Here is a 55,258-nt window from a genome sequence, read left to right as displayed (position 1 = left end):
TGAGCGCCATCGATTTCACCATGGAGGTCGACAAAATCGAAGACCCCAAAGGCGACCGGGTACTATTAACTTTGAATGGTAAGTTTTTGCCCTATAAATCTTGGTAAAACCTAAATCCTGGTAACACATAGGTCCTGGTAAGTCAGGCGAAGGACTCAAGCCTCGCCACGCAGCGTTCAACCGCAGAACGATAGCCGGCACCGAACAGCACCAGATGATTCAACAGTGGGTAAAGCTGAAACAGAGCTTCACGCCTCGGCCAACTGGTCGGGGCGTCGCCGTTCCAGTAGGCGTCAAAAAATGCCTCTCCCGGCGAGCCAAATAGCGTCAGCATCGCCACGTCCACTTCCGGGTAGTGGCGATACACTGCCGGATCGATGATCGCCGGCCCTTTTGTAGTGAAGAGTACATTCCCTGACCACAAATCACCGTGCAGCAAGCTGGGCGGTGCACCGGGCAGCCAGCGCTCCAAATCGTGGGCCAAGCGTTCGATACGGCCACGCAGCTCGCTGTCCAATAGCCCACGCTGGTGGCACGCCTCACACAGAGGGAGCAAGCGGCGCTCGCGCTGGAAAGCTCGACCATCGCTGAGCGGGGCATTCGGCTGGGGTGTGCGCCCACAAGCGTTATCCTGATGCCAGCCGTGGACATCGCCAATCACGCTGTGCAAACCGCGCAGCCCTTCACCAAGCGCTGCTTCGCTCTTCTGCCCAGCGGGCACGGTGTCCAATGACTCAATGATCAGCCAGCCTTCTGCCAAACCTAACACCTCTGGCACTACCAGCGATGAACAGGCGCCACGCAACGCACGCAGCCCTTCGGCTTCGCCACGCAGCCGCGCCGTATCGTCGTGTTTAATCACCACCTGCCCCTGACGGGTCTCCAGGCGGTATACAGCAGCAATGTCACCCCCACTGAGCGACTGCAAATCGCCAGCGGGGGTTAATTCGATAGATTCCAACAGTTGGCTCAGGGTGGCATCCATAAGGCTTTCTCCCTGTACCCGAATGTATAACGGCGTCGGGGTTAGGGGCCCTTAACCCCGACGCGCTTAAGCTATGGGCTAGCTTATATTTCAGCCTAACCGCTTATCGATCAGGCTCTCTAACTCAAGCTGGTCGTCGTGGAAGCGGCGGATGCCATCGGCCAGCTTGTCGTTGGCCATGGCATCTTGATTGTGGCCCCAGCGGAAAGCGGCTTCGTTCAATGGCTCGGTAGGTTTGCCACTGCCCTCACTCGCTTGGATTTGCGCAGCAACGCTGCCTTCGGTGGCATCCAGCTCTTCCAGTAATGCAGGCGAAATGGTCAGCCGTGGGCAGCCTGCCAATGCAAGTACCTGCCCGGTATTACGGAAGCTTGCGCCCATTACCACGGTGTCGTAGCCGCCCTGGTTGGCACGCTGGCAAACGCCTTGAACAAACTTAACGCCCGGGTCGTTTTCCGGCGTGTAGTCGTTGCCGGTCTCTTTTTTGTACCAATCGGTCACGCGGCCTACGAAGGGTGAAATCAGAAACACCCCGGCATCGAAACAGGCCTGGGCCTGGGCATCGCTGAACAGCAGCGTCAGGTTGCACTGAATACCTTCGCGTTCGAGCACCTCGGCGGCGCGAATGCCTTCCCAGGTAGACGCCAGCTTGATCAGCACGCGGTCACGTGACACGCCACGGGCATCGTACAGCTCGATTAACTCGTGGGCCTTGGCAATGCTGGCCTGGGTATCAAACGACAAACGGGCCGCCACTTCGGTGGAAACACGCCCCGGTACAACGGCGGAAATTTCACTGCCCATGGCCACCGCCAAGCGGTCAACGGCATGCTTGACCTGCTCTTCACGGCTGCCAACCGAGGCTTTTACATTGCTCAGCTCTTCGTCGATCAGCGCTTGATAACCGGACAGACTAAACGCCTTGAGCAGCAGTGACGGGTTAGTGGTGGCATCCTGCGGCTGATAGCGGCGAATAGCCTCAAGATCACCGGTGTCGGCGACGACAAGCGAATGTTGCTTTAACTGTTGCAGCTGGCTGGTCATAAAATCTCCTTGGTATGCGTTTAAGCGCCGCCATGGCGTTGTTCAAGTGCTGCGCAGTAGCGCATATAAATCGGTTGGTACGCGGCCACTCGCTCAGGATGGGGGTCAGCAAGTGACTGCGCATCCAAGTGGACTAATCTTTCACACAACGTTTCCAGGGTTACGCCCTCTGAACGCTGGTCGCACCAGGCCGCCTGTATTGCGGCGCCAAGCGCGGCCGCATCGGTAATCTCAGGACAAATCACCTGGGTACCGGTAATGTCCGCAACCATCTGGCGCCAAACGGGGCTGTTAGCGCCGCCACCGATCAAACGAATCTGGCTGGCGCCGGCGGTTAAATCACCCAACAATTCCAGCCCATAGCGTAGCCCGAAAGTGGCCCCCTCCACCACGGCCCGACACAAATTAGCCTGGGTGGTATTCAGACTGGTCAGGCCAAGAAAGTCCGCGGAGGCGTCGGGCAGCATCGGCACTCGCTCACCGTTGAAAAACGGCAATACGGTAACGCCCTCGGCGCCTATCGGCGCGCTGGCTACTTTTTCGCCAAAGGCTGCCAGATCCAAGCCAAACAGTTCGCGCACCCGCGTGGTGGCCGAAGTAACATTCATCGTGCAGATCAGCGGCAGCCAGCCACCGGTGCTGGAACAGAAGTTGGCGACCATGGCGTTATCGCATTCAACAGGGTTAGCCGAGTAAGCGCAAACGGTGCCGGAGGTGCCCAAACTCAGCGTGATCAGCCCTGGAGTAATATTGCCGGTGCCAATGGCGCCCAACATATTGTCACCGCCGCCGGAGGAGACGACAACCTGGTCGCCAAGCCCAAGCTCGCGGGCCACGGCCGGGCGTACAAAGCCTACCGGTTCATGGGCTTCCAGCACCCGGGGCAATACCCGCGCCGGGTCTAATTCTGGGGCCATCTCGGCAAAAACATCCAGCTGCCAGCAACGCTTAAGGGTATCGAAGTAGCCAGTACCGGAGGCGTCGCCCGCCTCAGTGACCCGTTCGCCGGTGAGCCAGAAATTAAGGTAGTCGTGGGGCAGCAGCAGGCTCTCGATGCGCCGATACGCATCTGGATGATGCTCGCGCAGCCAAACGATTTTAGACGCGGTATAGCCGGTTTGTAGTACCAGCCCCAGCTTCTCCAAACAGCCCGGCTCGCCGCCCAGGCGGGTAACTAAATCGGCATTCTGGGCGCTGGTCTCAGTATCGCACCACAGCTTGGCGGGATAGACCGGCACGCCTTCGCCATTGAGCGCGACCATGCCGTGCTGTTGGCCTGAGACACCAATGCCGCGCACTTGGCTAGCCGATACAGCGGCTTTATCCAACGCGGCCAAAAACGCCGCTTTCAAGGCAGCTAACCACTCCGCAGGCGCCTGCTCCCGGCGGCCATTTTCGCCCTCTTCCAAGCGGTGAGGACGGCTTGCTTCAGCGAGAATCTTGCCTCGCTCAACGTCTACCACCACTACTTTGGTACTTTGGGTACCGCAATCTACCCCGATATACATCACACTGTTCCTTTGGACGACGCCAGACCCTCTAGCGTAGCGCGTGCGCCACGTTCGTGCAGCGAACTAAGGGCCGCTAAATAGGCTTCAACAAAGCGAGTGCTGTCGATTAGGTCACCAAACAGCTCGCGGTTTTCGATAAAGGCCGTTGGCCGTTGGCGGTTCTCGGCAGCAATCGCCATTAACGGCGCTTTCAAGCGATCGACGATCTCAATGGACTGGCCCTGCTCGTCGACCCCTTCAGCGTAGCGCGCCCAGCTGGCCACCACGGCGGCGCTGCGCTCTATTTCACCACCCTGGGCCAACTGTTGGCGAATCACCGGCACTAACCATTTAGGAATGCGGTCAGAGCTCTCGGCGCAAAGCCGTGCCAGGGTATCTTTGATTTGCGGGTTGGCGAAGCGCTCAATCAGCGTTAATCGGTAGGTTTCCAAATCAACCCCCGGTACCGGCGCCAAGGTCGGCGTGCCCTCTTCACGCATATAGCCCAGTAAAAAATCAACGAATAGCGTATCTTGGCACACCTCATGGGCGTAGCGGTATCCGGCTAAATAGCCAAAGTAGGTCAATGCCTGGTGACTGGCGTTGAGCAGGCGCAGTTTCATCAGTTCGTAGGGTTCGACATCTTCCACGACTTGGACACCCACTTTATCAAACGCCGGACGCCCAAGGGGGAAGTGATCTTCCAACACCCACTGGGTGAAGGGTTCGCAGACCACCGGCCAGGCGTCCTCTACCCCAAAGCGCTGACTCAGTTCATCAATATCCGTGGGCGACGTCACCGGGGTAATACGATCCACCATGGCGTTGGGGAACGCCACTTCGCTTGCAACCCAGGCGCCTAGCTCGGCGTCCCGCGCCTGGGCATAGGCGCCAAACATACGCTTGGCTACATCGCCATTACCTTGAATATTATCGCAGGACATCACGGTGAACGGCGCAATGCCCCGCGTACGGCGGCGGGCGAGCGCTTCCACCACCAGCCCAAAGCTGGTGGTGGGCTGGGTGGGGTTAGCAAGATCGGCGCGTACCTGGGGGTTATCGAGGTCGAATTCGCCGCTCACCGGGTGAAAATTGTAACCGCCTTCGGTCACCGTCAATGACACAATGCGAATCGCCGGATCAGCCATCTGCTCGATAACTGTCTCAGTGCCTTCCGGTGCAAACAGGTAATTCACCATACTACCAATGACCCGTGGCTCATACTGGCCATCGGGGTGTTTGACCACCAGGGTATAGAGATAGTCCTGCGCTGCCAGTGCCTGCTGCATGCGTTTGTCGCCGGGCATCACGCCCACACCAACAATGCCCCAATCCAGCGCTTCGCCCTGGTTCATCAATGCATCCAGATACATCGCTTGGTGGGCGCGGTGAAAGCCGCCTACCCCAATATGTACGATGCCGGGGGTGAGCGTCTTGCGGTCATATTGAGGTTTGGCAACGTAATTAGATTTGGCAACATCGTCAGTTAGCTTGCCCAGGTTGTGATTGTTAAGTCGGGTCATGGGACTCTCCAGCCAAGGCCTTCTTGGCGCGATGGGGTGAATAAAGGCAGGTAACAAGTGACGCTATCAATGGGCTAACAAAATGGTCTAACACCAAGGGGCTAACACAAAGTATTAGCGCCAGCGCTGGTCAGGCGGCAAACAGCAACTCTTCACTAATTGAGCGTTAAGCATGTCTTTGTGGTGGGTGCGCTCCAGCGCACCGGTGCGATCCTGGCCCATCTCAAGCCAGCGATTGATCAGTCGATCAATCAGCAGGACATCATCGACGTCTAAAAATAGCGTCCAATCGAACAGCGGTCGCAGTTCGCGCCAGGGGGAGCGGTCAAGCAGCAGGTAGTTGCCCTCGACAATGACGATGCGCTGCTCAAGGGTGATTAGTCGTCCACCGGCACGGGCTAGATCCAATGGGCGGTCAAAAACCGGTACCGCTACCGGATGACCCCCTTGGCGGATGCGTTCGAGGTCACAGCGCAGCCCCTCTACATCGAAGGTATGGGGCGCGCCTTTTACCGGCACCTGCTGCTCACCCAGCACAGCGTTATCGAAGTGGTAGCCATCCATGGGCACCAGCCCGGCCTGGCCCGGCAAGCGCTGATTAATGGCATCGCAGAGCTGGACGCTGCGATAGGATTTCCCCGCCCCCGGCGGCCCTGCCAGCGCGACCAGATAGCGTGAGGCGCCTTCGGCGGCGCGAATAATCTGATGGGCTAAAGTATCAAGATCAGGGGTCATGGCCACCTCAGCTCATCCAGTTGCCGCCATCGACATTGAGTGTCTGGGCAACAACGTAATCACTGTCTTGGCTAGCCAAAAACAGCGCCGCACCGGTGTGGTCTTCGGGAAGCCCCATACGCCCAAACGGCACCGCCTCGCCCACCAAGCGCTTCTTCTCACCGAGCGGGCGGTTTTCAAAACGGGCAAACAGCGCGTCGACCTCTTCCCACATTGGCGTATCCACCACGCCGGGGGCGATGCCGTTAACGTTGATGCGGTGTTTGATGAGATCCAAACCACTGGATTGGGTAAGGCTGATGACAGCCGCTTTGCTGGCGCAGTAAACGCTTACCAGGGCTTCACCGCGGCGACCTGCCTGGGAGGCCATATTGATAATTTTGCCCCCCTGACCACGGGCCACCATCGAACGGGCAACCGCCTGCAGGGTAAAAAACATGCCTTTGGTATTGACCGCAAACTGCTTATCGAAGCTCTCCTCGGTCACCTCAAGCACCGGCGCCATATCAAAGATGGCAGCGTTATTGACCAAAATATCGATGCCGCCAAAACGCTCTATTACCGCTTTAACCATGGCATCAATCGAGGCCTGATCGCAGACATTCAGCTCGACCCCCATCACTTTTTCGGCAGGCGCCTGCTGCTGCAGCGTCGCTAAAGCATCATCAATAGCGGCCCGATCAATATCGGCCACTACTACGCTGGCGCCTTCACTTAAATAACGCTGAGCAATAGCCAAGCCGATACCCCGCGCGCCGCCGGTAATCACCGCGATTTTGTTGTTTAGTTTCATCGTCATGCTCTCGTTAAGGCGAAAAGCTGGAAGCCTTGGCTTGCCACTCGTTCACCAGGGCTTCCAGGCCGTGCATATGCTCTAAAATACGCCAGGCGCCGACTTGAGTAAGGCGCGCCGCTTGATCAACATCCACATGACTGGCGCCGACAAACCCAATCACGCACATTCCCGCGGCACGGGCGGCCGTCACCCCGGCCACGCTATCTTCTACCACTAGACAGTCCCGCGGCATTTGGCCTAAGTGAGAGGCCGCCAATCGGTAGAGTGCGGGGTCGGGCTTGGGGTGTGCTACCTGATCAGCGGTAAAAATGGGCACCTCGCCAAACGCATCGGCCAACCCTGTGCTTGCCAGTGATGCCAATACGCGACTGCGTCGACTGTTGGAAACCACCGCCTTTTCCAAGGTAATGCCACGAACCGCCTTGTCGGCGCCGTCTATAGCTTTAAGCTCCTGCGCCAAACGGGCCTCGATAGCAGTATCCACCTGCTCGGTGGCATCAGACGGCAGCGTGTGGGCGCTTAACGCTTCAAGATGAGCAAGAATAGCCGCCGTGGTCATCCCCAGCGCTTGGCCTAGTTCCTGGTCGATATTCAGATCGGGCAGCCAGCGGGAGAGGTACTCCACCAGCGTACCTTCAGCCAGCGCCTCGCTGTCGACCAGCACGCCATCACAGTCAAAGATGAGTGTCCTCATGCAGGCTCCTCAGAAGGCGAACCGGGCGCGCGGTTATCGTGTCGGGTTAGCCCTGCCAAGGGATGCTGTTGCAAGCTGGGTAAGGCCAGGCCGCCAGCGTCAAACAGGTGGGCGCGCTCGGGGGCAAAGCCGAAATGCACCGTATCGTTAACCCGATAGGCCACGTCGCCATCGGCCATAATCGTGATCAGTTCGTCGTCCATCTGGACATAGAGCGAGGTTTGACCACCTAGCCGCTCCAGTACTTTGATCTCGCCGCTCAGGGGCCCCTGATCTTCGAGCACTAAGTGTTCCGGGCGAACACCCAGCTCAAGAGGGGCGTTGGCCTCCAGGTGCTGACCGTCCACCGGCACGCTGCGTTCACCGCCGCCGGGCATACGAATCCCCACGCCTTCAGGCGAAACGCTGGTCAGCGTTACCGACAGAAAGTTCATTTTCGGCGAGCCGATAAAACCCGCTACAAAGCGATTGCGCGGATGATGGTAGAGCGCCATGGGCGAGCCCACCTGCTCGACCACGCCGTCGTGGAGCACAACGATTTTATCCGCCATGGTCATCGCTTCGATCTGGTCGTGGGTGACGTAGATCATGGTGGCGTCCAGCTCATCGTGCAGACGCGCCAGCTCGATACGCATCTGCACCCGCAGCGCGGCATCCAGGTTGGAGAGCGGCTCGTCGAACAGAAAGATGCTGGGGTTACGCACAATCGCCCGACCAATCGCCACCCGCTGGCGCTGACCGCCGGAGAGCGCTTTGGGCTTGCGGTCTAACAGCGGCTCCAGCTGCAAAATCTTGGCCGCCTCCAGCACCTTGGCGCGTCGCTCCTCCTTGGGCACCCCGGCCAGGCGCATGCTGAAGCCCATGTTGCCCTCGACCGTCATATGCGGGTAAAGCGCGTAGCTCTGAAACACCATGGCGAGGCCACGGTCTGCAGGGCCAACGTCATTGATACGCTGACCGTCGATCAAGATATCGCCATCCGTCGCGCTTTCAAGCCCGGCGATCATGCGCATCAGGGTCGATTTACCGCAGCCGGAGGGGCCAACGAAGACCACAAATTCTCGGTCATTAACCTCAAGGTCGATACCCTTGATGACCTCGGTGTCGCCGAAACGCTTGGTAATATTGTGTAGTTGTAGTGTTGCCATGAGGAAGATCCTTTACTTGACGGCACCAAAGGTCAGGCCACGCACCATCTGTTTTTGTGTCATCCAACCGAGTATCAAAATCGGCGCAATGGCCATGGTGGAAGCGGCAGACAGCTTGGCCCAGAACAGCCCCTCAGGGCTTGAGAATGAGGCGATATAGGCGGTTAACGGCGCAGCACTTGAGGTCGTTAGGTTGAGACTCCAGAACGCTTCGTTCCAACTCAAAATGACCGATAGCAGGCCCGTTGAGGCGATACCCGGCAGCGTGAGTGGCAGCAGCAGAAAGAACACTTCCTGGAGGGTGGAGGCGCCGTCCATACGCCCTGCTTCAAGAATGTCTTTGGGCATATCCTTGAAGAAGGTGTAGAGCATCCACACCACAATCGGCAGGTTCATCAGGGTATAGATGATGATTAGCCCGGTGCGGGTGTCGAGCAGACCAACGTCGCGGAAAATGAGATAAATCGGCACCAGCACGCCCACTGAGGGCAGCATTTTGGTGGAGAGCATCCACAGCAGCGTGCCTTTGGTGCGTTTAGTGGGCAAAAAGGCCATGGCGTAGGCTGAAGGAATCGCAATCAGCAGCGCGAAGAACGTTGAGCCAAATGCCACCGCAACGCTGTTGAGCGCAAAGCGTGCATAGCCAGAACGCGCGTGCACATCCTGGTAGCTCTCTAAGGTGGGCGAAAAAATCAGCGAGGGGTCGGCAATCGCCGCTGTTTCTGTTTTAAAGCCGGTCAGGATCATCCAGAAAATCGGAAAGAAGATCACCAGCGCCACCGACCACCCCAAAAGTGTCAGCAAGATGCGCTTGCTTTGCGCCGACCGCCACCCTGACACCGAGCGTGGCGCTGCGGTTTTGGAACTTAATGTTGTCATCGAAGTACTCCCAAGACACAAGTGCCGGTCTAATCTTCCAGATTCTTGGCTACCATACGAACCAGGAAGATCGCCACGATATTGGCGAGAATGATCGCAATCACCCCACCGGCGGAGGCAGTGCCTACGTCAAAATCCAGCAACGCACGAATGTAAATCAGGTAAGCCAGATTGGTCGTCGCCAAGCCAGGCCCACCGGAGGTGGTGACGAAAATTTCGGCAAAGATGGTCAGCAGGAAGATCATCTCAATCATGATCACCACGCTGATGGCACGCTTTAGATGCGGCAGAGTGATAAAGAAGAAAATCGCCACCGGCCCTGCGCCGTCCATCCGCGCCGCTTCCACCTGATCCTCATCCAGCGACTGCATAGCAGTGAGCAGAATCAGCAGTGCAAACGGCAGCCACTGCCATGCAACGATGATCACAATCGACGTCAACGGCAGCGAGGAGAACCAATCGACAGCGGGCAGGCCAATGGACTCAGACAGCCACGCCAGCACCCCGTTAGAGGGATGCATCATCATGTTTTTCCACACCAGGGCACTCACGGTGGGCATTACAAAAAAAGGTGAGATCGCCAGCACACGAGCGATCCCGCGCCCCGCAAACTCCTGCTGAAACAGCACCGCCAGCAGGGTACCGCCCACCACGGTAATCGCCAGTACCCATCCCACCAGCAACAGCGTGTTGCCCATAGCGGCCCATAGGGCAGGGTCGGTGAGAAGGTATTCATAGTTTTCCAACCCGGCAAAGCCAGTCATACCGGGCATTAGCAGGTTATAACGCTGGAAGGAGAACCATAGCGTCATACCCAGTGGCACAATCATCCAAAGCAATAGCAACGTTACAGCAGGCGCTTGAAGCGAAAGCGTCCGTAGCCCGCCGACCGTCCGGCCAGAAGCACGTGTTTTATTCATGGAAATACCTGCAGAAACAGTGTGGGGGCAATGCCTGCCGGGTTAGCCAAGGCAGGCACTGCGGGTCACATCAGTCTAGATAACCGGCACGCTGCATGGTGCGTTCGGTGGCACGCTGAGCACTGTCTAGCGCCTGCTCCACCGTGGTGTCACCGGTCAACGCCGCGGCAATGGTTTGGCCTACCTGAGTGCCGATCGACTGGAACTCTGGAATGCCCACAAACTGCACGCCCACATAGGGATTGGGTTCCAGGGTGGAGTCGGTAGGATCGGCGTCTTGAATAGCCTTCAGCACAAAGTCTGCAAAGGGGGCTGCTTCAGTGTACTGCTCATTGGCGTAGGTCGACTCACGGGTGCCTGGGGGCACGCTGGTCCAGCCTTCGGTTTCCCCGACCAGCTCAATGTACTCTTGTGAAGTCGCCCAGGTAATAAACTCAAGCGCCGCTTCCTGATTCTCTGAAGAGGCTGGGATAGCTAGCGCCCAGGACCACAACCAGTGTGAGCCTTTGGGTGTTTCTGCCACGGGTGCTGGGGCAAAGCCTAAGCTGTCCGCCACATCGGACTCATTGCCGTCATACAGCTTGCCCGCTGCCGAGGTGGCATCTACCCACATCGCGCAATTACCGCGGGAGAACAGCGCCAGGTTTTCGTTAAAGCCGTTGGAACTAGCGCCTGGCGGGCCGTAGTCGTTGAGCAGATCGACATAGAACTGGATAGCGTTGACCCAGGCTTCAGAGTTGAGTTCAGGGTTCCACTCTTCGTCAAACCAGCGACCGCCGTAGGTATTCACCAGTGTGGAAACAAAGGCCATGTTTTCGCCCCAACCTGGTTTACCACGCAGGCAGATCCCTGCTACCCCCTCTTCACTGCCGTGCAGCTCGCCCGCCCACTCACGCACCTCTTCCCAGGTGGGCTGATCGCTCATTTCAATACCCGCTTTCTCAAACAGATCCTGACGGTAGTACATCATTGAGCTTTCGGCGTAGAAAGGCAGCGCATGCAACGTGCCATCCAAGCTCAAACCATCGCGCACTGAGGTCAGTAGATCGTCTTCGTTATAGTCGTCGGGCAGGTTATCCAGGGGGGACAACCAACCACGCTCTGCCCAGATAGGCACTTCGTAAGTGCCGATGGTCATCACGTCGAACTGGCCGCCATCGGTGGCAATATCGGTGGTCATCCGCTGACGCAGCACGTTCTCCTCGAGCACCACCCAGTCCAGGGTGATATCGGGGTGAGCTTCTTCGAAAGCCTCGGTGAGGCTCTGCATGATCACCATATCGTTATTATTGACCGTAGCCACGGTAATTTCGGTTTGCGCCTGGGCATGGCCCGATATGGCAATGGCGGCCGCTAGCGTGGTAACGGGCAAGTGACGTGCGAGTCGCATAAAGCACTCCTATGGGCTGGTATTGGCATTGTTGTCGCCTTGATCTTATTGATCATCTATCGAACAAATGATCGTACGTAAGCCCAAAAAAAGCAAAGCCGATTAGCTTAGACTTTACGCTAATTCATTACCCCTAACGCATGTTGCAGTGCACCCACTTAGGTTTTAAAGACCTAGAGCGGTTTGAAAGCCCTAGAGTGCTTCAACGATCTGCCGAGCAGCCACTTCGTCAGTCACCAAGCCCTTCAGCCAGCCGCCGCGCAACGCGGCGTGAATCGCCGGGGCTTTTTCGCGGCCACCGGCAATCGCCACCATATGATGCTTACCAAAACGTTCCAGGGGAAGGCTGGTAACTCGCCGCGTAATCGAACAGTCGATCACCTCGCCGTCACGGTTCAGCGGCCAGCCTAGCAACTCCCCTACCGCTTTCAGTCCCAGCAGTTCATCCAGCTCGCTTTCGCTAATAAAATGGTCTTGAAACAGCGTGGCCTGGCGGTCGATGCGCCCAACGCCGATAAAGGCAGCTTCTGACTGCCGCGCCACATCGGCAATCGCCGTAAAGAGACGCTGGGCCAGCATTGCCTCTTTTTCAGCCAGCGACTCTGCCACCACCGGCGCGGGCAGTAAAAAGCGCTCACCACCGGTTTTATCCGCCATCACCATTACTGCATCGTAGCGGTTGGCCGAACCATCTCGGGCGACATTACCCACCAGCGACACAAAGCGATGCTGGGGCCGCTCAACACGACTAAGTGCTTCCACCGCTGCCCGCACCGAACGCCCGGTGCCTAGCGACAGAGTCAACGGTTCGCTGCGTTCAACCAGCTGCGCAATGCGCTCGGCAGCGGCGACTGCCAGGTAGGAGGCGGCGCCGTCGGCTGCGTGGCTATCGGCAGGTACCACTTCACAGAAGGTCAAGCCAAAGTGATCACGCAGCGTGCTGCCCAGCGCCATACAGTTAGAGATAGGATGATCAATATGTACTTTGACTAACCCCTCCTGGCGAGCCAACGCCAATAAACGCTGCACACCGGGTCTTGAGACGCCCAGTTGGCTGGCGATCTCATCCTGAGTCATTCCACCTACATAGGACATCCACGCGGCTCTGGCCGCCTGATCCAGCTTTACCTCAAATTTATCCATAGGATGGCTCATCTAACAGTCGTGGGTAAACGTCATAAAAGCATCATCATACAAAGCCAAGCCCGCGACCAGTAGTCGCCTATCCGCTAACATAGCCAGAGTTCAACGTTTCACACTGGATTGATCGTTTGGAGGTACAGTATGTATAAGCTCGCATTTTTTGTCCCCGTAGAAGATGCCGAAAGCGTTAAGCAGGCGGTATTCGAAGCCGGAGCCGGGCGTATAGGAGCGTACGAACACGCCTGTTTTCAAACCCGAGGCACGGGGCAGTTTCGCCCAACGGAAGGCGCCCACCCGCACATCGGCTCGGTGGGCAGCTTGGAAAAGGTCGAAGAGTTCAAAGTCGAACTGCTCTGCGATGAAGCGCACATTCACGGCGCCATCGCGGCCTTGAAGCTTGCCCACCCCTACGAAGAAGTCGCTTATGATGTGTGGCAACTCGCCGACCTATAACCAGACTTTTAAATAAAGTATTACGCACTACCAAAGTAACGCTCACGATCTTCTGGCGTTACCATGCTGATATGCAGCGGAAATTCATTGCGGGGGCGGTCGGCGTAAAAATGCTTGAGGGTGCGTTCAATCGTCATGAAGGCCAGCTCATCCCAAGGGATTTCATGCTCTTCGAACAGCGCGACTTCAAGGCTTTCCGACCCGGCGCTGAAGCCGCCGACTAGCTCGGCACGAAAAATCATATACACCTGATTGATATGCGGCAGGTCAATCAGGGTGTAGAGGTTGGCCAGTTCGACCTCGGCACAGGCCTCTTCACGGGTCTCTCTGGAAGCTGCCTGCTGGGTTGATTCGGCATTTTCCATATAGCCGGCGGGCAGTGTCCAGTAGCCTTTGCGCGGTGAAATCGCCCGCTTACAGAGCAGTACTTTACTACCGCTGACGGGCAGCGTGCCGGCCACGATGCGTGGGTTCTGGTAGTGAATCGTGCCGCAGGCATCGCACAAGTAGCGAGGCCGGTCATCGCCTTCCGGGACGGCAAAACGTACTTTATCACCACACTGGCTGCAAAAGTTCATCGCGTATTCTCAACGGCTAGTGAATAGAAGCCTCGACGCGCTTGACGTCAATGACCGCTGCTGGGTAAAAGAGAACAAAGTAACGGGATACCCCATGTTAGAGAAACTGCGTAAACAGCTGCAACAGCTGACTCCTCAACGCTTGGATCACATCGTGATGCCCGAGGCCGCCGTGCTGTTGCCGATTGTCGAGCGCCCAGCGCCTACCTTGCTGTTTACCCGGCGGGCCAGCCATTTGAGCACCCATAGCGGCCAAGTGGCGTTCCCAGGCGGCAAGCGCGAGCCCTTTGATAGCGACCTTTACGCCACGGCACTGCGCGAGGCAGAAGAGGAGATTGCCCTCGACCCCGCTCTGGTGCAACCCCTGGGGCGGCTGTCGGACGTTATTTCGCTGCACGGTATTCGCGTTACCCCCTGGGTGGGCATTATTCCGCCGGATTTACCGCTGATTGCCGACCCCGGCGAGCTAGACGCTATTTTTGAAGTGCCGCTAAGTCACTTTCTAGAAGATCACCGCACCCATACCGACGTGATTACCGTGGATGGCGTTGCCCACTACGTGCCCAGCTATCATGTGGACGGCCATGTGATCTGGGGATTATCTGCCATGATGCTGGTCGAGTTACTGGCCGAGGGCTTCGGTATGCCAATTGATTTATATCAGCGCCCCCAGGGGCCGCTGCGCCACCACCCTGAGCGCAAAAACCGCCTATCGACACCCTCGACAACCGTTTCCAGTTCGGCGCCATCGAGATCCAACCAATGACACCCAGTGTTGCTACATCTTCACCTGCGCTTCAGCCCACGACGCAGGTCGCTCTTGTGGATGCGCTGGTTGAACAGGGCTGGTATGTGGGCCGCGGGGTTATTGACCTGGAGCTATGCGGCGCGCTGAATAATGAGCTTCTACACCGGGCGGCCTATAACGGACTGGATGAAGCGGGCATTGGCCGCGGTCAACAGCACCTGCTGCGTAAAGATATCCGCGGTGACGCTATTCACTGGCTTGATCGAGAAAGCGCTGCCCAGCGGCGTTACTTAGACGCCATGAGCGAGCTACAGCAGGCGCTTAACCACGCGCTGTTTTTGGGCTTATTTGAGTACGAAGCCCACTTTGCCCACTATCCGCCGGGGGCTTTTTATCAGCGCCACCTGGATAGCTTTCGTGGTCGCGCTAACCGCGTGATATCCACGGTCGGCTATTTGACGCCGGACTGGCCCAGCGACGGTGGCGGTGAGATGGTGATCTACCATCCGGACGACCCCAGCCAAGAGGTCGCCCGGGTGGTACCCGAAGCGGGTACCTTCGCCTGCTTCTTGTCTGAGACCATTCCCCACGAAGTACTGCCTACTCGCTGCCCGCGTACCAGCATCGCGGGCTGGTTTCGGCGCAATGCATCGCTGGGTGGGGTGTTGGATCCAGCACGCTAGCGCTGCACGATCGTTTAGCTAATCGGCACAATCTGGCCATTCGCTCGCTCTAATATTTCACTTACCTGCTCGTAGTTGGCGCTGGAGGCACCACTACCGTCATGCTTTTCAATTAAGCCAACAACGTTTAACAGCGTTTCCATACCAAATACTTGCTCATCCGTCGCAGTGAAGGCTTGTATGTAACGCTTCCCCCCTTCACCCCAGCCGACTTTGATTGGTGAATCGATAATATTGACCTGGGTGCCTACCGGTACCCGCCAGAAGACCGACTCAATATCTTCCGGGTGCATTCGTATACAGCCACGGCTGGCACGCATACCAATGCCATCTGGCTGGTTAGTGCCATGGATCAGGTAACCGGGAATATCCAGCAAAATAGCGTATTCACCCAAGGGATTATCGGCGCCAGGGGGAACCACCGCTGGGGCTGGCTCGCCCCGCTCGGCGGCTTCACGACGAATCGACTCAGGTGGATACCAGGCCGGGTTTTCAAGCCGCATGGTGGTTTCGGTAATTCCCAGCGGGGTGTTATAAGCATCCCGCCCGATACCAATAGGGTATGTTTCGACCCGCGGCGTCTCGCCCTCTGCTACCTCGGGGTAGTAGTAAAGGCGTAGCTCTGCCACGTTAATCACAATGCCGCTACGCGTCTCATCGGGAAGAATATACTGCCCGGGGATCGTCACCTCGGTGCCTTCTCCCGGTACCCATAGGCTGGTATCCGGGTTGGCCATACGAATTTCTTCGTAACCCACGTTGTGTGCCCGGGCAATATCCAGCAGCGTATCCTCTTCGGTCGCCGTGACGGTATACACCTGGCCCACCATATTGCCCTCTTCAGGCAGCAGAAAATGCCCTTTAGGCAGCTCGCTGCTATCGGCCACAGCACTTGAGGCTAATAGCCAAGCGCCTAGCGCAACGCTACTGACGCAGAGCTGCTTAATAATCTGCAAAGGGTGGGAAGTCATGGTCAGGATTCTCCTTTTTATGTGACCTCACTTTTATCAAACCAAGGATAAAAAGCGAGCCATTTGGAGACGAATATGAACACTGAGCGAAGGCGGGTCAACTCGACAGACTGCCGCACGACGGCGCGGTGTAGGCCCATGAGGGCGGAACAGCAGCGGTTATGTTACTTAAAAGTTTCACTTGAAAGGTTGTATTTTTGAACACAGCGACTAACCTGATAGTCGTCTTGGCGCAGTGAAGCGCCAGATAGCGTCAATTATCCTAGTGCATTAAATAACCAGGGTAATTAACACACTTAGGAATAATAGTATCGGCGTTGCTATCGCTTATTTTAGACGAAGCCAATACCGCCACTATTGATTTATTCGGGTTGTTACGCGGAGTCGTTAAGCCCAATAAAATCGCAAGGAGCAAGCAAAATGAAAACGATCAAACCCGCTATTCTAGGTACACTCATGGTTCCGGCCTTTATGTTTGCCGCTGGCAGTGTAAATGCTGAAGAGAGTACCACCACCATGGAAGCAACTTACCTGACGGAAACGCCAGAAAACACTTTCCATGCTGACGCTTTAACCGGCAACCAAGTCAAAAGCAGCGTCGAAGATGACGAAGATATCGGCACCATCACTGATCTGGTAATCGGTGAAGACGGCCAGATCAATGCTGTTGTTGTTGGCGTTGGTGGTTTCTTAGGTATGGGCGAGAAAAACGTCGCTATTGAATGGGACTCGCTTGAGCTGACCAAAAACGAAGATGACGATGATTATGTCATCACCGTTAATGCGTCAGAAGATGCGCTAGAAGCAGCTGAAGAGTACAATCGCAACGAAGACGAAGACAACAAATAAGCACCAGTCAGTAAATAAAAGCCTTGGCAATTGCCAAGGCTTTTTTAATGCCTATAACTTAAAAAAACACCTAAGAGGCTAAAATTAGTTTAGTCAACAAAATGGCTCGCGCACACTGTTTATACGCGAGCCATCTCTATTAAAAAACTATCTTCTTATAAGCAAATCACAGTCTAAAAAATTTAGGACTTCAGTTTAGCCGTCATGCTAATATCCGCATTAAGTACTTTGGAAACTGGGCAATTCGCTTTAGCCGTTTCCGCTGCTTCCTGGAATGCGGCGTCGTCAGCGCCACTGATCTCAGCCTCCACGTCCAGGTGAATTTTCGAGATACTGAACCCAGCATCGCTTTGGGAAAGAGTCACTTTGGCGCTGGTTTCGATGGCGTCAGCGGTATAGCCTTTCTCGCCCAAAATCATTGAGAGCGCCATTGAGAAACAGCTGGCGTGCGCTGCGCCAATCAGCTCTTCGGGGTTGGTACCTTTTTCATCTTCAAAGCGCTTGCTGAAGGAGTACTTGGCATCTAAAACGCCACTTTCGGTTGAAACGGTGCCTTTACCATCCTTGAGACCACCTTCCCAACGTGCGCTAGCTTTACGATCCATGAACAACTCCTTGTGTGTGCGATTATGCATAGACATGTTATCAGACAAGGCCTAACGGCAGTTGCCGCTCGACCACCTAACCAGCGTAGCTGATTTTCTCCTGTTCTGCCGAACCCGTGCTTCAATCACTTCCATCCCCTTCTATTCGGCCTTAAGCTAGTTAGCTACCTAACTGGATCACCTCTTGAACGTTAAGGACTCGCCATGTCGTCGGCTGATGCGCTGCGCTTGATACTGCTCTCTTCGCTATGGGGCCTGTCATTTATCTTTATGCGCGTGGCCGCCCCCGAATTCGGTGCAGTGCCTTTAGTGCTGGTGCGCATGGGCATTGGCGCGCTGCTATTGATGCCGCTGCTGATCAGCCTGCACTACCTGAGACTCATCTGGCAGCATAAGGGGCCGCTGCTGTTTTTAGGGGTAGTCAATCACGTACTGCCTTTTTCACTGCTGGCACTTGCCACCACGCGCCTTGAAGCGGGCTTTACCTCGCTGATTAATGCCACCACGCCGATTTTCACTGCACTAATTGGTGCGCTATTCTTCGCTACCGCGATACAGAGCCAGCAGTACCTAGGACTTGCCTTGGCACTCCTGGGTGTTTATGTGCTCTCTGCCGATCGGCTCGATTTTGCCCTGGGCGGCGACGGCTGGTTCATTTTGGCCGTTTTAGGCGCCACGTTTTGCTACGGTATTGCGGGCAACTACTCAAAAACACGCCTTGGCCATCTACCAACCCGTGTGCTGGCCGCAGGCAGCAGCGCCATGTCGGCGCTGGTGCTGATGATTCCCGGCATATTGCTGTGGCCAAGCGAACCCATTAGCCCACTGGCGTGGGGCAATGCCTTGGCCTTGGCTGCGCTTAGCACCACGCTGGCTTTTCTGCTCTACTTTGGCTTACTCGCCAGCGCGGGCGCTACTGCCACCTCAACGGTCACTTTTCTGGTGCCGGTGAGCGCGCTGATATGGGGCTATCTGCTGCTTGGCGAAACGCTCAACCTTCAGATTATCGCCGGTATGGTGATAACCCTTATCGGCACGGCGATTGCCACTAAGCTGCTGCGCATTAAGCGTCGCGAGTCGCCGCCGCCAGTCTATCCCCCACACGAATAACGCTGCCTGCGCCTTCAAGCAGCGTGGCATTTTGGCCAAAATGCGCGCCTTTAAGGTTGGGTTGCGTATTGAGTTCAATCAAGGTTTTTAGCGGTTCAGCAGGGGCAGGCACTGCCGCCGTATGCTGATCGATGGTGGTGATTTTGCAGCGCTTACAGGGCTTACGTAACGCTAGCTGAAAGGTGCCATTTTGCTCAGTCAACGTTGCCCAGCGATCTTCCGCCCACGCCTCGTCACTCTCTACGACGATATTGGGCCGAAAGCGGTTCATGGGCACAGGAGCATGCCCGCCTGCCACTAACGCTTGATTTAGAGCGTCTAACGACCCCGTAGTGGCAACCAAAAAAGGGTAACCGTCGGAAAAGTAGGTATGCGCCGCCCCGCCATCAAGGAAATCCTCTTCAACGGCACGGGTAAACTCGGTAGCAAAGCGCACCATGCTAAACCCCTGAACCTGCTCGCCTAGGGCGGCGACCAACCAGCGCGATACTTCATCGCTCTCCGGCAGAGCTTTGCAGTGGTCATTCCACACGCTGACCAGGCGCAAATTTCCCTCTGGCTCGGCCAGCGGTACGCTCATAGGCTCGACGTTAGGATGCGACAGCACCAAGTGCTCATCGGTCAGCGCGACCTCAACGGTGGCAAGCGCCGGGAGTTGGCGCTGGGTCACAAAACGCTGCTGCGCGTCTACCAGCATCCAGCGGCGATCCCAGGCTAGCCCGTGCTCTTGCAGCTCGCTTTGAGTCACGCTGATGCCTTTTAGCGATTTGACGGGGTAAATATTGAGTTGAGTAATCTGCACGACGGCCTCGCGACAAAAGTAAAAGGCTACTTTAGTCATTTACGCCGCTAACGGCTACTTGATAACGCGCTTTATAAGGTCATCCCCACTTCAATACGATAGCCCAAATCAACCACTTTTTGGGTCTGCTTCTCACCGCGAAGCCGCGCTAATAGCTCCCCCGCAGCCGCTTCACCGATGGCCTGACGGGGGGTGACCACACTGGCTAGGCGTGGTGTCATTACATGGCCTACATCGTGGCCGTGGAAGCCCGCCAGCGCCATCTGCCCTGGTACGTCAATGCCCCGCCGCTGACACTCGAAATAGGCCCCAACCGCGACGTCATCGTTGGTGCAGAACAGACCATCCGCCGTGGAGTAGTCAGTGATCACCTGTTGCAGCAGCGCCGCTCCCACACTGTAAGAGGAGCGCTGGGCGCTCTGCAGGGTAACGGGCGTCAAGCCGTGCTCTTCCATGGCGCGGCGATAGCCCTGTTCGCGCTGGCGAGTACGCTCATCCAAGCGTACCGCCAGATATATCACCTGGCGTCGACCCCGTAAGATCATCTCGCTGACCATGTCGTAGGCAGCTTGAACGTTGTCGTAGCCCACCGCCTGCTGTAGCGGAGGGCGGTGGGTGTCCATGATTTCTACAATCGGAATACCGGCGGTTTCCAGCATTCGCAGGCTGCGCGAAGTGTGGTCACGATCTGACAGAATGATGCCGTCGACATTATAGGAGAGCAGCGATGCCAGGCTGCGCTCTTCAAGCTCTGGGCTATAGCCATAGTGAGAAAGCATCAGGTGATACCCCGCCGGCTCCGTCAGCGTTTCGATACCGAGGATAACATCGGCGAATACCTGGTTGGTAAGCGATGGTACCAGCACCCCGATAGAGTGGCTGGTCGATCTGGAAAGCAGATCCGGCGCACGGTTGGGAATATAACCAATCTGTTCGGCAATCGAGAAGATGCGTTCGCGCAGGCCTTCCGAGACCGTTTCAGGGTCACGCAGGCAGCGGCTTACCGTCATTTTGGTAGCCCCTACGTGGTCGGCAATATCCTGCAGGGTGGGACGTTTTTTCTTCAAAAAGTAACTGCCTTATTCAAGGTGTAAGCATTGAGGTCTTCCCTAAAGCTGACCCCAATGCTTATTTTTCCTTTAACTTACTTCCTTTAAATGGGCGAGCGGCTGGGCGTCGGTAGCGTGGCAGCAAATTGCGTAATGATCGCTTGGGGCGATAAGGCAATCGAGGCATTGAAGGCCTCCTCTTCACTGGGCGGTTCCAGGTCGGCCAGTTGACTGGCCAACATGGTATCGCCTTTGAAGAAGTGTCCAGCCCGGGTTTCAAGCCGTTCAAGCAGTAGCTCCCGGCTGCCCTCTAAATAGAGAATCTGCAGCGCTGGGTCGCCTTGCCGCAGCCGATCACGGTAGCGCTTTTTTAATCCGGAGCAGGCAATCACCAGTGACTCACCCCTTGCCCGATACTCGGCAAACAGCGCCGCCAAGGTGTCCAACCACTCACTCCGATCATCGTCGTTGAGCGGCTTGCCACTGGCCATTTTGGCCACATTGGCGGGTGAGTGATAGTCATCGCCATCGATAAACGTGGCACCCAGAGTCAACGCCAACTGGTGACCAATGTGCGACTTTCCGGAGCCGGACACGCCCATCACCAAAATACGATGCGAGTGGGTCTTCACTGCGGCTCTCCTATTCATTACCAAGAACCTTAATTGCCGCGCACGGCGGTAAGATCAGGCAGCCAAGTCACGATGCCAGGGAAAGCGATCAGAATTACCAGCACGACTAAGAGCGCCACATAGTAAGGCAGCATGGCTTTGACTAACGACTCCATGGAGACTTTACCCACACCACAACCTACGTAAAGGCAGGTACCTACCGGCGGGGTTAGCAGCCCAATGCCCAATACAAACGCCATCAGTACGCCAAAGTAAGCGGCATCAACACCTACCGAAGTCACGATCGGTGCCAGCATGGGCGCCATGATGACCATGGCCGGCGTTAAGTCCATTACGAAACCTACCAACAGCAGCAAAGTCGCCACAATCAGCAGCAGCATAAACGGATCTTGAGTGATCGCTTGCACTTGGCTGACCAGGGTTTGTGGCACCATATTGATGGTAAGGAACCAAGCAATAACCGTCGCAAACGCTAGCAGCATCATCACCATGCCGGTCAAACGAGCAGTGCGAATCAGCATACCGCCGAGCTCTTTGATCTTGAACTCACGGTAAACCACCAGCGAAATAGCCAGCGCATAAAGCAGTGCCGCCACGGCCGCTTCGGTGGCGGTAAATACGCCGCCAATAATACCGCCAATCACGATGACCGGCAGAACAAGTGCAAGCCAAGCATCTTTGAAGGCTTTCCAGAGACGATCCCAGCGGAACTGCTGCACGCCGCCGCCATCCTTTTTGGCAAGAATATAGGTGGTCACCATCAGCGCAAAGCCAATCAACAGCCCTGGAATGATACCGGCTATAAACAGGCGGCTAATCGAGGTTTCAGTGACGATGCCGTACAGAATCAGCGGGATGGAGGGCGGAATAATAATTCCGATCACCGACGACACGGTATTGATTGCGGTAGCATTAGCTGCGGTGTAGCCCTGCTCTTTCATAGAGGGAATCATCATCGCACCAGTAGCGGCCGTATCGGCCACCGCTGACCCACTGATGCCGCCAAAGAACATCGAACCGGTAATGGCAACCTGCCCTAGCCCGCCGCGCATAAAGCCGACCATAGCGCCAGCCAGTTCCATCAAGCGACGAGCAATACCGCCATTACTCATCACCTCACCGACTAAAATAAAGAACGGAATGGCGAGCAGCGGAAAGCTGTTCACCCCACGAATCGACTGCTCGATCATAATCGACAGCGGAATATCTGAGAGTACCGCCATGACCAGCGCCGCCACGCCTAAACCAAAGGCAATGGGCAGCCCAATAACGATAGAGACCAATAAAATGGCCAGGAAAATCCATAGCATGATTAGCGCTCCCGCTCAGAGTGGCGAATAACGTTAAGGCTGACCCACATTCGCCACACCGCTACCACCGCAATAAAGATGACACACAGCACCAGAGAAAGGCTGATAAAACTCAATGGCACATCCATAATCGCTGAGCGCCCGCTTGAACGCGACAGCACTTGGTAGCCACCCCAAATCATTACCACCATTAGGCCGGTAATAATTAGGTGCTGCAGTAAATAGAGCATGTGTGCCAAGCGCAGCGGCAAGCGCCGTACTAAGGCATCAACGGCAATGTGCTCGTAACGGGAAAACGCCGCAGCGGCCCCGATAAACACCAGCCATATAAACAGCATGCGCGCCAGCTCATCGGCCCAGGGCAGTGAGTAATTAAACAGCGCGCGCCCTACCACGTTGCAAGAAACGGACACAATCAACGCCACTAAAATAACGCCGATAAGATACTCCATACCTAAGGTTAGCCAGCGGAACAGTGCAGGGCCTTGGCGGGTATCGGTATCGATTTCCAGCAACTTGCGATTGGGGTCATCCAGATACACCGATGGATCTTCAATCGGCGTGGGGGTATTTGGGGGTGTAGAGGAGAGTGACATAGGAGCTCCAGAAGCACTGACACGTTGGGCAGGCTCGATGGCCTGCCCAACGGTGCGCTAAACGTAAGGTTTAGTTGCTGCTCTCTTCAACGATCTTTTGAATGTCGGCGATCAGGTCTTCGCCAATACGCGGCGCCCACTCTTCATAAACCGGTTGAACGGCATCTTGGAACGCGGCTAACTGCTCGTCGTCCAGGCGAGTAATTTCCATTCCTCGCTCTGCTAGCTGATCCCGAGACCAGTCATCATACTCAGCAGACAGCTGAATTTCATATTCAGCGGACTGGCGAGCGGCTTCCAGCACCAACTCTTGATACTCAGGCGCCATGCGATCCCAAGTACGCTCGGAAAGCATCATGATAAAGGGAGTATAGACGTGGCGTGTTTCAGTGCCATAGTCCTGCACTTCGTTGAAGTTAGAGGTCAGGATGGTGCTCCAGGGGTTTTCCTGACCATCAACCACGCCCTGTTCCATGGCGGAGAACAGCTCACCAAAGGCCATTGGCGTGGGGTTGGCACCTAAGGCTTCCCAAATCGCTAGGTGTACCGGGTTTTCCATGGTACGAACGCTTAAACCGCGCACATCTAGACCTGCAACGTCATCAGGACTAGCCACCGGTCGAGCGCTGTTCGAAAGCTGACGATAGCCATTTTCAGAGAAAGCGAGTGCTTTCAGACCGGTGCCTTCAAAGGCGTCCAGCATGTCCTGGGCAACATCGCTCTGCATGACCGCTACAGCGGCTTCACGACTAGGTAGCAGGAAGGGCAGATCAAAAGCGGCCAGTTCTTCAACGTAACCAGTGGTCGCCGAGCTAGAGGGATAGGTCATATCCAGCGTACCGGTTTGCAGCATTTCCATCATTTGAACGTCGTCGCCTAACTGACTGTTAGGGAAAACGTTAACCGTAATGCGGCCGTCGGTGCGCTGCTCCAGAATCTCACCAAAGTATTGGCTGGATAGGTACTGCGGAGAGCTTTCCGCCAGGCCGATCCCCATGCGCAAAGTATGCGAGCCGTGGTCGCCGACTACCTCGCCTTCAATTTCAGGCGGATCAGAGAGCTCCGGGCTTTGGGCATGGGCCATACCAAATGTCAGGGTGGTCGCGCCGACTAAGGTCAGCGTGTTGCGCCAAATAGAGGTCATAGCGTTGTCTCCAAATACTCATTGTTGTTAATGACTGGGTTGTTAATAGCTGAGTCGTTAATAGCGATGTTGTTAATGGCCGATTCAATGAACGGCAATTTGTTACCGGTAACATTGAGTATGCGAAGGCTAGCTACCCGCCTTGTGCGTGTCAAAACAAAACTGCCAACTTACGACCAACGTCTAGGGATAGCCACTAACTGCTTCCCGCGCTACATTAGGCGATGTATTTCGGATCGGAACCATACTTGTGCAACCATCTTGTAGCGAATTAGAGCTCGATCACCAACTTTGCTTTGCGCTCTATTCAACCTCGTTGATGATGACCAAAGTTTATAAACCCTTGCTCAAAAAGCTGGGACTTACTTACCCGCAATACCTGGCGATGCTAGTGCTGTGGCAAAACGATGGCATCACGGTAGGCACAATGAGTAAGCGCCTACTAACCGATCCTGGCTCACTGACGCCACTGCTCAAGCGCCTTGAAGCCGATCAGTTGTTGAATCGCAAACGCAGCCACGAAGACGAACGCGTGGTCGAGCTTTATCTCACTGAAAAAGGCAAAGCGTTGCGCGAACAGGCGTGCCATATTCCAAGCTGTGTGGTGCATGCCAGCGAGCAATCGATCGAGGCACTGACCACGCTGAAAGAGGACTTAGTGCGGCTGCGTGATAGCCTGCAAAAGAACCAATAGCCTTCGCTTTCTAGCGCAGGGCATAGAGATTTATTTACCATTTATATTGCGCGCAAAATAAAGCTGCGCTAAGTTAATAGCGCAGATTCATAATGAAAACACCGACAGGAGATACAGAATGACGACCACTATTGAAAACGTTGTTTATCGTGCCCACGCCACTGCTACTGGCGGCCGTGAAGGCCAGGCCAAATCGTCCGATGGCGCGCTGGATGTTAAACTCAGCACGCCCAAAGAGCTGGGCGGCGCAGGCGGTGATGGCACCAATCCTGAGCAGCTATTTGCTGCTGGCTACTCGGCCTGCTTTTTAGGTGCGCTTAAGCATGTCGCTGGCCAGGAGAAAGTAAAGCTTCCTCAGGATACGAAAATTGATGGCCACGTAGGTATCGGCGCCATTCCTACCGGCTTTGGCATCGAAGTCGAGCTAAAAATCAGTCTGCCCGGCCTTGAGCAAGACGTTGCCCAGCAGTTGGTCGAGAAAGCCCATGTTGTCTGCCCCTATTCCAATGCCACCCGTGGCAATATTAATGTCACCCTGACACTGGTCTAAGCGTCGTTACCTAGATTAATCATTTAGTGCCCACGCCACCGCTCTCTGGGCATGCAGAGCGGTGGTGTCGTAAAGAGGTACTGTGGTATCACGCTGGTTCACCAGCATAGCGATTTCAGTACAGCCTAAAATCACCGCCTGGGCTCCTTGGGCATGCAGGGAATCAATGATGGCCAGGTAGCGCTGCCGCGATACATCTTCTACTCGACCCTGGCAGAGTTCATCAAAGATCACCCGATGAATAGTGTCGCGCTCAGACTGATCGGGCACCACGACCTCAATACCGAACTGCTTTTCCAAGCGGCCGATATAAAAGTCCTGCTCCATGGTAAAGCGCGTTCCCAATAGGCCGACACGAGTGATTCCGTCAGCGGTAAGCTGTTCAGCGGTGGCATCAGCAATATGCAGTAGCGGAATCGTAATCGCCTGCTCAATAGCGGGCGCCACTTTATGCATGGTATTGGTGGCAATCAGCAGGCAGTCGGCGCCCGCGCGCTCAACACTTTGGGCAGCGTTGCCCAGTTGTTCACCAGCGGCGTGCCAATCGCCCTGCTGTTGCAGCGCTTCAATGTCGGCAAAGTCGACGCTAACCAGCACGATCTTAGCCGAATGAAATCCGCCCAGCGCTGCTTTTACGCCCTCGTTTAGGGCTCGGTAATAGCCTTGGGTCGACTCCCAGCTCATACCGCCCAACACACCAATAACACGCATCCGTCACCTCTGAAGAAAATGAGCTACTTTATTATCAGGCTAATCACCCTCTGCCACGAATAATAGCCGCAGCATTATCGATAAACCATTTATAGCGAGGAAACGAATGAGCGACAATACCTATACACCCCCGCGTGTTTGGAAGTGGGAACCTGGCAACGGCGGTAAATTTGCCAATATCAATCGCCCAATTGCAGGCCCTACCCATGACAAAGCGCTGCCGGTAGGCAAACACCCTCTTCAGCTCTACTCCCTGGCCACGCCTAACGGTGTCAAAGTCACCGTGATGCTTGAAGAGCTGTTGGAGAAAGGCGTAGCTGGTGCCGAATACGACGCTTACCTGATCCAAATTGGCGAAGGCGATCAGTTCAGCAGTGGCTTCGTCGAGGTGAATCCCAACTCCAAAATTCCCGCCCTAATGGATCACTCTACCAATCCCCCCCAGCGGGTGTTTGAGTCTGGCGCAATCCTGCTCTATTTGGCTGAAAAATTTGGCGAGTTCTTACCCAGCGACCCGGCGAAACGCACCGAGTGTCTCTCCTGGCTGTTCTGGCAAATGGGCAGCGCACCGATGTTAGGCGGTGGCTTTGGCCACTTTTACGCTTACGCACCGGAAAAGTATCAGTACCCGATTGACCGCTACACCATGGAAGTAAAACGCCAGCTTGATGTGCTTGACCGCCACTTGGCGGAAAACCGCTTTATGGCGGGTGATGAGTACACCATTGCCGATATGGCGATTCACCCTTGGTATGGCGCACTAGTGAAAAATCGCGTTTACGAAGCGGCTGAATTCTTGGAAGCCCATACCTACAAGAACGTTCTGCGCTGGACTGAAGAGATTGATGAACGTCCCGCCGTTAAACGTGGCCGTATGGTCAACCGCTCTTTTGGCGAGCCGCACGAGCAGTTGCATGAACGTCATGATGCCAGCGACTTTGAGCTTCGCACACAAGATAAGCTGGCTGATAGCGAGTAATTAGTCACCCAAAAAAGGGCCTACGCTTGAACTCTCAGCGTAGGCCCCGGTGCAGCATCAATACTCCAAGCCGAGTTCTGTTTAACGAGAAAAACTAAACTGACTCAATCCGCGAGTTATTCAACGCGTAATTCCAAACTCGATAGAAGTAGAAAATATACCCTAAACCAAAGGTGACCAGCGAAATCAACATCCATAGGATGATATGGCCGATATTGCTGAACAGGTTGATATCGCAAACCATTTTTCGCTCGACGCCAGTGCTGGCATCAACTAGCGATGTGCGATTGATGACAAACCGCGCAAACGAATAGGGAAAGAAAAATAACGCTATGCCAAACGTGATAATACTCAACACCACCCAGACAAGTAGATGGCCAATGATATCTAAAATGGAGAGGTCTGCTTTGATCTTCACAGGTTGCCCTTAGTATGCGTGGAAAGCGGCAGAGCGTAACACCGCAAGCCCCAACCGTGAATTATAAATTAATATAAATTAGGGGAGCTGCCGTTTACTCTCCCACCACTCGGCATAGGAACTGTTATGGGGCGCCAAACCGCCTTCATCGGGGGCGTCATCATCCCACCATACCGGGCCACGCTCGCCGAGGGCTTCTTTAGCGCTTTGCACCGCGTTGCGGGCTTGGCGCAGCGCGTCTTCATCGTCTTGCTGCTGGGCTGTTCTGACCGCCCTGCGGGCTTTCATCAATGCTTTGATATGGGTTCGCTTTTCGTCTTCATCTAAACGCGGGTCAGTGCAGCGCCAAAGCCGATTTTTGGCGACAAAATAGCGTCCATCGGGAGTGTGAGGATACTTGTTAGCCATAAGCAATACTCCTTTCCCGTTGGGCGCTTCTACTCACCTCATTTCACCTAACCGTTTAGAAGCGCTTAGATAGCGTGATAGAGCCGAATTTATCCTGCTCTTCCTGGCCGTCAAATTCACGTGAGCGCTGAACTGCCGCGTAAGTGACTTGCCAATCTTCCCAGGCCAGCGCCAGCCCTGCTGATACGTCGCCTACCCACTCTTTGCGATCAACCGAGTGGCTATTTCTAAACGTATTGCCGTCAAGCGTCAGGTTTTGCGCCATGTAGTAACCGTCTACGCTGGCAAACAGGTACCACTGCCACCCCTCTTTACCGGTCATGTGGTAGCGGCTACCAGGGCTTGGCGTTAGCGTAGGAATGCTAGGCGCCTCATCACCCCAGCGAACGCTATACCCGGCGCTTGCATAGGTGTAAAGGTTGCCCAAAGCGGCGCTAACGCTGGGGCCATGGGCAAACTGCTTACCCATCAAAGGGGAGCTATACCACCACTGGCGACGCATGGCGACGTTGACGATGGCTTCATCGCCAAGCTGGTTATCCCAACCGCTGGGGCGGTCGCTTTCGGTGATGCGGTGCACTTCGCGTTGAATGCTATCGGCAAGCGACGAAGGCCCTACCAAACCAATATCCAGGTGCAGGTCAGTCGCTTGGCGCCAATTGCCCATGGGCACGTCTTCGTAAAGTGAGATACCGCCGTAAACAATCCCAGCGTAGGGACGATCATCTTCAATCAGTCCACGCTGCTCAATATTGTTTGGCGTATAAATCTGATGCACCAAACGAAAAGCTGCCATATCAGCGCTGCCAATAAGGCTGTCGGGCAAAGCGGTGGCCAAGCGTTGCGTCCAGCTTTGTGCTTCAGGCTGAAACGTCCAATTGAGCTCAAAGCCACTGGTAAAGTGGCCATCATCGCTGCTGGCCATGCCATCATTTGCGTGCTTAATCGAGAGGACACTATCGTCGGCTTGTGCCAGCGTTGACAGCAGGGTTACTACAGCCACTAGCGGTAGCAGCTGCCATCGTAGAGGGGGGGTATCTTTCATTGCTCGTTCCTTGAGATTGTCCTGGGGAGTGTTTTTTGGGGCTGTGTTTTGAGGCCACTTTTGAAGAACATCAACAAACATTGTTGATTGTATGTAATTGTGCAAAAAGATAGCAAGCATACTTTTACTGTCTTCTACAGAAAAGAGCTAAGTCACTAACATCAAAGGTTGGCTCGTAGGCCATCCCTTCTGCTGTCATTTGTTTAGATTTATTAGCGTAGTCGACTAGACGAAAGTTGGTAGGCTAATGACTTAGTTGAATCACTATCTGTCGCGCAGCAGCCACTGCGGAGTGATTTCATGTTGGCCGTTTTCATCGGTAATAAACAGCGATCCTTCGCTGATCATTACTGCCCAGTTAATCGCCCGAGGCAGGTCTTTAGCGATAATCGCTAGGGCCTCTTGTGGAAGCCCCGCCACATGCACATTTTTCAGTGATGCCACGTTGGGCAACACTTTACTCTCCCATTGATCTACCCGGCCGTAAGCAAGTAGCGACACGCGCTCTGCCCTACGTGAGCACCAGGTAATCCGCTCGGCATCGGGCAAACCCACTTCGATCCAGTGCAGTAGGCGACCGTCTAGGCTTTTCTCCCACAGTGCCGGTTCGTCTACATCGGAAAGCCCACGCCCGAAGGCCAGCGTCTCGCTGTACCACAACACATAAGCAAGCAAGCGCGCGGTCATGCGCTCTTCGGTCTCTGACGGATGGCGAGCCACGGTAAAGCGCAGCGTTTCATACACCCCGCGATCCAGATCGGTCAGATTGATATCAACTTTGTAGGGCGTTGCGCTAAGAGCCATGGAAATGTCCAAACGAAATTTGCGTCAGTGTACCCGATGCCGGGTGTCTCTGGTGAATAGTCTGACAGGTTAAGCTTTGCGGTGATCGGCCGTTACGCTGCCGTTTTTCAGCGTATCGGCCTCGTGCATGGGCTCATGCCATGGCTCTTCGAGCGCGGCTTGATACCACGCTTGCATTGCTGGCAGCGCTAGCAAGCGCTCGACATATGCCTGGGATTTTTCATGAATCGGCAGGTTGAATGTCTGCACGCGAAACGCCACAGGCGCATAAAATGCATCTACTGCTGAGAAGTGCTCACCCGCTAAAAACGGCCCGCCAAAGCGCTCAATCCCCTGCTGCCATAGCACATCCAAGCGTGCCACATCGGCCTTAAGATTGGCCGATAAGCTATTCAATTCCACCCGCATACCGCAGTTCATTGGACACTCGTCGCGCAGGGCGCTAAAGCCGCTGTGCATCTCTGCTGTGGCTGAGCGCGCCCAGGCGCGGGCGGTTTTATCACTCGGCCAAACATTAGCGTGCTGCTCGGCCAGATACTCGATAATCGCCAGGGAGTCCCACACCGCCAGCTCGCCTTCATCCGTCACATCCACCAAGCAGGGCACCAAACCTGAAGGTGAGAAGCGAATGAAGGTGGCATGGCTTGCACCCAAACCACCCTCGAACGGCATCAGGTGTTCGTTAAACGGAATCTCCAGCGCTTTCATCAGCACCCAAGGGCGCAGCGACCAAGAAGAGTAATTCTTGTTGGCAATATAGAGATCAAACATGCAGCGCTCCTTATGTGGGAAATCGAATTAGCCGATCAATTAGGCAGCCACCTTAACGTGCTGCCTGAGCCAGTGTATTACCGCCTAATCCCATTAATACGCCACCGCCAATGCGCTGAATGAGCCGAGAGGAGCCATGGGATTTTTGTAACCACTCACGCAACGGGCTGGCCAGCAGCACCACCACAACATCCGCTGATGAGAACAGCACATTAGTGGCGATACCTAGCCAGAGCAGTTGCCACGCTACCGGCATAGCGCTCTCGGGCTGCACGAATTGAGGCAGAAACGCGACAAAGAAAAGCGCGGTTTTAGGGTTGAGCACCTCCACCAAAAAACTGTCGCGAAGCACGCGTTTAGTGGTTGCCAGCGGCACCTCATCATTATGGGCACGAATGCCCTGCTGCCATAGCCTCAGTCCCATCCAGAGTAAATAAAGCCCACCGATAATTTTCATGGCGATATAAGCAGGCGGAATCGCTGCAAACAGCAGCGCCAAGCCCAATGCGGCCGCCACCACATGAACGTAGCAGCCCATATGCACACCCATGACCGCTAACCATCCTGCTCGTCGGCCACGCCCCAGGGTTTGCGCTGCGGTATACAGCATTGCAGGCCCAGGAAGATAGGCAAAACCTAGTGCGGCGAGGATGAATGCGGCCCATTGCATATTGGCGATTCTCTTGAAGGTAATGGTTAGGTTTCGAGAATAAAACGGGGGTGACGTAAGCGCCACCCCCTAAATAAGTAAAGCTGGAATGAGGCGTGGTTTAGAAGTTAGGTTTACGCTTTTCAACAAAGGCTGACATGCCCTCTTTCTGCTCGTCACCGGCAAAGCAGAAGGCGAACAAGCTAGTTTCCAGTGCCAGTGCACTATCCAGATCCTGATCCATACCATCGTGAACGGCCTGCTTGGCACCACGCACTGATTGCGGGCCGTTGCCTTTCAGTTGCTTGGTGAGCTCTTCAGCGTAGCTTTCCAGCTCCGCTTGCGGCATCACGCGATTGACTAGGCCGATACGCAGCGCCTCTTGGGCATCGATTTTGCGCCCGGTAGTCACCAGGTCAATCGCCATGGCAGGGCCAACGCGACGTGGTAGGCGCTGGGTGCCACCAAAGCCGGGGATGACGCCCAGCAGTACTTCAGGCTGGCCGAATACGGCGTTGTCACTGGCTACGGCCCAGTCGCAGGCCAGCGCCAATTCGCAGCCGCCGCCAAGGCAAAACCCGTTCACCAGCGCGACCACCGGCACGGGGAGAGTCTCTAGGCGTTTAATAGTACGCAGCGCTTGGCTGGCGAAAGCTCGCGCTTCTTCGGGCGTTTTTTCACGCATTTCGGTGATATCAGCACCCGCGACGAAAGACTTCTCGCCCGCACCGGTAATCAGCACGGCGCGCAGGTTCGGGTGAGCCTCAAGCTCTACTAAGTGCGCTTCCAGTGCGGCAAGCACTTCGCTGTTTAACGCATTCAGTGCTTTGGGACGATTGATGGTCAGACGCACCATCCCGTCGTTATCAACCTTCTCGATGACTGCTTCGCTCATGGCGGACTCCTTATTTGATTTGTTATGGAACATTAAAGTGAACACCACTCAACCCTAGCGAACGCTTGGTTGAGTGGCAATCACTTCTTTACGCCGCACTCTTCCCTTCAGTACAAGCTAATCGTAAGAGTAGAAGCCGCGCCCACTTTTACGGCCTAGGTAGCCCGCTGCGACCATGCGCTTAAGCAGTGGACAGGGGCGATATTTGGGGTCGCCAAAGCCCTCTTGCAGCACGTCCATAATCGCCAGGCACACATCCAGCCCGATTAAATCCGCCAGTGCCAGCGGCCCCATGGGGTGAGCCGCTCCTAGTTTCATAGCGTTATCAACCGCTTCCGGCGTTGCGGTGCCCTCCTGCACGATAAACGCTGCCTCATTGATCATGGGCACCAGCAGGCGATTTACCGCAAAGCCCGGCGCGTCGCCTACCGGCACAGCAGTTTTACCCAACGCTTTAGCTAGGGTTTCAATCTCGGCCACGGTAGCGTCCGAGGTTTGTTCGGCACGAATCACTTCCACCAGTTTGAGCACTGGCACTGGGTTAAAGAAGTGCATGCCCACTACGCGCTCGGGGTGATCGCACACCGCTGCCAAGCGAGTGAGCGACAGCGACGAGGTGTTGGAGGCCAAAATCGCGGTGCTGCTCAAGCGGCTTAGATCGCGAAACAACTTCTCTTTGAGTTCAGGCTGTTCGGGTGCGGCCTCGATAATAATTGCGCAGTCGCCTAGGGCACTCAGCGTGGTTGTGGTAGATAGACGGGCTAGAGCGGCGCTTTTATCCGATTCGCTGATTTTCTCCTTAGCGACCAACTTACCCAAGCCTTTATCGATGTTCGTTTTGGCACGGCCAAGCTGCTCTTCGGCCACATCGTAAAGGCACACGTTAAAGCCACTAGCAGCCACTACCTGAGCGATCCCCTGCCCCATGGTACCGGCTCCTACAACGCCAACAAGTTGGTCACTCATGCACTCTCTCCTCTATCGATTATCGCTACACTAGGGTTATCAATGGTTTTTAGCTTCTTCACGCAGTACGAACTTTTGGATCTTGCCTGTCGAGGTTTTAGGTAGCTCGCTGAAAATAACCGTTTTGGGGACTTTGTAGCCCGCCAAATGTTCGCGACAGTGGGCGATAATATCGGCCTCGGTCACTTCACCGTAACCGACTTTGAGCTTCACAAACGCACAGGGCGTCTCCCCCCACTTCTCATCAGGTTTGGCCACTACCGCCGCCTCTTCGACCGCAGGATGGCCGTAAATGGCGTCTTCTACTTCAATGGTCGAGATGTTCTCTCCACCGGATATAATGATGTCTTTCGAGCGGTCTTTGATCTCGATATAGCCATCCGGATGCCACACCGCCAAATCGCCGGTGTGGTACCAGCCGCCCTTCAGCGCTTGCTCGGTGGCCTCCGGGTTCTTTAAATAGCCCTTCATGACGTTGTTGCCACGCATCAGTATTTCACCCATGGTTTGGCCATCCTTGGGTACCGGCTCCATGGTGAGCGGATCAGCCACGCACAGTGCTTCGAGCATGTGGTAGCGCACCCCCTGGCGGGCTTTGATTTTGGCCCGCGCTTCCAGCGGCAATTCATCCCACGCTTCCCGCCAGGCGCACACGGTCACCGGGCCGTACACTTCCGTCAGGCCATAAACGTGGGTTACCTCAATGCCCAGCTTCTCCACCCCGGCGATCACCGAGGCAGGCGGCGCGGCACCGGCGGTGGTGACTTTGACCGGATGATCGAACTGATGCTTATCTTCCGCAGGCAGGTTCACGAGGCCATTAAGAATAATCGGCGCCCCGCTGAAGTGGGTGACCTTCTCTTCGGCAATGAGCTGCATGATCTTTTTAGGATCGACGCGGCGCAGACACACGTTTACCCCGGCGTTGGCGGCAATCGTCCATGGGAAGCACCAGCCGTTGCAGTGGAACATCGGCAGCGTCCACAGGTAGATCGGGTGGTGGGGCATCGCCCACTCCATGATATTGCTCACCGCATTGAGGTAAGCGCCGCGGTGGTGGTAGACCACGCCCTTGGGTTTGCCGGTGGTGCCAGAGGTATAGTTGAGCGAGATCGCATCCCACTCATCGGCAGGAAGCTGGTAGGCAAAGTCAGCGTCGCCCTCTTGAAGCAGCGCTTCGTACTCCACTTCCCCAATGCTCGGGGTCTCACCAAGAAACTCCACATCGGTCACATCGATGATAAGCGGCTTGTGGGGTAGCTTGGCAACCGCTTGCTGGATGACCTCAGCAAACTCGGGGTCGACCAGAATGGCTTTGGCCTCGCCATGTTCCAGCATATAGCTGATCGCCTCAGCATCCAGGCGAATATTCAGCGTATTAAGCACGCAGCCGGCCAGCGGCACGCCAAAGTGTGCTTCAAACATGGCGGGGATATTGGGCAGCATCGCCGCCACTGTCTGGCCCGGCTGAATGCCCCGCTTTTCGAGCGCCGAGGCAAGCTGGCGGCAGCGCGACCAAGTTTCGCTCCAGGTGCGTCGCGTACTGCCATGTACCACCGCCGGGTAATCGGGATAGATCGACGCCGAGCGCTCGATAAAGGTCAGCGGTGAAAGCGGCACGTGGTTGGCAACAGTTTTGGGCAAGCCTTGCTCAAAGATAGCGGTCATGGTCGGCTCCTGACTTTTGTTGATGTTTTTGAAAGCGTTCGTTTTAAGAGTTTGTTTAAAATGGTTGTTTTGATCGCTTAGAAACAGCGCCGCCGCCTCAAGAGGCGGCGGCGTGAAGCTGCAAATTAGCGTTAGTGAACCTCAAAATCGCTTAAGCACTGCATACCCGCCTCAATCACCGTGCGCTGGGCGCGGCCTACCGGCAGCCATTGAGTGATGGCAAATTCGGCGCTGCGCATCTTGGCAGTATAGAAGGGATCATCACTGCCGTTGTTAAGGGCAGCATGGGCGCTGAGAGCCGCCAGCCCCATCTGCCAAGCACACAGCACGTGGCCCGCCAAGTTCAGGAACGGCGTTGCGTAAGCCTGCACCGCATCTGCGCCGATTTCAGGGTCACTGCCTTGTTCCTGCACAATTGTCTGGGCAGCTTTCAAATCCTCAAGCCCTGCGGCCAAACTACTGCCCAACGCTGACAAAGCGGGGTCGGCATTGAGTTGCTCCACGGTGGCGGAAACGTCGTGAAGCAGCGCAGCGAGCGCTTCGCCATTGTCACGCTGGAGTTTACGTCCCGCCAAGTCGAGTGCCTGAATACCGTTGGTGCCTTCGTAAATAGGCGCAATGCGAGCATCGCGCAGTAGCTGCGCTGCTCCGGTCTCTTCCACATAGCCCATCCCACCGTGCACCTGAATCCCCATGGAGGCGATATCCACTGCCTGATCGGTAGAGAAGCTTTTGATCACTGGAATCAAAATATCCGCGCGGGCCTGGGCGGTTTGGCGGGCTTCGTTACTTTCAGCGTGGCGGGCAGTATCCAACTCGGCAGCGCAGTAGAGCGCCAGCGCACGCAGTGCATCGGTACGTGAGCGCATGGAGAGCAGCATGCGGCGCACGTCTAAATGATCGCTGATACTGCATTCAGCGCCGCCACGGGTTTTGGGAGAGCGCCCTTGGTGACGCTCCAACGCATAGGCAAAGGCGTGCTGGCAGGCACGTTCGGCCACGCCAATACCCTGAATACCGACTTTGTGACGCGCCTCGTTCATCATGGTAAACATATGATTAAGGCCACGCCCTTCTTCGCCAACAAGGTAGCCAATCGCCCCGCCGTTTTCACCAAAGCTCAGGGTGCAGGTGGGCGAGCCATGAATGCCCAGTTTGTGCTCGATAGAGGCGCAGGTGACGTCGTTGCGCTCGCCCAAGGAGCCGTCTTCATTGATCAGGAACTTGGGTACCAGAAACAGGGAAATACCTTTGTTGCCTTCCGGCGCATCGGGTTTGCGGGCTAGCACAAGATGGATAATATTTTCGGCGGCATCGTGTTCGCCCCAGGTGATATAGATCTTCTGGCCGCTGATGCGGTAATGGTCGTTTTCAGGTACCGCGCGAGTGCGTACTTGGGAGAGATCCGAGCCCGCTTGGGATTCGGTCAGGTTCATAGTGCCCGTCCAGGTGCCTTCCACCAGTTTGGGCAAGTAGGTCGCTTTGAGCGCATCGCTACCGTGATGGGCCAGCGCTTCGATAGCGCCAGCGGTCAGCATGGGGCAGAGCCCCAGCGCCATATTGGCACCGTGAAGCATCTCCTGCACCGCACTGGCAACCACTTCTGGCAGGTTCTGACCACCTAGTGCTTCTGATACACCAATACCGTTCCAGCCACCCTCGACATAAGCCTGGTAAGCCGTCGCGAAGCCTTCTGGCGTCGTCACACTGCCATCGGAGTGGCGCTTGGCCCCTTGCTGATCACCAATCTTATTAAGCGGGCCCCAAATGTCACCGGCCAGTTTTGCGGCCTCTTCGAGTACCGCCTCGACCAAGTCTGGCGTGGCCTCTTCAAAGCCCGGCAGGCTAAGCGAACGGTGCGCTAGCAGCTCTTCAAGCACAAAGCGCAAATCGCGTACCGGTGCGGCGTAAACATTCATAGCGAACCTCGGGCTGAAAATTAAACAATTGTTTGAAAGTGTACCCTTGATAGTAGTAACACTCTCTTGCCCACACCATTAGCCCAAGGTATCACCCGCTATGATTAGCGTCCTCACCCGTCTTTACTTTCGCTCACTTGCTTGCTCCACATCATCATAATAAGTGATATGGCTCTCATCTTCCGCAGGCGGCCCTACCACCGGTTCAGCGGCGTCGACGTCCCATACGGCATCTGAGAGATCCTCCAAGTGCTCGTGCTCCAGTGCCCCCTGCATCAACTCCTCGGTGACCACCAGCTCAGCACCAGCAGCGGTCATTGGCGTAGTCGGCGTAAAGGGTGCCACAGGCACAGGCGCCGGGCGCACGCTACGCCGCCAGGAGAAGAACATAACAAAGAACAGACTTAGTGAGCCGAAGGCCCAAAACAGACCCGCATCGCCCATCGCGGTCATCACCGGAGAAATCATTAGCGGGCTGATCGTGGCGCCAATGGAGTTGATCAGCAACAGGCCCTGGCTCATACGCACCAGCGCCCCTGCGGGGGCGCGGTCGGCGGCGTGGCTCACCGCCACCGGGTAGAGCGCAAATACCCCACCGCCAAGCAAGAATAGCAGTACCGCCAACAGCGGCGTAGAGAGCGGCAGCCAAAGCATCGCCGCCGAGATCAGCACGCAGAAACCGCTAATGCCAATCAGTACCATTTGTCGGTCATGGCGATCCGACCAACGGCCAATCGGGTACTGCAGCAGCATCGCGCCCATAATCACCACCGCCATCATCTGCCCCACCTGACTGACACTCATGCCAATACGCTGTAAATAGAGCGGGAGCAGTGTGTACGCTGCAGCTACCACCATCCCAGAGCCTAAACTACCCATCACACCGGTAGGCGTCAGGGTGATCAAACGGTGCGGGGGAAGCGGTTCGGCGTGCTCCATAATCGGTGACACGCGAGGAATCATCGCCATAGGTAGCACAGAGAGCGAGGCCAGTAGCCCAATCACCATAAAGGGCGCAGTGACGCCCATGGCGTTGGTAACACCCAGCAGCAGTTGGCCCAATACACCGGCGGCGTAAAGTGAAATCATATAAAGCGCCAGCAGGCGGCCGCGAACCTTCTGGTCGCCTGACGTGAGCAGCCAGCTTTCGATAACCAGATAAACCCCAACCGTGGCCCAGCCGCCGATAAGGCGCAGTACAAACCAGGCCCAGGGGTCGAAGAACAAGCCTTGCAGCAGCACCGTGACGGCCACTAATGAGGCAAAACTGCCGTAAGCGCGAATATGGCCAATGCGCAGCAACAGGCGGTCATTCACCATTGCGCCCAACGCTAAACCGATAAAGTAAGCCGACGAGACAATACCGATGACCGTGGCCGACTCACCGGCAGCATCCAAGCGCACGGTAATTAAGGTGGCAAGAAAACCGTTGCCAATCCCGAGGATGAAGAGCCCTAACAGGGGCGCCAGCGCCATGGCTAGCAGTTGCCGCGACATGAAAACCTCGTCTTGCCTAAAAGTGGTGAAACAAAGGACTGAAAACAGGCGTAAAAACGCTACTAAGCGTGTTCACAGGAACCGTCATCTCACCTGGCACATCGAGTCAGGCCGGGATAGCGGCGCGCAATTATTACCCCAAAGGGGGCAAAGTCAATGCTTTTCTAACGTTATAATTATTCACGTTAGCGTTTTGTGTAGAATAACCGTGTCTGGCCCAGGAAATTCCACTACTAAACTATTCTTTTGTGCCCACCAACGGAAGGTCTCCTCACTAAAAAAGCTGATATGGGTGGGGTCGCTAATATAGTGCCAGCGGGCAAAAGCCTCCGGCGAAGTGACGCGCTTGGTCATTAAGCCCAGATAGCCACCTGGCGAGAGCTGAGCCGCCAACTGCGTAAGCACCTTGCCGGGCTGCGCCAAGTGCTCAACAACTTCTGTGGCGGTGATAAAATCATATATTTGTGTCAAAACTGAGGCATCGGGGGCGTAAAAAAGGTCGTAAATAGCCATCGGGTGCCCCTGCTCTGCGAACATAACCGACAGCGTCGGCCCTGGCCCTGAACCAAAATCAAGACCGCGGGCGTTGGGTTCGAGCTTAGCTAACAGCGGGGTAAATAAACGCCCTAAAAAGCGCCGGTATCCCGTATCATGCGGCGAGTTTTGATGTTTATCGTATTCGGCCTTTTCTGCAGCGGCGCTTAAATGCTGCTCGGGGGGGACAAATACCAGCTTGCACGTGGCACACTGGTAGTAGTCACGACGCCGATCCCGGTGGTAGGGCGCAGTAGTGGGCTCCACACAGAGCGGACAGCAGCGCATCATCGTATTCTCTGGCTTATCGTTACGTATTAAGGAAGGTGGCATGCTATCAGGTCTGGATCATCTTGTTGTAACCGTGACCGATATGGGTCGCGCAGTCGATTTTTACTCACGTGTTTTGGGCCTAGACGTGCGCTATCGCGATGCCCAACGGGTCGATTTAATGCTCGGTGATACGGCACTTCGCCTACATCAAACCGATACCGATATTGCCCCCATTTCAGCCACACCCACCCCTGGCAGCCTGGACTTGTGCCTGCGCTGCCAACTGCCGCTGGATGAGTTCAAGCAGCATTTAGATGCGCTGGCGATAGACGTAGAGCTAGGCCCCGTCGCCCGCCAAGGCGCCACAGGCCCGATTGAGTCGATTTATCTGCGTGACCCGGACGGTAACCTGCTAGAGATTTGCCGCCCCTCTTCGCGTTAATGCTAAGTCTAATGAATCAAGGTATTATATATCGCGCTTAAATAGCGCGCACTGATGTGCCAAGCACCATCACCCACTTCAGCATCTATACAATTGAATGAAAGGAAACGTTATGCTTGATAACGAAAGTGAATCCCCACTCGACGGCCAAGTCGTAAGCGAAGAGCAGAGCTCCCAGCCCGACACAACCATGGCAATGGTTATTTATGCGCTCTATCTGGCCAGTTTTATCCTTGGTTTTACGTCGATTATTGGTGTGGTCATTGCCTATGTCTATAAGGGCACAGGCCCTACGTGGCTGGACGAGCACTACCGCTACCAGATCCGCACCTTCTGGATAGGATTGGTGTACGGCATTATTTTCTCGATATTGCTCTTTGCAGTGATCGGTTTCCCACTTTTGCTGGCGCTAGCCGTGTGGTTCATTATTCGCTGTGTTAAAGGTTTCAAAGGGCTGCAGGAGAAGCGCGCACCTTCCAATGTAGATACTTGGTTGATTTAACGATGACACCACAGGGGGCTAATAACGCTAGGCGTTTTTCCAAAGCCAGTGCGATCAGTTGGCTGTGGCGTCAACTGTCACGCTGGCCGCTTGCGCGCCTGTGGCGTATTTCTTCGGCGCTCGGCCCCCTGGTTTACCGCTTTAATAAGCGTGAGCGTTGGGTAACCGATCGCAACTTAGCGATCGTTTACCCAGACCTCTCCATTGCTGAACGTAAAACCCTTGGTCAGCACAGTTTACGCCACTCAACGGCTACGATGTTGGAGCTGGGCCACGCCTGGATGGCGGAACCAAACAAGGTAGAGACCAGCATTTTAGCGGTGCACGGTCGCGACAAGCTCGATAACGCCCGCACCGAAGGCCGCGGCGTGATTGTGCTTGCCCCGCACTTCGGCAACTGGGAGGTGCTTAACTTTTGGCTCTCGAGCCATTTCCCTTTCACCGCCATGTACGAGCCACCCAAAATCACCGCCCTCGATCCCGTCATTCGTCATGGCCGCGAGCGTATGGGGGCAAGTTTGGTTCCCACCAACCCCCGCGGCGTTGCGGCATTACTTAAAGCGCTTAAACGCAGCGAAGCGATTGGCATACTACCTGACCAGGAGCCCGACTGGGGCAGCGGCGTTTTTGCACCCTTCTTTGGTCGCGAGGCTTACACCGCCACCCTGCTGCCGAAATTGGTCGCCCGCACCCAGGCACGGGTAGTCACCGGCGTCGCGCTACGTATTCCTGGTAAAGGGTTTGAGATCCATTTTCTGGATGCCGACGAGCGGGTCTATAGCGACGATGATGTGCAGTCTGCCACAGGCGTCAATGCCAGCGTCGAGAGTGCGATTGCCTTGGAGCCTGCACAGTATCAATGGGAGTACAAGCGCTACCGTAAAGTAGTGCAGGAGCAGCAAAATCTAGCCAACTTCCGCGACTATCGTCTTTATTAGGCTGAAAAAGAGAGAACTGATGGCACAACCCCCTATACCCCGCGATGAGATACGCGCTCCGCAGATTATCTACGCGCTTTACTTAGCGGGTATTGTCACTGCCAATATCACCCTGCTGATTGGCGTAATCATCGCCTATGTTTATCGTAAAGAAGCGGCGCCCTGGCTGCAGCAGCACTACCGGTATCTGATCCGCACCTTCTGGATCGGCACGCTCTATGCCTGCATCGCCTTTTTGCTAAGCATTGTGGTAGTCGGCACCCTGCTCTGGCCGCTGCTAGCGGTATGGCTAGGCGTGCGCTGTGTACTCGGTTGGGTCGATGTTCGCAAAGGGCTAACACCGGCACGCCCTAATAGCTGGCTTTGGTAAACCGCAAGTCATTCCGCCCTTCACTCATCACCATCCTCGGTGTAAACATCATTTAACTCTCCAAAATCGGCCTGCAGCCAGTGGCGTAATTGGCTCATTCTGGGCGCGTCGCGCGACTCTTCGAGCGTAGGCAATGTGCCGGGAACAAAGCCACGCTTTATAAAGGGTGCCAATAGCGCAGGGTCGCCACTAATAATATGCACCGGTACTGCCGCGCTGGCATCGTCACCGGTAATCAACGGCGCGGCTTGATGATCCCCCAGCACTATCATCAAGGTATTATCATCCACTACACGTTCAGCCCAGCGGCCGGTGACTTTCACAGCGTAGTCTACCGACCAGGCGTAGTGGTCACGAATGCGCTCAATGTCCTGCCACAGCACTTCTGGTGGGTCACCGGCATCCTCCCAGGGGGCAAAAATACGCCCATCGCCAATGGATGACCAATTGTCCAGTACCGGCAGAATCGGCGTCCATGGGGCATGGCTGGAGATCAGTGCCAATTGGGCAAACACCGGTGTCTCACCTAGCAAGTAGCGCTGGGTGTAATCGAGAGTGAATTGATCCGGCATGGTTACCCAGTTGAGAGCAGGCCCGGCGTAAGCGATATCTTTCGCTGCGGCAATTTCATCGAAACCGTAGGCCTCCCCTTCCGGCCACGCCAGGGTAATGGCGGGCATCACACTGAGGGTTCGCTGACCAGTGGCACGAAAATCATCGATCAAAGTGGAGTGGCCGCTGTCCAACATCAGCTGATACCACAGCTGGTTGTCGATCCAGCGGCCGCTGAGGGCTGTCGCGTGGGCTAGCCATGACTGCCCACCACGAATGGGTGAGGCCAACATGCCAGAGACCACGTGGAGGTTATGCTCCCCCAGGCGCTGTTGCATCTCGGCTAGAGTAGGCAGTAGAACGTCGGAGTAACGTGGGTTTTCCAGCGCCGAGATACCGTAGGACTCAATAAAGGTGAGCAGTACATTGCGCCCCGCCAATCCCGGCAGTGGTCGCGCCTCCATGGGTGCGGCCTCCAGCTGTGCAGTAAAGGCGAGGCGGGCGGCGTGGGTATCGGTAATTTGCTGCCACTGAAAACGCGTGGTGTCCACAGCTGGCAAGCGCGCGCTTTCTATCAGCCGTACTCCATTGAGTTCAAGCGCCGCGCCGGTAGTGGCAGTGACCAGCAGCGTTAACGCGACCACGCCAGGCAGGCGCTTAACAGAGTAGGCAACGGGTGGCATCATCAGGCGTGCCAAAACCAGAGTGATGGCTATCAGCAGGGCAACCCCCAGCAGCATTGCGCAAACTGCCAACAGTTGACCTACATTACCTACTAGCAGGTGATAAATTGAGCGCAGCAAAGGTATATCAAGATAAAGATTAAGTGGCCGGGCAAAGGCCATTTGGGTGGCGGCTGCGCCTAGATTCGCGGCGGTTGCCAACATCACCCAACTAACGAGTCCGATGGACACTATGCGGCGCGCTTGGCCGACGGGAAGTAGCAACATGAGCGGCGCAATGATAAGCGCCTCCCAAGCGAGCAAATATGAGCTGATCTCGCCAAAACGCCACCAGAGCGGCGCGATGAGTAAGAAATTCAGCGTTAGAAGCATTAGTAATAATCGACTCATCGCATCCCCATAGGTGCCTACTTTAGCTTACAGTGTCAAAGGTACAGTCTGTCAGCGCTTGGTCTCGTTGAGTAGCTGTACCCAATCGCAAGATAAGAGAGCAAGGAATAAGGCTGCTGAAAAGCGCAATAATCATGTACTGTAATATTTTATCGTATAGTTGTTGTGTAAAAATTTCACGCTTTGCTTGGCTTTAGGCCATGCGCTTTGCAGGCCCTCACCGGAAAGGATTTCGCCCATGCGTTGTAATCAAGTTGGTAGGAAGCCGGTTGCCAAGTGGCGGCCTGGCAAATGGATAGTGTTAATTGGCTGCGCGCTGACCTTGCCAGCGTTGGCCGCAGACGATGCGCACTTCAGGCAGGTTATTGAACGCGCCAAACAGCTTGCTCAAGAAACCTACCAAGCCCCGGAAGAGACCTTACCAGAGGTATTGCGTGAGCTTGATTACGATACCTACCGGCAAATTCGCTTTGATCCCGAACACGCCTACTGGAAAGACGAGAGCCCTTTTAACCTACAGTTATTTCATAGCGGCTTTCTGTTTCAAACCCCGATTGCCTTGAACGTTATCGAAAACGACACGGTAACGCCCCTGCCCTTTTCAGCAGAGGACTACACCTACGATGGCAATGCCGCCGCACTGAAAGAGCAAGACTTAGTCGGCAGCGGCCATGCGGGGTTTCGCCTCCACTACCCTCTTAACAGCGATGACTACGCCGACGAATTTGGTGTATTTCTCGGTGCCAGCTACTTCCGCATTGTCGGGCGTGACCAGGCTTACGGACTATCTACTCGCGGGCTGGCGATCGATACCGCCTCGTCAGATGGCGAAGAGTTCCCGGCATTTCGCGAGTTTTGGCTCTATAAACCCGAGGCTGATGCCGAACAGATTGAACTGCTGGCGTTAATGGATAGCCCCTCGGTCAGCGGCGCCTATCGCTTTGTTATCCAACCCGGTGAGAATACTCAGGTCGAGGTCGAAGCGGAGCTGTTTGCCCGGCAAGATATTGCCAAGCTGGGCGTTGCACCGCTCACCAGTATGTTCACTTATGGTGAGGCAAGCCGCGAGCGGCCGGACGATTTTCGTCCACAGGTGCACGACTCCGATGGCCTACTGATACATGCCGGTAGCGGCGAGTGGATCTGGCGCCCGCTGAGTAACCCATCTCACCTGCATACATCCGCCTTTGTAGACGACTCCCCTCAAGGCTTTGGATTAATGCAACGGGAACGGGATTTTAACCGCTATTTGGATACCGAAGCCCAGTATCACCGTCGCCCCAGCCAATGGATTGTGCCGCTGGATGATTGGGGCCCGGGCCACGTGGAACTTGTCGAAATCCCTACCCCCGATGAGACTCACGACAATATAGTCGCCTACTGGGTGGCGGACGACACCCTGGATGCCGGCGAATCGCGCCGCCTGCACTATCTCACTCACACGCTGAACACTCAGCCTGATGCGCACAATCTTGGCCGCGCCATTCGCACTCGTCATGGCAATGCGGCGGTGCCGGGGCAAGCGGACTCTGCCTCACAAGGCCAGCGCCAGTTTATTGTCGACTTTCAGGGAGGTGCCTTAGAGGAACTCACCGCTGACCAGCCCGTCGAGTTAGACATTAGCGCCCAACACGGCGAGGTACTGCTCCCCCAGGTCACCGCGCTGCCCAACAATGGCTGGCGAGCCAGCTTCCGGCTACCCGCCAGCGATCAACCCAGCGATGTTCGCCTAAGGCTCACCTTAAACGGCGAACCAGTTAGCGAAACCTGGAATTACGTGTGGTATCCCGATGACGAATAGCACTTATCAAGCAAACCTTATCTCGCCAGCGCCTGTGTGGATCAAGGCACGTCCATTCAGAGAGCCCAACTAATGCGGCGCATGGCGCTACGACGACTGCGCAGCGCGGGTGGGCTAGCCCGCTCGCTGTTTATTTATTGGCGGCCTGGGCGTCAGCGTGGCCTGCAGCGCCTCTATCAGCCTTTCATACAACCCGGCACCGTTGCCTTTGATATTGGCGCGCATCTAGGCGACCGTAGCGCGGCTTTTCATGCGCTCGGCGCCAAGGTGGTGGCGCTGGAGCCCCAGCCCGACCTCGCCAAATGGTTTAAACGCCTGGTAAAGCCGCCGACCATTACCCTGCTGCCGATGGCGGCGGGCCCTACGGTGGGCTTTGCTGAGATAGCGATCAGCCCCAGCAACCCGACCCTGTCTACCCTGGCCACCGAGTGGCGGGAGCAGATCGGCGAACGCAACGCAGGCTTTAGTCAGGTACGATGGGAGCAGCGTTTACGGGTGCCGGTGACCACGCTGGATGCGTTAATTGACGAGTATGGCGAGCCCAGCTTTATAAAAATCGACGTTGAAGGTTTTGAGGCGGAGGTTTTGGCGGGGCTAAGTTGCCCGGTGGCCGCGCTGTCGGTGGAGTTTGTGGCAGGCGCCCTGGAAATAAACAACGCCTGCGTGAACCACTTAAGCCGCCTTGGCGAGTACCGCTACAACGTGGTGGCCGGTGAACAACGCCACTTTCGCTGGACCGAGTGGCAAACACCGCAAGCGGTTAGCGAGTGGCTAAGCACAGGGGCCGAAGGATTGCCTTCCGGTGACCTGTACGCCTGCCGCTCGGATCATCGATTACTTCTGAATGATGCTTAATACCTAAAGGCTTCTCATTTTATGATTCACCACTGGCAAACCCTCACCGCTCCGCAGTTAGCCGAGTTCGCCCAATGCGACCCTGTAGCGGTACTGGTGCTCGGGGCCATTGAACAGCACGGCACTCACCTCCCTTTAGCCACCGACTTGACCATTGGCGAGGGGCTGCAAACCGCTATGTTGGAGAAGCTGGATACCCACCTGAACGTAATCTGCCTACCGCCGATTGCAGTGGGCGCCAGCGACGAGCACGCCAATTTTCCCGGCACGCTCAGCCTACCCGCGCCGCTGGCCATTGCTACTCTTGAAGCCTACGGCGACAGCTTAGCCCACGCCGGCATTCGCCGCCTGGTGCTGATTAACAGCCATGGTGGTAATAAGGCAGTGATGGATTTGGCAGGGTTAACCCTGCGTCGGCGGCATGGTATGCGCGTGGTCAAAGCGACTTACACACGGCTACCACCGCTAGAGGGCGCGATTGCCTTTGAAGAGTTGCGCTACGGCTTACACGGCGGACTGCTCGAAACCGCTATGATGCTCTATTTAGCGCCAACGCTGGTGCAGTTGGACGGCTATCAGGCCACCCCGCCTGCAGCGCCCCAAGGCGATGCATTAGTGAGCGCAGAAGGTGCTGCGGCTTTTGCCTGGCTGGCGGAAGACTTAAGCACCCAAGGTGTCGCGGGCGATGCCAGCCAAGCCAGCGCTGAACTAGGCGAGCAACTGGTTCAACACTACGCAAGACAGTTAGCAGCAGTGGTAAAAGAAACCGCCCAACTACCACCGCTAATCAACTAATGACAGCCCCGTCACTAGGTTCGTGTTGGTTCATGTTTAGCGCTTAGTACGGTTTAACGCTGGCTACTGAGCACATCTTCCAAGAAGTGCCCGCCTCGGGTGGCTTTGGCATTTAGATAGCGCTGGTTGTGGTCGGTAACGCTGCCGTACAGCGCCTGGCGTGATACCACTTCAATACCACCCTGACGCAACGCTTCCATCTTCAAGGGGTTGTTGGTCAGCAGTTGAACTTGGTCGATATTGAGCGCATTGAGCATATCCACAGCCACCGCATACTGGCGCTCATCGTCACCAAAACCGAGTACTTGATCCGCATCCACGGTATCCAGGCCACCATCCTGTAAGGTGTAGGCGCGTAGTTTATTGGCTAAGCCAATGCCCCGGCCCTCTTGAGCCAAATAGAGCAGCACACCGCCACCCATGGCTTGAATATCCGCCACGGCGTTGCGTAGCTGCTCGCCGCAATCGCAACGCAGACTGCCGAACAGGTCACCGGTTAAACACGCCGAGTGCAGGCGTAGCGGAACCGCGCCTTCCCAGCGCTCCGGTTTACCGATCACCACAGCAACGTGCTCACGCAGGCCGTCCGGCTCACGGAAAAGCACAAAGCGGCTGTCGGCAGCATCCTCGAGGGGGATATTCGCTTCGCTCACCCGCTTGAGCATGCCCGGCGCCCCGGCAAGGCATTGTGTAGCGTCTTCAGCGCTGACTTGCAGCAGGCGTCCTTCTGCCAACTGCTGCTCAATGGTCGCTGTAGCCTCTTGGCTAACAAAAGCGCAGAGCGCTGCGGGAATCAGCAGGGCTCTGCGCATCAGCGTCACGGCGCCTAGTTCGGCTATTCCGGCGGGCTTTAACCCGCTCAGTAACCCACCCGCAGGTTGTGAAAGCGTTTCCGCCGTGGCCAAGCCATTCAGCTCATTGGTGCTAATGTGAGCTACCAGCGGTAGGCTGGCGGCCTCGGCGGACAAGTTCATGCCCATCGCCGTCAGGCGGTGACGAGTAAGCACCAGCGAAGGCCGCTCGCCTGCTAGCAAAGCCAGCGCTTCGACCGATTCACTGCCTTCCAGCGCCTGCACGAGCAAACGCTGCCCACTGGCATTCACCACCACTGGCAATCCACGGCGGATGTCGAAAATAGCGCGTTCAATCTGGTACATGTAGGCCTCCTGGCTTCCTTACGAGGGGGATGGCGCATGCTTGCTCTAAACAACTTGCTCTCAACTGACGAGAGCCCGCATGATGAAGCGGATTTTCTAGCACGGAGGCGTCATGCCCGAATCCCATGTCAACATTATTGCGCTGTCCGATGCTTGGGAATGGCTGTTGGCGTTGCGTCATCGGCGCTCTTGCGATGTGGCGATCACCTTGGCGCCAACCGGTGAGTGGCAAACGGCTAAAGCGATCACCGCTGAGGCGCGAGAGCTGCTCGATTGCCTGACCCCGCTGGCCAGTCGACCGGCGTGGGTGGTGGCGCAGCTGGGACAGAGTATGGATGGCCGCATTGCCACGGAAAGCGGCCACTCCCACTACATCAACGGCCATGAAAGTTTGGTTCACCTGCATCGTCTGCGCGCTTTGGTCGACGCAGTGGTGGTCGGCGCGGGTACCGCCAGCGCCGATAACCCGCAGCTGACCGTGCGCCATGTTAGCGGCACTAACCCGATGCGGGTGGTGCTGGATCCACGCGGCCGCATTCCCAGCGACTTGGCACTGCTGAACACCAATAACGCCCCGACGCTGCATATCATGGGGTCTGAGCTGCAGGCAACGGCGAGCGTGGCCCACGTTGAACGTTGCGTACTGCCGCTGAATGCCAGCGGTCAGTTCAATCCCAAAGATGTTGTCACCCTGCTGGCCGAAAAGGGCTTGCCGCGGGTACTGATAGAGGGTGGCGGCATTACGGTGTCTCAGTTTATCGAAGCGGGTGCCGTTGACCGTCTGCATCTGTTGGTCGCCCCGCTGCTGATCGGCTCCGGTAGGCCAGGGCTGCAAATGACGCCTATTGAGACCCTTGAGAGTGCGCTGCGCCCGCCCATGCGGACTTTCCGCTGCGGTGACGACACGCTGTTCGATCTGCGACTGCGGGATACTACCGCCTGAAGGTTGCGCTTTTTCACGACGACTCAGCGCCACCCAGATACCCGGTAGGCTCGCCAGCAACACCAGCACCCCGTAAGCCAATGACACCGCCACGCCTTGAGCGGGTGGCAGGCCGACCAGCGCCCAGACCCCGGCAGCGGCGCCTTCACGCAATCCCCATCCGGCTACCGAAAACGGGATCAGCATGGCCAGTAGCAGTACCGGTGTCAGCGCCAGCACTTGCAGCGACGGTAGCTCAACGCCAATCGCCCGAGCCGCACAGACCATTACCAGACCATAGCTCAACACAATCACCAGAGACGAAAGCAACTGCTGGGGCCACACGCCGTGCCGCAACAAACCACGCCTTACATCGCGCGCCAGGGCTTGACACCAGCTCGGCAGCCTTGTCAGCCCATGGCTAAAACGTTGGCGCAGCAGCAGGCCGCTGGCGATGAGCGCCGCAAGAGCGGCGAATGCGCTTAACCCCACCGCTGTGATCACTGACTCACCCAGCGCGGCATGCCAGAGCGGTGAGAAAAGCAGCGCGGTTAGCGTTAGCATCACCACGGCGACCTGCCCCGAGGCGCGCTCAATAATCACCGCTCGCCAGGCGCGCCCCCTAGACTGCGCTTGAGTGGCATGGCGGTGCGCCCGCCCGGCGTCGCCTAATACACCGCCGGGCAACAGCTGATTGACCAGTAGGGCCAGGTAGTACTCCCGTAGCGCGTAAGCAAACCGCAGCGGTACATCAATAAGACCCGCGGTAAACTGCCAGCGCCAGGCGCAAAGCATGATCTGTAGCGTGCTGATGGCTAACGCCAGCACGACCCACTCCGCGGAGAAACGTTGCACCTCCGCCACAATCGCCTGGGGCTCCACCCACAACGCCACCGCACCCAGCAACGCTATGCTGACCACCATGCGGCGTAGCCATGGGCTTCTCCGCGCCAGCTTTTTATAACAAGCCCCCAGTCGAGTGAACATACCTTGATCAGGCCCCATAGGATTAGGCCTCTTCCCTGGGGTTGGCAAACAGAGGCGTAGCAAACAGGTCGCGGTGCCCCACCCAAATACCCCGTTCGCCATTGGCCACCGCCTGCTGGCGCTGCTGTAACCAGGTGGCAATACGCGCCGCCGCTTCCGGGGCTTGCTCGGTGGCAGCTTCGGCCCAGCCTTCGAGTAGCGCCATCATTAACGGCTGCTGTTCTTGACTGCCAGCAGCGAGCTGCCACGGTGTTTCAGCTTGTTCAATGCGATAATCAGCCCTCTCTAACGCGGCAACTAATGCCCCGTGCGCCTGCCCGCCTAGTGCATCACCTAAACCTTTATCGCGCTGCTGGTGAGCCATAAACATCGCCTGCAGCCAGCGGTCTTCGTCATCCAGCACCGGCGCGCCTTGAGGGTCAATAAAGTGCCACTCACCGGTCACGCTTAGCGCTATCAGCAGCGCCTGCTGCTGCCCGGCAATGCGAGCCACAAAAGCATCGATCCACTGCTCGGAGACCAGATCCAGCAGCGCCGATGCGGTGACGAGGTGCGCGTCGTCAAGCGGCACCTCAGCAAGCAGTTCCAACGATACGCAGTGCGTCTCAACGGCCACGGGCTGCCCTTGGCTATTGCTTAATCCGGCAGCACGCTGGCGCGCCTGGGCTAACAAAATGGCGTCGTGATCGATCAGCTTCCAGCGCTGTTGGCCATTCAGGCGCGGCGCCAGAAAGCGCATATTACTGCCCCGGCCGCAGCCAAGATCCGCTATCAGCGGCGCCGGAGTACGCGCGCTCAGCCACTCCGCGGCAAGCTCAGCCAAGGGCTGGCTACGGGAATCGACATCAGTTGCCTCCCGCAGCGTCAGCCAGTCGGACGCAAACTGGCTGCCTGGGCGCAAATTTGGAGAATCGGCGGGCGCAGTTAGCGCCGCGGTAAACTTGGCCCCCGCTTCTTGCCAGTCGCTTAACGCATCCCGGGCCTGGGCCGCTCCCTGGCGCAGTTGGTGGCGTAGTTTGTCGTCATGGCAAAAACGGCTGAGGGCATCTTGAAGCGCGTCGACGTCACCCGGTTCAACGCTCAAACCAGCGCCTGCAGGCAAGGTATCGCGAAGCGCACCACCGGTAGTGGTAATCACTGGCAGGCCGTGGGCCAGGGCTTCGGTGACCACCATGCCGTAGCCTTCATACCAAGAGGGCAGTACCAGCGCATGGGCGCTGCGATAGGCCGCTTCCAGCGTAGCGCCATCGCACTCGCCGTGAAGCCGTACGCTGTCTTGCAAGCCGTTCTGATCAATCAGTTGCTGTACACGCTGGGTAAAAGTGGCATCCCGGGCGCCACCGTAGCAGTCGCATTGCCAGTGATCGCCGCTAACGCCCGCCAATGCCTTTACCAGAATATCCTGCCCTTTGCGCGGCGTTAACGTTGCCACACATAGCAAACGTAGTAGCTCACCCGGTTCTGCTGCGGAGCTGATCGGCGCCTGGGCAACACCCGGCTCAACCACAGTGACACTGGGATTGAGTGGCATTTCATAGTGAGCCGCCAGCTCAGGTAAGCGCCGGGCGGTAAAGTGACTGGTGACGATAATCCGCGCCACGTGGGCAAGCGCGTTTAACTCGCTGCGATGAAAGCGCTGCTGATCAGCCTCATCAAGGCCCAACTCATCGCCTAAGGGGTGGTGCAGCAACGCTGTGATTTCCAGCCGCTGGGCATGTTGGGCAACCACCTCCGGCAGCGCTCCCATGGCCAGGCCATCAATCACCACCGCCGCCTGATCGGGAAGCGACGCTAGGGCCTGAGTGAGCGCTTCTGCTGCCTCGGCATCCGCATCAGGAAACGTGCCAGCCAAGCCGACGACGTCAATTTCCCATCCCTGGTCACGCAGGGCCGAGACAATTTGGGCGTCGTAAATATAGCCGCCGGTACGCTGAGCAGGGTCACCGGCAACGATAAGGTTAAACCGCTTACTCATAGAGCGCCTTCATAGCTTGCCCAGGCTACATGGGATTCATGTAGCTTGATCTCCATATGGGTAATCCCTTTGGCGGTGATGCCCATTTTGCCCTCACCAATCGCCTTGGCGAGCTGGTCAAAGATCACCTTGGCCATGAACTCGGTGGTGGTATTTTTACCCGCGAACTCGGGCACTTCATCCAAATTACAGAAGTTGTAACCTACCAGTACTGATTTTACCGTTTCGCTGGCAAGGCCGATATCGATCACCAGGCCGTCCTCATCCAGCTCGGGGCGCTGAAAAACCACATCGACAACATAGGTAGCGCCGTGGGTACGCTGGGCAGGGCCAAAGATCTCACCATTGAAACTGTGGGCGATCATAAAGTGGTCACGGACACATAAACGAAACATAGAGACTCCAAATGATAAGAAACCTCTGATTAACTATTGCGCTCGACCATACGGCGTTAAAAATCGCCTCAAAATGCTCATTTACAACCCGTAAACTCCGCTTTTTCGTTGATTTTTGCCTTGTCTGGCCTTCGCTCATTACGTTAATCAGAGGCTCCATAAGTAAATAGGTTATGAGGGGTAGCGCAGGCGGTGACAGAGCTCAACGCTACCACGGCCAAACAACTGAGGAGCAAGCGTGGGCAGTTGTGCAAAGTCGCTTTCACCGCTGATTAGCGCATCCAACCGCTCGTCTACCAGCAGGCTCAGCGCTAATTGAAGGCGGCGCTGGTAGTCCCAGCGGGGACGTAGTTTGGGTGGCAGCTGGCCTACCTGGCTGGCCTTGAGCGTCAGTCGCTGGGAGTGAAAAGCTCCGCCCAATGGGATCGCAATATCCCCCTGGCCAAACCAGCTCATTTCGATAATGCGCCCTTCGCTGCCCGCTAACGCCAGTGCTTGGCGCAAGCCGGCGGACTGGCCGCTGGCGTGGATCACGCAATCTTGGTCATGAAGGGCTTGTTCGGGAGTGCAGAAGATCACGCCCAACTGCTCGGCAAGCTGGCGACGCTCAGGGTTAATATCGACTAACTGAACGGTAACACCAGGCACCTGAGCGCACAGGTACGCTACCAGCGCACCGACGACACCGGCGCCCATAATAGTGATTCGCTCACCCAGCATCGGCTCGGCGTCCCACACGCCATTGATGGCGGTTTCCATATTGGCCGCCAAGACGGCACGTTTAGCAGGCACATTGGTGGGCACTTCCAGCACTGCCGAAGCAGGCACAATGTAGTGATCCTGGTGGGGAAACAGGCAAAAAACGGTTTTATCCAGGAGAACGCTTGGCCCCTGCTCAACGCGGCCAACGCTGCAGTAGCCATATTTGACCGGGGCAGGAAACTCACCCGACTGGAAGGGAGCCCGCATGCGCGAGAATTCGCTTTCAGGCACACGACCATTGAACACCAACGATTCGGTGCCGCGGCTGATACCACTGTATAAGGTACGTATACGCACCTCATCCTGGGCGGGAGGACTTAGTTGTTCACGCCTCATCTCGCCTTGTGCTGGGTTGGTCACCCAAAAGGCGGTGGCCCAGGTTTTTTTAGCGGCATTGGGAGCTTTGCCAACATCGTCAAGCGCCGACATGAGCGTTCCTTTTCGTTACGAGCCCACTTGATTCGGGCTCTCTTTCATTCCGTTGAATGTGGCGTGGCACCATTGCGCTGCAAGTTAGGGATAAGAGACACGCCGTGTGTCTCAGCCCCCGAGTATAATGTGTGGCCATGCATTGCATGGCCTTAGGCAGAACAGTTTTCAATGGTTCACCATCTTCAGCGTAGCGGGTGAAAAGAATATATTCGATTAACCATTTGGAACAATTGAAACTAACCCGTCTATTTCTTGATCTTATGGACAACACTACCTTCTTCTACAAGAATGGTACATATAAAAATAGTTGCATCATTTATTTCAACTGCGGATAGCGACGCCGCTTCGTGAGCCACCATGCCGCTTTTTTCCAACGCTTCTTCTTACACCCTGCCTAAGCGTCTCTATGGCGCTGCAGAACTACTGCTGGGCAGCTTGCTGCTAATTGCTGTAGGCAAAGGCTTACCACTTTTAATGGCTACTCCGGCCAATTGGTGGGTGGCCTTTGCCTTCTACACGTTTATTTCCGCTCTGGTCATCATCTTCTGGCCCCACGGCGCACTGGGTTGGGCTAACCGGGTCACGTTGGTGCGTGCGATTGTGGTTTCATTAGTGGCAGGTGCGCTCGCCGCCAATGCCTTTGTAGGGGCAATCTGGCAATGGCTGGCGATCGCGGTGATCGCCCTACTGCTGGATGGCGTTGACGGCTGGATAGCCAGACGCACCAAAAGCCACACCCGATTCGGGGCGCGCTTTGATATGGAGTTGGATGCCCTGCTGATTTTGCTACTGTGCGCAGGTTTGTTGCGGCTGGAATCACTGGGGTTTTGGGTGCTGTTGATAGGCGCAATGCGCTACCTGTTTATCGCCGCCAGTTGGCAGTTCCCGTGGCTTTCAAAGCCGCTGTTTGCAAGTTTTCGCCGTAAGGCCGTTTGTGTCTGGCAGGCGGTGGCGCTACTGCTAGCATTAACGCCACTAACCTCCCACCTTGTTGCCAGCCTGCTGGCCATTAGTGCATTGATCTCATTGCTCTATTCGTTTGGTGTTGACGTGTGGTGGCTGTATCGAAAAACACAGCGCTCCTAGCCCACTGCATCTTGTTAGCGAGCCGCTTGGCGACTCAGGGAAATAACGGTTTGGATAAGCTGTTTCCTCCTGACTATAGTCATTGTTAGGCTATCTTTTCGCCTTTCGTGTACTGGGAGACTCTTATGGATCACTCAGCAACAGTTCCCCACGGCCCTTCTGAATTCCGCCGCGCACGTGCCCTCATCACGCGATGACTTTGCTACTGTCGAGCGCTCCCCAGGGAGAGCTAAGCACTTATCCTTTTGGAGTTTAGGCTGTTTTGGGGTTGAGAAGCCACACATGCACAAGCATCAAGAGCTTTTTGATGATCGACGCGCAGCAGGGCGAAAGCTTGCTTATGTATTATCCGACGCGCGTTATGACCTAGTGCTGGCATTACCTCGTGGGGGTGTACCAGTTGCTTACGAGGTAGCGGCAGCACTTAAACTTCCGCTTGATGTGGTCATCGTGCGTAAGATTGGTGCGCCTGGGCAACCCGAGATTGGGCTAGGCGCTGTCGTCGATGGCGACCCACCTCAAGTGCTGTGGACACCGGATTTGCTGCAGATTTTTCAGCCTTCTGAAAGTTATCTGGAAGCTGAAGTACAGCGCCAACTAAGCGAGATAACCCGCCGTCGTCAGACTTATATTGGTAATCAGGCGCCCATTAACGTTAGCGAACGTCACATATTATTGGTGGATGATGGTATCGCCACCGGTGGAACAGCTAAAGCAGCCGCCAGAGCACTACGCCAAGCAGGAGCCGCTTCCGTTACCTTGGCAGTGCCTGTCGCCCCGCAGTCCACGCTGGATGAGTTGGCTACCGAGGTCGACGATTTGATCTGTTTAGCTACTCCCGAGCCATTTATTGCCGTTGGCCTTCACTATCAAGATTTTACCCAAACCAGCGATGACGAAGTGATCTCCCTATTGCAGAAGGCTCACTCTCTTTAACGCATTCTTTGATATAGATTAAAGTACAAAAAAGCCAGCTTTCATACGCAGTGAAAGCTGACTTGTTTAATTGTTGAGGATTTTATGCGGCCTTAGGCAGCCATCGCAGCACACTCATTTTGGCGCAATGTTGGCACGCTTTGGCGCACTCCTGACAATGCTTAGCATCGTGTTTGGCACACTCATTTCCACACGCTTTACAAATATCAGCACATATCCG

Annotated in this window: 59 protein-coding genes and 1 pseudogene (2 of these 60 cut by a window edge); 19 read left to right on the top strand and 41 right to left on the bottom strand. The window is 56.0% G+C overall.

The genetic code is table 11. The features are described 5' to 3' along the window. Positions 1–107 carry the 3' portion of a cyanase gene (cynS, locus tag YERSI8AC_RS06520; protein ID WP_159176356.1) on the top strand. Its footprint begins 334 nt before the window's first position, so the window shows 107 of its 441 coding nt (coding positions 335–441); its start codon lies beyond the left edge, outside the window; the stop codon is at positions 105–107. Between the two features lie 35 nt (positions 108–142). Here the strand turns inward: cynS and YERSI8AC_RS06515 are convergent, their stop codons facing one another. From YERSI8AC_RS06515 to YERSI8AC_RS06460, 12 genes are all read right to left on the bottom strand, one after another. Further along, complete coding sequence (locus tag YERSI8AC_RS06515) at positions 143–985, bottom strand: fructosamine kinase family protein (RefSeq protein WP_159176355.1); 843 nt, start codon at positions 983–985, stop codon at positions 143–145. 90 nt (positions 986–1,075) lie between these two features. Next, complete coding sequence (gene tal, locus YERSI8AC_RS06510; RefSeq protein WP_159176354.1) at positions 1,076–2,029, bottom strand: transaldolase; 954 nt, start codon at positions 2,027–2,029, stop codon at positions 1,076–1,078. Positions 2,030–2,049: 20 nt separating this feature from the next. Then, positions 2,050–3,537 carry a xylulokinase gene (gene xylB / locus YERSI8AC_RS06505; protein ID WP_159176353.1) on the bottom strand — a complete coding sequence of 496 codons (1,488 nt, stop codon included), beginning with the start codon at positions 3,535–3,537 and terminating at the stop codon, positions 2,050–2,052. Further along, a complete protein-coding gene (locus YERSI8AC_RS06500) occupies positions 3,537–5,042 on the bottom strand; it encodes a mannitol dehydrogenase family protein (RefSeq protein WP_159176352.1) in 1,506 nt (501 codons plus the stop codon). The genes xylB and YERSI8AC_RS06500 overlap by 1 nt, the downstream gene beginning before the upstream one ends. 114 nt (positions 5,043–5,156) lie before the next feature. Beyond that, complete coding sequence (locus YERSI8AC_RS06495) at positions 5,157–5,777, bottom strand: nucleoside/nucleotide kinase family protein (RefSeq protein WP_159176351.1); 621 nt, start codon at positions 5,775–5,777, stop codon at positions 5,157–5,159. 7 nt (positions 5,778–5,784) lie between these two features. After that, positions 5,785–6,570: an L-iditol 2-dehydrogenase gene (locus YERSI8AC_RS06490; protein ID WP_159176350.1), complete on the bottom strand. Its 786-nt coding sequence runs from the start codon at positions 6,568–6,570 to the stop codon at positions 5,785–5,787. A gap of 13 nt (positions 6,571–6,583) precedes the next feature. Further along, a complete protein-coding gene (locus YERSI8AC_RS06485) occupies positions 6,584–7,267 on the bottom strand; it encodes an HAD family hydrolase (protein ID WP_022520496.1) in 684 nt (227 codons plus the stop codon). Continuing rightward, on the bottom strand, positions 7,264–8,415 hold the full coding sequence (locus YERSI8AC_RS06480) for an ABC transporter ATP-binding protein (protein WP_159176349.1): 1,152 nt from the start codon (positions 8,413–8,415) through the stop codon (positions 7,264–7,266). Before YERSI8AC_RS06480 ends, YERSI8AC_RS06485 begins: the two co-directional genes overlap by 4 nt. 12 nt (positions 8,416–8,427) lie before the next feature. Further along, entirely contained in the window at positions 8,428–9,294 is an 867-nt protein-coding gene (locus YERSI8AC_RS06475; protein ID WP_022520498.1) for a carbohydrate ABC transporter permease, read from the bottom strand. Positions 9,295–9,323: 29 nt separating this feature from the next. Then, complete coding sequence (locus tag YERSI8AC_RS06470; protein ID WP_009287276.1) at positions 9,324–10,214, bottom strand: carbohydrate ABC transporter permease; 891 nt, start codon at positions 10,212–10,214, stop codon at positions 9,324–9,326. Positions 10,215–10,284: 70 nt separating this feature from the next. After that, entirely contained in the window at positions 10,285–11,604 is a 1,320-nt protein-coding gene (locus tag YERSI8AC_RS06465; RefSeq protein WP_159176348.1) for an ABC transporter substrate-binding protein, read from the bottom strand. Between the two features lie 192 nt (positions 11,605–11,796). Next, positions 11,797–12,747: a sugar-binding transcriptional regulator gene (locus YERSI8AC_RS06460; RefSeq protein WP_022520500.1), complete on the bottom strand. Its 951-nt coding sequence runs from the start codon at positions 12,745–12,747 to the stop codon at positions 11,797–11,799. A gap of 141 nt (positions 12,748–12,888) precedes the next feature. Between YERSI8AC_RS06460 and YERSI8AC_RS06455 the strand changes: the two genes are divergently transcribed. Next, complete coding sequence (locus YERSI8AC_RS06455) at positions 12,889–13,200, top strand: hypothetical protein (RefSeq protein ID WP_022520501.1); 312 nt, start codon at positions 12,889–12,891, stop codon at positions 13,198–13,200. A gap of 20 nt (positions 13,201–13,220) precedes the next feature. Here YERSI8AC_RS06455 and YERSI8AC_RS06450 read toward each other — a convergent pair whose 3' ends face one another. Further along, the gene (locus YERSI8AC_RS06450) at positions 13,221–13,778 is read right to left on the bottom strand and encodes an NUDIX hydrolase (protein WP_041157854.1); all 558 of its coding nucleotides are present in this window, start codon (positions 13,776–13,778) and stop codon (positions 13,221–13,223) included. Between the two features lie 94 nt (positions 13,779–13,872). Between YERSI8AC_RS06450 and YERSI8AC_RS06445 the strand changes: the two genes are divergently transcribed. Together YERSI8AC_RS06445 and YERSI8AC_RS06440 are read left to right on the top strand one after the other, a co-directional pair. Next, positions 13,873–14,544, top strand: a complete 672-nt coding sequence (locus YERSI8AC_RS06445; RefSeq protein WP_171051130.1) for a CoA pyrophosphatase — start codon at positions 13,873–13,875, stop codon at positions 14,542–14,544. After that, positions 14,541–15,209: a 2OG-Fe(II) oxygenase gene (locus YERSI8AC_RS06440; RefSeq protein WP_022520504.1), complete on the top strand. Its 669-nt coding sequence runs from the start codon at positions 14,541–14,543 to the stop codon at positions 15,207–15,209. Before YERSI8AC_RS06445 ends, YERSI8AC_RS06440 begins: the two co-directional genes overlap by 4 nt. Before the next feature lie 14 nt (positions 15,210–15,223). Here YERSI8AC_RS06440 and YERSI8AC_RS06435 read toward each other — a convergent pair whose 3' ends face one another. Further along, positions 15,224–16,180, bottom strand: coding sequence for a L,D-transpeptidase family protein (locus YERSI8AC_RS06435; RefSeq protein WP_159176347.1), 957 nt, complete (start codon positions 16,178–16,180; stop codon positions 15,224–15,226). A gap of 420 nt (positions 16,181–16,600) precedes the next feature. Between YERSI8AC_RS06435 and YERSI8AC_RS06430 the strand changes: the two genes are divergently transcribed. Then, complete coding sequence (locus YERSI8AC_RS06430; protein ID WP_138799955.1) at positions 16,601–17,029, top strand: PRC-barrel domain-containing protein; 429 nt, start codon at positions 16,601–16,603, stop codon at positions 17,027–17,029. Positions 17,030–17,211: 182 nt separating this feature from the next. On the opposite strand, the gene YERSI8AC_RS06425 is transcribed toward YERSI8AC_RS06430, so the two are convergent. After that, on the bottom strand, positions 17,212–17,634 hold the full coding sequence (locus YERSI8AC_RS06425) for an OsmC family protein (protein ID WP_022520508.1): 423 nt from the start codon (positions 17,632–17,634) through the stop codon (positions 17,212–17,214). Positions 17,635–17,838: 204 nt separating this feature from the next. On the opposite strand from YERSI8AC_RS06425, the gene YERSI8AC_RS06420 reads away from it, so the two are divergent. Further along, positions 17,839–18,744 carry a DMT family transporter gene (locus YERSI8AC_RS06420; protein ID WP_159176346.1) on the top strand — a complete coding sequence of 302 codons (906 nt, stop codon included), beginning with the start codon at positions 17,839–17,841 and terminating at the stop codon, positions 18,742–18,744. Here YERSI8AC_RS06420 and YERSI8AC_RS06415 read toward each other — a convergent pair. The 6 genes from YERSI8AC_RS06415 to YERSI8AC_RS06390 form a co-directional block, all read right to left on the bottom strand. Next, on the bottom strand, positions 18,698–19,546 hold the full coding sequence (locus tag YERSI8AC_RS06415) for an MOSC domain-containing protein (protein ID WP_041158127.1): 849 nt from the start codon (positions 19,544–19,546) through the stop codon (positions 18,698–18,700). The genes YERSI8AC_RS06420 and YERSI8AC_RS06415 overlap by 47 nt on opposite strands. Before the next feature lie 71 nt (positions 19,547–19,617). Beyond that, entirely contained in the window at positions 19,618–20,613 is a 996-nt protein-coding gene (gntR, locus tag YERSI8AC_RS06410; protein WP_022520511.1) for a gluconate operon transcriptional repressor GntR, read from the bottom strand. A gap of 86 nt (positions 20,614–20,699) precedes the next feature. Beyond that, a complete protein-coding gene (locus tag YERSI8AC_RS06405) occupies positions 20,700–21,227 on the bottom strand; it encodes a gluconokinase (protein ID WP_022520512.1) in 528 nt (175 codons plus the stop codon). A 29-nt stretch (positions 21,228–21,256) separates the two neighbouring features. Continuing rightward, positions 21,257–22,537 (bottom strand): TRAP transporter large permease, encoded by a 1,281-nt coding sequence (locus YERSI8AC_RS06400; protein WP_009287268.1) that lies wholly within the window; start codon positions 22,535–22,537, stop codon positions 21,257–21,259. Between the two features lie 2 nt (positions 22,538–22,539). Continuing rightward, positions 22,540–23,133, bottom strand: a complete 594-nt coding sequence (locus YERSI8AC_RS06395; RefSeq protein ID WP_009287267.1) for a TRAP transporter small permease — start codon at positions 23,131–23,133, stop codon at positions 22,540–22,542. 70 nt (positions 23,134–23,203) lie between these two features. Continuing rightward, entirely contained in the window at positions 23,204–24,277 is a 1,074-nt protein-coding gene (locus tag YERSI8AC_RS06390; RefSeq protein ID WP_009287266.1) for a TRAP transporter substrate-binding protein, read from the bottom strand. Between the two features lie 250 nt (positions 24,278–24,527). On the opposite strand from YERSI8AC_RS06390, the gene YERSI8AC_RS06385 reads away from it, so the two are divergent. Continuing rightward, positions 24,528–24,971, top strand: coding sequence for a MarR family winged helix-turn-helix transcriptional regulator (locus tag YERSI8AC_RS06385; protein WP_022520513.1), 444 nt, complete (start codon positions 24,528–24,530; stop codon positions 24,969–24,971). 118 nt (positions 24,972–25,089) lie between these two features. Continuing rightward, complete coding sequence (locus YERSI8AC_RS06380; RefSeq protein WP_022520514.1) at positions 25,090–25,521, top strand: organic hydroperoxide resistance protein; 432 nt, start codon at positions 25,090–25,092, stop codon at positions 25,519–25,521. Between the two features lie 15 nt (positions 25,522–25,536). Here YERSI8AC_RS06380 and YERSI8AC_RS06375 read toward each other — a convergent pair whose 3' ends face one another. Continuing rightward, positions 25,537–26,232, bottom strand: coding sequence for an aspartate/glutamate racemase family protein (locus YERSI8AC_RS06375; protein ID WP_022520515.1), 696 nt, complete (start codon positions 26,230–26,232; stop codon positions 25,537–25,539). Positions 26,233–26,338: 106 nt separating this feature from the next. Here YERSI8AC_RS06375 and yghU point away from each other — a divergent pair, with 106 nt between their 5' ends. Beyond that, positions 26,339–27,211, top strand: a complete 873-nt coding sequence (gene yghU, locus YERSI8AC_RS06370) for a glutathione-dependent disulfide-bond oxidoreductase (protein WP_022520516.1) — start codon at positions 26,339–26,341, stop codon at positions 27,209–27,211. A 94-nt stretch (positions 27,212–27,305) separates the two neighbouring features. Here yghU and YERSI8AC_RS06365 read toward each other — a convergent pair whose 3' ends face one another. The 12 genes from YERSI8AC_RS06365 to YERSI8AC_RS06310 all read right to left on the bottom strand — a co-directional run bounded on the left by YERSI8AC_RS06365 (position 27,306) and on the right by YERSI8AC_RS06310 (position 39,076). Further along, positions 27,306–27,629, bottom strand: a complete 324-nt coding sequence (locus YERSI8AC_RS06365) for a DUF6693 family protein (protein WP_022520517.1) — start codon at positions 27,627–27,629, stop codon at positions 27,306–27,308. Positions 27,630–27,707: 78 nt separating this feature from the next. Then, entirely contained in the window at positions 27,708–28,037 is a 330-nt protein-coding gene (locus YERSI8AC_RS06360) for a hypothetical protein (RefSeq protein ID WP_022520518.1), read from the bottom strand. Between the two features lie 55 nt (positions 28,038–28,092). Further along, positions 28,093–29,082: a lipid A deacylase LpxR family protein gene (locus YERSI8AC_RS06355; protein WP_041157849.1), complete on the bottom strand. Its 990-nt coding sequence runs from the start codon at positions 29,080–29,082 to the stop codon at positions 28,093–28,095. Positions 29,083–29,346: 264 nt separating this feature from the next. Continuing rightward, positions 29,347–29,886 (bottom strand): YaeQ family protein, encoded by a 540-nt coding sequence (locus YERSI8AC_RS06350; RefSeq protein ID WP_041157848.1) that lies wholly within the window; start codon positions 29,884–29,886, stop codon positions 29,347–29,349. Between the two features lie 69 nt (positions 29,887–29,955). After that, positions 29,956–30,657 carry a glutathione S-transferase family protein gene (locus YERSI8AC_RS06345; protein ID WP_041157847.1) on the bottom strand — a complete coding sequence of 234 codons (702 nt, stop codon included), beginning with the start codon at positions 30,655–30,657 and terminating at the stop codon, positions 29,956–29,958. Positions 30,658–30,709: 52 nt separating this feature from the next. Then, positions 30,710–31,327, bottom strand: coding sequence for a LysE family translocator (locus tag YERSI8AC_RS06340; RefSeq protein ID WP_022520523.1), 618 nt, complete (start codon positions 31,325–31,327; stop codon positions 30,710–30,712). Between the two features lie 100 nt (positions 31,328–31,427). Further along, the gene (locus YERSI8AC_RS06335; protein WP_027959793.1) at positions 31,428–32,201 is read right to left on the bottom strand and encodes an enoyl-CoA hydratase-related protein; all 774 of its coding nucleotides are present in this window, start codon (positions 32,199–32,201) and stop codon (positions 31,428–31,430) included. A 117-nt stretch (positions 32,202–32,318) separates the two neighbouring features. Beyond that, entirely contained in the window at positions 32,319–33,167 is an 849-nt protein-coding gene (locus YERSI8AC_RS06330; RefSeq protein WP_022520525.1) for a 3-hydroxybutyryl-CoA dehydrogenase, read from the bottom strand. A 39-nt stretch (positions 33,168–33,206) separates the two neighbouring features. Beyond that, a complete protein-coding gene (locus tag YERSI8AC_RS06325) occupies positions 33,207–34,835 on the bottom strand; it encodes an acyl-CoA synthetase (RefSeq protein ID WP_141439678.1) in 1,629 nt (542 codons plus the stop codon). 131 nt (positions 34,836–34,966) lie between these two features. Next, complete coding sequence (locus YERSI8AC_RS06320; protein WP_022520527.1) at positions 34,967–36,754, bottom strand: acyl-CoA dehydrogenase; 1,788 nt, start codon at positions 36,752–36,754, stop codon at positions 34,967–34,969. Between the two features lie 123 nt (positions 36,755–36,877). Then, entirely contained in the window at positions 36,878–38,251 is a 1,374-nt protein-coding gene (locus YERSI8AC_RS06315; protein ID WP_009287257.1) for an MFS transporter, read from the bottom strand. Between the two features lie 180 nt (positions 38,252–38,431). Beyond that, positions 38,432–39,076: a class I SAM-dependent methyltransferase gene (locus YERSI8AC_RS06310; RefSeq protein WP_201304198.1), complete on the bottom strand. Its 645-nt coding sequence runs from the start codon at positions 39,074–39,076 to the stop codon at positions 38,432–38,434. 40 nt (positions 39,077–39,116) lie between these two features. On the opposite strand from YERSI8AC_RS06310, the gene YERSI8AC_RS06305 reads away from it, so the two are divergent. The 4 genes from YERSI8AC_RS06305 (at position 39,117) to YERSI8AC_RS06290 (ending at position 41,310) form a co-directional block, all read left to right on the top strand. Next, positions 39,117–39,500 carry a VOC family protein gene (locus tag YERSI8AC_RS06305; protein WP_022520529.1) on the top strand — a complete coding sequence of 128 codons (384 nt, stop codon included), beginning with the start codon at positions 39,117–39,119 and terminating at the stop codon, positions 39,498–39,500. Between the two features lie 112 nt (positions 39,501–39,612). After that, positions 39,613–40,002 (top strand): DUF4870 family protein, encoded by a 390-nt coding sequence (locus YERSI8AC_RS06300; protein ID WP_159176344.1) that lies wholly within the window; start codon positions 39,613–39,615, stop codon positions 40,000–40,002. A gap of 2 nt (positions 40,003–40,004) precedes the next feature. Then, positions 40,005–40,940: a lysophospholipid acyltransferase family protein gene (locus YERSI8AC_RS06295; protein ID WP_022520531.1), complete on the top strand. Its 936-nt coding sequence runs from the start codon at positions 40,005–40,007 to the stop codon at positions 40,938–40,940. Positions 40,941–40,959: 19 nt separating this feature from the next. Beyond that, entirely contained in the window at positions 40,960–41,310 is a 351-nt protein-coding gene (locus YERSI8AC_RS06290) for a DUF4870 family protein (protein ID WP_159176343.1), read from the top strand. 20 nt (positions 41,311–41,330) lie between these two features. On the opposite strand, the gene YERSI8AC_RS06285 is transcribed toward YERSI8AC_RS06290, so the two are convergent. Continuing rightward, a complete protein-coding gene (locus YERSI8AC_RS06285; RefSeq protein ID WP_159176342.1) occupies positions 41,331–42,935 on the bottom strand; it encodes a sulfatase-like hydrolase/transferase in 1,605 nt (534 codons plus the stop codon). 238 nt (positions 42,936–43,173) lie between these two features. Here YERSI8AC_RS06285 and YERSI8AC_RS06280 point away from each other — a divergent pair, with 238 nt between their 5' ends. From YERSI8AC_RS06280 to YERSI8AC_RS06270, 3 genes are all read left to right on the top strand, one after another. Beyond that, positions 43,174–44,736, top strand: coding sequence for a glucan biosynthesis protein (locus YERSI8AC_RS06280; RefSeq protein ID WP_236557261.1), 1,563 nt, complete (start codon positions 43,174–43,176; stop codon positions 44,734–44,736). Positions 44,737–44,808: 72 nt separating this feature from the next. After that, positions 44,809–45,591: an FkbM family methyltransferase gene (locus YERSI8AC_RS06275; RefSeq protein ID WP_022520535.1), complete on the top strand. Its 783-nt coding sequence runs from the start codon at positions 44,809–44,811 to the stop codon at positions 45,589–45,591. Between the two features lie 21 nt (positions 45,592–45,612). Then, positions 45,613–46,386, top strand: a complete 774-nt coding sequence (locus tag YERSI8AC_RS06270) for a creatininase family protein (protein WP_159176341.1) — start codon at positions 45,613–45,615, stop codon at positions 46,384–46,386. Between the two features lie 53 nt (positions 46,387–46,439). Here YERSI8AC_RS06270 and ribA read toward each other — a convergent pair whose 3' ends face one another. Next, on the bottom strand, positions 46,440–47,543 hold the full coding sequence (gene ribA, locus YERSI8AC_RS06265; RefSeq protein ID WP_159176340.1) for a GTP cyclohydrolase II RibA: 1,104 nt from the start codon (positions 47,541–47,543) through the stop codon (positions 46,440–46,442). A gap of 112 nt (positions 47,544–47,655) precedes the next feature. Between ribA and YERSI8AC_RS06260 the strand changes: the two genes are divergently transcribed. Beyond that, the gene (locus YERSI8AC_RS06260; RefSeq protein ID WP_321169484.1) at positions 47,656–48,486 is read left to right on the top strand and encodes a RibD family protein; all 831 of its coding nucleotides are present in this window, start codon (positions 47,656–47,658) and stop codon (positions 48,484–48,486) included. Between the two features lie 57 nt (positions 48,487–48,543). Here YERSI8AC_RS06260 and YERSI8AC_RS06255 read toward each other — a convergent pair. The 4 genes and pseudogenes from YERSI8AC_RS06255 to YERSI8AC_RS06240 form a co-directional block, all read right to left on the bottom strand. Then, a pseudogene (locus tag YERSI8AC_RS06255) lies at positions 48,544–49,389 on the bottom strand (lysylphosphatidylglycerol synthase transmembrane domain-containing protein); the annotation flags it as partial. Positions 49,390–49,474: 85 nt separating this feature from the next. Beyond that, the gene (locus YERSI8AC_RS06250; protein WP_159176338.1) at positions 49,475–51,427 is read right to left on the bottom strand and encodes a glycosyltransferase; all 1,953 of its coding nucleotides are present in this window, start codon (positions 51,425–51,427) and stop codon (positions 49,475–49,477) included. Beyond that, positions 51,424–51,822: a 6-pyruvoyl trahydropterin synthase family protein gene (locus YERSI8AC_RS06245; protein WP_022520541.1), complete on the bottom strand. Its 399-nt coding sequence runs from the start codon at positions 51,820–51,822 to the stop codon at positions 51,424–51,426. Before YERSI8AC_RS06245 ends, YERSI8AC_RS06250 begins: the two co-directional genes overlap by 4 nt. A gap of 171 nt (positions 51,823–51,993) precedes the next feature. After that, complete coding sequence (locus YERSI8AC_RS06240) at positions 51,994–53,013, bottom strand: zinc-dependent alcohol dehydrogenase (protein WP_022520542.1); 1,020 nt, start codon at positions 53,011–53,013, stop codon at positions 51,994–51,996. Between the two features lie 360 nt (positions 53,014–53,373). Between YERSI8AC_RS06240 and YERSI8AC_RS06235 the strand changes: the two genes are divergently transcribed. Together YERSI8AC_RS06235 and YERSI8AC_RS06230 are read left to right on the top strand one after the other, a co-directional pair. Then, positions 53,374–54,102 carry a CDP-alcohol phosphatidyltransferase family protein gene (locus tag YERSI8AC_RS06235; RefSeq protein ID WP_022520543.1) on the top strand — a complete coding sequence of 243 codons (729 nt, stop codon included), beginning with the start codon at positions 53,374–53,376 and terminating at the stop codon, positions 54,100–54,102. Positions 54,103–54,384: 282 nt separating this feature from the next. Next, positions 54,385–55,038: a phosphoribosyltransferase gene (locus YERSI8AC_RS06230; RefSeq protein ID WP_022520544.1), complete on the top strand. Its 654-nt coding sequence runs from the start codon at positions 54,385–54,387 to the stop codon at positions 55,036–55,038. An 82-nt stretch (positions 55,039–55,120) separates the two neighbouring features. On the opposite strand, the gene YERSI8AC_RS06225 is transcribed toward YERSI8AC_RS06230, so the two are convergent. After that, positions 55,121–55,258 carry the end of a four-helix bundle copper-binding protein gene (locus tag YERSI8AC_RS06225; RefSeq protein WP_159176337.1) on the bottom strand. 204 nt of this gene lie beyond the right edge of the window, so the window shows 138 of its 342 coding nt (coding positions 205–342); the start codon falls outside the window, past its right edge — the gene reads right to left on this strand; its stop codon occupies positions 55,121–55,123.

The organism is Halomonas sp. 113, from assembly GCF_904067645.1.
In the GTDB taxonomy this organism is placed as follows: Bacteria; Pseudomonadota; Gammaproteobacteria; order Pseudomonadales; family Halomonadaceae; genus Vreelandella; species Vreelandella titanicae.
The sequence above is the reverse complement of the archived record's forward strand: the minus strand, read 5'-3'. Positions and strand labels throughout refer to the sequence as shown.

Coding starts and splice junctions, on each gene's coding strand:
- YERSI8AC_RS06515 (WP_159176355.1), bottom strand. CDS start 985: ATGGATGCCACCCTGAGCCAACTGTTGGAATCTATCGAATTAACCCCC.
- tal (WP_159176354.1), bottom strand. CDS start 2,029: ATGACCAGCCAGCTGCAACAGTTAAAGCAACATTCGCTTGTCGTCGCC.
- xylB (WP_159176353.1), bottom strand. CDS start 3,537: ATGTATATCGGGGTAGATTGCGGTACCCAAAGTACCAAAGTAGTGGTG.
- YERSI8AC_RS06500 (WP_159176352.1), bottom strand. CDS start 5,042: ATGACCCGACTTAACAATCACAACCTGGGCAAGCTAACTGACGATGTT.
- YERSI8AC_RS06495 (WP_159176351.1), bottom strand. CDS start 5,777: ATGACCCCTGATCTTGATACTTTAGCCCATCAGATTATTCGCGCCGCC.
- YERSI8AC_RS06490 (WP_159176350.1), bottom strand. CDS start 6,570: ATGAAACTAAACAACAAAATCGCGGTGATTACCGGCGGCGCGCGGGGT.
- YERSI8AC_RS06485 (WP_022520496.1), bottom strand. CDS start 7,267: ATGAGGACACTCATCTTTGACTGTGATGGCGTGCTGGTCGACAGCGAG.
- YERSI8AC_RS06480 (WP_159176349.1), bottom strand. CDS start 8,415: ATGGCAACACTACAACTACACAATATTACCAAGCGTTTCGGCGACACC.
- YERSI8AC_RS06475 (WP_022520498.1), bottom strand. CDS start 9,294: ATGACAACATTAAGTTCCAAAACCGCAGCGCCACGCTCGGTGTCAGGG.
- YERSI8AC_RS06470 (WP_009287276.1), bottom strand. CDS start 10,214: ATGAATAAAACACGTGCTTCTGGCCGGACGGTCGGCGGGCTACGGACG.
- YERSI8AC_RS06465 (WP_159176348.1), bottom strand. CDS start 11,604: ATGCGACTCGCACGTCACTTGCCCGTTACCACGCTAGCGGCCGCCATT.
- YERSI8AC_RS06460 (WP_022520500.1), bottom strand. CDS start 12,747: ATGGATAAATTTGAGGTAAAGCTGGATCAGGCGGCCAGAGCCGCGTGG.
- YERSI8AC_RS06455 (WP_022520501.1), top strand. CDS start 12,889: ATGTATAAGCTCGCATTTTTTGTCCCCGTAGAAGATGCCGAAAGCGTT.
- YERSI8AC_RS06450 (WP_041157854.1), bottom strand. CDS start 13,778: ATGAACTTTTGCAGCCAGTGTGGTGATAAAGTACGTTTTGCCGTCCCG.
- YERSI8AC_RS06445 (WP_171051130.1), top strand. CDS start 13,873: ATGTTAGAGAAACTGCGTAAACAGCTGCAACAGCTGACTCCTCAACGC.
- YERSI8AC_RS06440 (WP_022520504.1), top strand. CDS start 14,541: ATGACACCCAGTGTTGCTACATCTTCACCTGCGCTTCAGCCCACGACG.
- YERSI8AC_RS06435 (WP_159176347.1), bottom strand. CDS start 16,180: ATGACTTCCCACCCTTTGCAGATTATTAAGCAGCTCTGCGTCAGTAGC.
- YERSI8AC_RS06430 (WP_138799955.1), top strand. CDS start 16,601: ATGAAAACGATCAAACCCGCTATTCTAGGTACACTCATGGTTCCGGCC.
- YERSI8AC_RS06425 (WP_022520508.1), bottom strand. CDS start 17,634: ATGGATCGTAAAGCTAGCGCACGTTGGGAAGGTGGTCTCAAGGATGGT.
- YERSI8AC_RS06420 (WP_159176346.1), top strand. CDS start 17,839: ATGTCGTCGGCTGATGCGCTGCGCTTGATACTGCTCTCTTCGCTATGG.
- YERSI8AC_RS06400 (WP_009287268.1), bottom strand. CDS start 22,537: ATGCTATGGATTTTCCTGGCCATTTTATTGGTCTCTATCGTTATTGGG.
- YERSI8AC_RS06395 (WP_009287267.1), bottom strand. CDS start 23,133: ATGTCACTCTCCTCTACACCCCCAAATACCCCCACGCCGATTGAAGAT.
- YERSI8AC_RS06390 (WP_009287266.1), bottom strand. CDS start 24,277: ATGACCTCTATTTGGCGCAACACGCTGACCTTAGTCGGCGCGACCACC.
- YERSI8AC_RS06380 (WP_022520514.1), top strand. CDS start 25,090: ATGACGACCACTATTGAAAACGTTGTTTATCGTGCCCACGCCACTGCT.
- YERSI8AC_RS06375 (WP_022520515.1), bottom strand. CDS start 26,232: ATGCGTGTTATTGGTGTGTTGGGCGGTATGAGCTGGGAGTCGACCCAA.
- yghU (WP_022520516.1), top strand. CDS start 26,339: ATGAGCGACAATACCTATACACCCCCGCGTGTTTGGAAGTGGGAACCT.
- YERSI8AC_RS06360 (WP_022520518.1), bottom strand. CDS start 28,037: ATGGCTAACAAGTATCCTCACACTCCCGATGGACGCTATTTTGTCGCC.
- YERSI8AC_RS06355 (WP_041157849.1), bottom strand. CDS start 29,082: ATGAAAGATACCCCCCCTCTACGATGGCAGCTGCTACCGCTAGTGGCT.
- YERSI8AC_RS06350 (WP_041157848.1), bottom strand. CDS start 29,886: ATGGCTCTTAGCGCAACGCCCTACAAAGTTGATATCAATCTGACCGAT.
- YERSI8AC_RS06345 (WP_041157847.1), bottom strand. CDS start 30,657: ATGTTTGATCTCTATATTGCCAACAAGAATTACTCTTCTTGGTCGCTG.
- YERSI8AC_RS06340 (WP_022520523.1), bottom strand. CDS start 31,327: ATGCAATGGGCCGCATTCATCCTCGCCGCACTAGGTTTTGCCTATCTT.
- YERSI8AC_RS06335 (WP_027959793.1), bottom strand. CDS start 32,201: ATGAGCGAAGCAGTCATCGAGAAGGTTGATAACGACGGGATGGTGCGT.
- YERSI8AC_RS06330 (WP_022520525.1), bottom strand. CDS start 33,167: ATGAGTGACCAACTTGTTGGCGTTGTAGGAGCCGGTACCATGGGGCAG.
- YERSI8AC_RS06325 (WP_141439678.1), bottom strand. CDS start 34,835: ATGACCGCTATCTTTGAGCAAGGCTTGCCCAAAACTGTTGCCAACCAC.
- YERSI8AC_RS06320 (WP_022520527.1), bottom strand. CDS start 36,754: ATGAATGTTTACGCCGCACCGGTACGCGATTTGCGCTTTGTGCTTGAA.
- YERSI8AC_RS06315 (WP_009287257.1), bottom strand. CDS start 38,251: ATGTCGCGGCAACTGCTAGCCATGGCGCTGGCGCCCCTGTTAGGGCTC.
- YERSI8AC_RS06310 (WP_201304198.1), bottom strand. CDS start 39,076: ATGATGCGCTGCTGTCCGCTCTGTGTGGAGCCCACTACTGCGCCCTAC.
- YERSI8AC_RS06305 (WP_022520529.1), top strand. CDS start 39,117: ATGCTATCAGGTCTGGATCATCTTGTTGTAACCGTGACCGATATGGGT.
- YERSI8AC_RS06300 (WP_159176344.1), top strand. CDS start 39,613: ATGCTTGATAACGAAAGTGAATCCCCACTCGACGGCCAAGTCGTAAGC.
- YERSI8AC_RS06295 (WP_022520531.1), top strand. CDS start 40,005: ATGACACCACAGGGGGCTAATAACGCTAGGCGTTTTTCCAAAGCCAGT.
- YERSI8AC_RS06290 (WP_159176343.1), top strand. CDS start 40,960: ATGGCACAACCCCCTATACCCCGCGATGAGATACGCGCTCCGCAGATT.
- YERSI8AC_RS06285 (WP_159176342.1), bottom strand. CDS start 42,935: ATGAGTCGATTATTACTAATGCTTCTAACGCTGAATTTCTTACTCATC.
- YERSI8AC_RS06280 (WP_236557261.1), top strand. CDS start 43,174: ATGCGTTGTAATCAAGTTGGTAGGAAGCCGGTTGCCAAGTGGCGGCCT.
- YERSI8AC_RS06275 (WP_022520535.1), top strand. CDS start 44,809: ATGCGGCGCATGGCGCTACGACGACTGCGCAGCGCGGGTGGGCTAGCC.
- YERSI8AC_RS06270 (WP_159176341.1), top strand. CDS start 45,613: ATGATTCACCACTGGCAAACCCTCACCGCTCCGCAGTTAGCCGAGTTC.
- ribA (WP_159176340.1), bottom strand. CDS start 47,543: ATGTACCAGATTGAACGCGCTATTTTCGACATCCGCCGTGGATTGCCA.
- YERSI8AC_RS06260 (WP_321169484.1), top strand. CDS start 47,656: ATGCCCGAATCCCATGTCAACATTATTGCGCTGTCCGATGCTTGGGAA.
- YERSI8AC_RS06250 (WP_159176338.1), bottom strand. CDS start 51,427: ATGAGTAAGCGGTTTAACCTTATCGTTGCCGGTGACCCTGCTCAGCGT.
- YERSI8AC_RS06245 (WP_022520541.1), bottom strand. CDS start 51,822: ATGTTTCGTTTATGTGTCCGTGACCACTTTATGATCGCCCACAGTTTC.
- YERSI8AC_RS06240 (WP_022520542.1), bottom strand. CDS start 53,013: ATGTCGGCGCTTGACGATGTTGGCAAAGCTCCCAATGCCGCTAAAAAA.
- YERSI8AC_RS06235 (WP_022520543.1), top strand. CDS start 53,374: ATGCCGCTTTTTTCCAACGCTTCTTCTTACACCCTGCCTAAGCGTCTC.
- YERSI8AC_RS06230 (WP_022520544.1), top strand. CDS start 54,385: ATGCACAAGCATCAAGAGCTTTTTGATGATCGACGCGCAGCAGGGCGA.